Origin of the sequence: Mucilaginibacter tolerans, assembly GCF_030519375.1 — a bacterium.
In the GTDB taxonomy this organism is placed as follows: Bacteria; Bacteroidota; Bacteroidia; order Sphingobacteriales; family Sphingobacteriaceae; genus Mucilaginibacter.
On the sequence record NZ_JAUMKB010000007.1, the window covers coordinates 230,686 to 273,532 of the forward strand.

The following is a 42,847-nucleotide window of genomic DNA, read 5'->3' on the forward strand; positions in this document are numbered from 1 at the left end:
TATCTTGTTTTCCTGTCCAATAGTTATCTTTCACAAAAGCAATACTTACCGTAGTAGTACTGCTGCCTGAGGCATTAGTAGCAGTGACAGTATAAACTGTTGCAGAGCCTGTTGCAGTTGGCGTGCCAGAGAAAGTTCCGTTTGAAAAAGTCAACGTGTTGGCAGGCAGGCTCGGACTTATGCTCCAACTGGTAGGGGTACCTCCGGCATTTGAAGCAGAGAGAATTACTGCTGCGTTGGTAGTGAATACGTTAATCGAAGGATTATAGCTTATGATAGGAGCAGAATAATTTGGTGGGCATGATAAAGTTACCGTAGTACTGCTGCTACCATAAGCATTATATGCAGTGATGGTATAAGTGGTAGCGCTAAATGAAGCAGTAGGGGTACCGCTGATTTTGCCGGTTGCACTGTCAAAGCTTAAGCCCGGAGGCAGCAGGCTGTTGATAAAATAACCACCTGTCGGAGCAAATTTTGTTACTGTATTTGCAGCGTAATCAGATACATATAAATTGCCCTTACTGTCGGTAACTAGGCCACGAGGATCGGTAAAGCCGGAGATTGTGCTTATTGTACCAAAGGCCGAGTTGTATATAACTACTTTTCCTGTGCCTGAATCACCTACATATACATCACCTGCTCCATCAACATAAATTGCATTAGGGTCGCTTAATCCGCTGATTACAGTAGATAAATATGCTCCTGTTGAGTTATATTTAGTTACGTTTTTGTTTGTATTATCCAGAACATAGATATTATATGAACCGTCAACGCCTACGGCAACAGGGTTGGAGGTATGTCCGCTTGCTATGGAAAATGCCAGGGCTCCGCTAATGTTGTATTGAGACGCTGTGTTTGCTCCGCTATTGTAGCTGCCTAAAGAAACGTATAGATTGTTTGAAGCATCCATAGCGATACCGGTAGCTGTACCAAGGCCCTGCACAATAGTTTGTTGATAGGTGCCTGATGAGTTATATTGATCAACATAGCCGTTGCCATGGTAATTACCTTGGCCGTTGTTGGTGCGGTTATAGTTTAACACATATCCATTACCATTTGAATCGAATGTGATGCCTGATGGTTGTTGCAAGTTAGCACTTGTACCATAAGTGCCCTGATATACGCCGGCAGCATTGTATTTGCTAATTGAGCTGGCATTGTAATCACCTGAGTTATAATTTACCACATAGATATTACCAGATGGATCTATGCCCATTCCCCAAGGATTGGCCAGGGTTGCTCCGGTAAGCTGAACGCCTGTGCCATAACCAAATGCTGCAACACCCCCGCCGGAATTACCTGGCGTTAACGGAGTAATTGCTGTATTCAATGTAAAAACACTGGTCGAGGGGCTATAGGAAATATTAGGTGCTGTTTGAGCAAAAATTTCCGAAGAAATTAAAACCAATAACAAAACATTTGCGAGGGTAACTAAATTTCTTTTCACGGTAATAGGCTTTATCATCAATAACTTATAATTAACTAAGTGCTTTGCCAAGTACAATAACCATGCACTAAAGTGTTATAAATACCCTTTAATACCCCGGTTATGGCTTTTTTAACCCTATTAATGCATGTAATTTTTTTTGTAACTTGTTTTAAGTCAGAAGAAAGCGGGTTGTCGCGTGGGGAATAATGAGTATTCGTGTTCCCTGATTTGGGGAGTATTTCCCACAGCTATTTTCTTTTTAAGCTTAGTGGGTTTTGCTTCTAACGATTTTTATGTTAATAGATAGTTTAGGTACTAATTATTAATTATGATTAAATGTTCTTATAAGCTTATTAAAGAATCGTATCGGGAAAAGAAATTGCCTGGTGTAGTCTTATAATGGGTTGATACACTGGCTAGTCCAGATGAGAATGAAAAATGACCGAGTAGAAATGTGCTATTTGCTAAGGCCAGGTAATAATGAAATAACAAACGGATAGCTAACGAAGAGAATTAAAGAACCGAATTTTTTCCACGGTAAAGTTTTGTAACAGCAATTAACGATGCTACAATGGCTAAAGCAATTATCCAGGTATCTAATGGGCAACCTCCACTGTCAGGGTCAACATCCCCATAACAAGGGTTAATTTCTTGGGCAAATACGTTTACCGTATTTACTAGTAACAATACAAATACACTGAAAATGATTTTAATTTTCATGTCAGAAATAACATTTACTTCAAATGTACACAAATTTTATTATTATTCACCAAAGAACAGTTGCATAGAGCAAACAATCACTTATACGTTTGTATTTCCCGCCAGGATACAATAATCAAGTTAATTATTCATTTTGGTATTCCTGATTATTGAAATTATTTCTTAGGTTCATCGGTCGATTATTAGGATCAGCTAATGACTTTCAAACCCTTTTTAGGTAGTAAAAACACAAATGCTTTGATATTAAAGGTAATCTTTTTATCATGGCTGCTTACAAAATGGATGACCAGGCGAATCTGGACTACCGGTAGATTATTACCGACAGCTCCCATTTGTGAATATCTCGATCGTGTGCCTGCAATAGCACACGTTATTTTATTTGGATTGTCAATTGCTGCTATGATATGGCTGATTATTAGCAGCAATAAATATATTCTGATCGGCTTACTGGTAATAGAAATTTGCTTATGTAGTCTTGATCAAAACAGATTAACACCGCTGGAATACCTTTATTGTTTTATCTTATTTATTTATATTATTTATCCCCGCCATTCTGAACTTATACCCATATCGGTTGGTCTTTTACTAGTGTCAACCTATTTTTACGGAGGTCTTTGCAAATTGAACGATGGGTTTTTGCAAGTGATTTGGAGCAGGATGATACTTCGGGGCTTTTTAAAAATCCCGGCTGATGTTGCTGCTCAACGTTGGTTATATTATAGCGGATATTTATTGGGTATTACTGAATTGCTGGGCGGGGTAGGATTGCTATTTAAAAGAACGCAAGCCAGGTCGGCTCTATCATTGATTATCATGCATTTGTTTATTCTTGTTTTCCTTGGCCCTTTTGGGCTGAAGGGGTATATGACCCTTTGGCCATGGAATATTGCCATGATACTTTTCTTGTATTTGATTTTTCTGAAGAAAAATGAAGCGATAGCTATTTTACCACAAGCTGCAAAAGGATGGGGTAAATTAATAGTGATTTGCTGGATAATATTACCCGCCTTTAGTTTTTGGGGTTATTGGGACAATAATTTATCATCAAAATTGTGGTCGGGGAATGTGCCCAGAATGATCATTTGTATCCGGGATACAAGCAAATGCAAACCGCTGCAAAGGTTTTGTAGTAAAAAAGACATTGCGAATATATGCCATGGCCAGGCGAAAATAGAGTTACTGTATTGGGCTGGCTCAGAGACAGGTGTATCCGCTTACTCACAGATGAGAACCTATCACATTATGCAAAAAAAAATAGAGGCACAATATACTTCTGCAGGTTTGACCTTCGTCTACCTCGACAGGTAGTTTTTAGCTGATTTAAACATCTGATGGTTAATAAATATTCCGCCAAGTTAAGGTGAAAAAGCATAATTTTAGCTACTATGGCTTATTCTTTTACAGGAGGCAAATGAAGAAACGTTACTCGTTATTGCTTACTTGCGTATTAGGGTTGATTTTTGCAAATACGGCTTTTTGTCAACAGCCCCTGGTGTCTGCCGACAAAAAAAAGGAACTGGATGCGATTTCTGTAAAAGCAAATTCTTCATTCGCTAGAAGTCAGCAACAAGCTCTTTCTCTTGCCAGTAGTAAAGGCTGGATAGTAAGCCGAAAAACGAAGAAAGGTGGAATACAGGTTTTACAAGGGATAAGCAGACGCGGCTTCCCAATTTATTTTACTACTGACGACAACGTAATTTCGGCAGCAACTACCAGCACCAACACAGTACAGCCTGGAGGTAGCCTTGGCCTTAATTTGTCCGGATCGAGTTCGATTTTAAACAATAAACTAGCCGTATGGGACGGAGGAGCCGTATACCGGTTTCACCAGGAGTTTAGTGGTAAAACCATCACCATTGCGGACACATCCTCCATTATTGACCATGCTACACATGTTGCCGGAACTATGCTGGCTAAAGGGGTGTATCCTCCTGTAAAGGGCATGGCTTTCAATGCTTCTACGCTTCTGTCTTACGATTTTAACAACGACGTTGCCGAAATGAGCAAAGCTGCACCCGGGTTGTTGCTTTCTAACCACTCTTATGGAGAATTGGGGGGCTGGGTTTTTGATGATAGCTTCAATAGGTGGGAATGGTATGGCATTCCGGGGGACACAGTCGATTATACTTTTGGTTTTTACGGAGATCATACACAGGCATTTGATAAGGTAGCTTATACTGCACCCTATTACCTTATTGTTGAGGCGGCAGGAAATGCCCACGGGAGTACTGGCCCCGCAGTTGGCCAGGATTATTATGGTTATAAAAGCGCCAGCGATCAGACTTTTGTGGATAAAGGACCCCGTCCTGATAGTATTAGCAGTAATAATGGATATGACTGCATCAGCAGCACAGCGAATGCCAAGAATATATTGACTGTGGGTGCTGTAGATCCTTTGCCTTACGGGCCTGCCAACTCTCAAAGTATTACTACTGCTTATTTCAGTAGTTGGGGGCCAACGGATGACGGACGGATAAAACCCGATATTGTTGGCAATGGCCTGAATGTATTATCAACTGGTAGCAATAGTACGACAAGCTACATCACCTTATCGGGTACATCACAGGCTGCGCCTAATATTACGGGATCGCTGTACTTGTTACAGGAATACTATGCTCAGAAAAACTCTGGTGCTTTTATGCGGGCAGCTACCTTAAAAGGGCTGGCCTGCCATACAGCGTTTGATGCAGGAAATGTTGGTCCGGACTATATTTACGGGTGGGGCTTATTGGATATGAAGACAGCCGCACAAGCTATCACAGATAACGGCACAAAAAGCCAGATCAAAGAAAATACATTAGCGCAAGGAGCAACCCAAACATTTAATGTTGTCGCTTCAGGTAATGGCCCTTTCGTGGCCACTATATCGTGGACCGATCCTGCTGGTAGTATAACACCAGACGGGACGATAAATGACAGGACGCCAAAATTGGTGAATGACCTGGATATTAGAATAAGCGATGGGACAACCACCTATCTGCCCTGGGTACTTGATCCGAATAATCCATCTGCGACAGCAGCAACCGGCGATAACATCCGGGATAATGTGGAACAGGTGTATGTGTCCGGAGCTATTCCCGGTAAATCATATACCATAAAAGTATCGCATAAAAGGACCTTAATGTCAGGTTCACAGGCTTACTCGCTCATTATTACAGGCATAGGTGGTTCGGCGTATTGTGCGTCTGCACCCCTATCGAGCGCCGATTCACGCATTGACAATGTGACGCTATCCAACATCAATAATACCCCTTCTTCCGGGTGTACCACCTATTCTGATTACACCAATTTGACCATCCGGCTTGAACAAAATAAAACATATCCCTTAAGCCTCACTTTGGGCACATGCGGTGCCAATTTTAATAAAGCAGCCAAGGTGTATATCGATTGGAATGGTAACGGCGTATTTGATGCGAATGAGTTGGTTGCAACAACCAATATCATAAACGCGACAGGTATTTATACCGCAAATATTACAGTACCTTCCACCGTTGTTCCCGGAAATTTTAGTCTGATGAGGGTGGTGCTGACGGAAACTTCCGACACGTCGACGATAAAACCCTGCGGAAGTTACGCCAAAGGAGAAACGCAGGATTATCGTGTTCAATTTTTGCAAACAAGCCTTGATGCCGGAGTCATTGCGGTAGTTAACCCATCGCCCGGGGGCAATTGTTCGGGATCGACGCCCGTAACCGTTACCATTAAGAATTTTGGCAGTCAAACAATAACCAATATTCCCATTACTGTAACCATTACCGCTCCGGATAATACAGTAACAACCTTTAATCAGTTATATACCGCTTCTCTTGCTCCTTTGACGCAGGATAACTTCACCTTTAATAATGTATTTAACATTACTTCGGGATCAACATATATCATAACAGCAACGGCCAGCCTTACGGGTGATCTTGTCCCGGCCAATAACGGAATTATAGATACCGTGGCAATAGATAATCCCCCAACGGGCACAGATCTGTCGGCAAACTATTGCAATGTCGCCAATGCTTACCTGATGACTGGTGCCGGGGAAGGTGAACTCCTGTGGTATAAAAATAATAACGATACCTATCCTTTTGCATATGGCTCAACAGTACTCACTTCTGATGCACCGGTTAACAATACCTATTACGTTGGGCTAAATGATTTTAGCGGAACAGTCGGGCCTGCTACCAAAAATGTATTTACGGCTGGCGGCTACAACCAATTCACACCCGAAGTAAATGTGTTTACACGGATACCTGTAATAATAGAAAGCGCACGCCTGTATATCGGCAATTCGGGCCGTATAACTTTTAATGTATCTAACTCGAGCGGTGAAATCGTATCGACCACCTCTATTAACGCTGTAGCAACAGCATCAAATCCATCGCCTGGGGCAAAAAGCGATGACCCTACAGATCAGGGGCAGGTTTATAATCTTAATCTGCTGCTACCATCAGCAGGTAACTATAGTATCAGTGCCACGTATGACAATACAGCTACTATTTATCGTAGCAATGGCGGGGTAAGGGGCTACCCATTTAAAATAGGAGATGTGTTTGGCATCACCGGAAATACGGCAACTTCCGCAGGGGACACCACTTATTACAGAAATTTCTATTATTATTTTTATGACATTCAATTAAAAAGCCCGGGTTGTGCATCAGCTTCCCGACAGGCGGTGCCTGTCACCAAACCTGTAATTACGCAGAACGGTACAACGCTCAGTTCGAGTGCAACAGCGAATAATCAATGGTATTTAAACGGTACGTTGATACCAGGGGCCACCGGGCAAACCTACTCGCCAACACAGAGTGGTAATTATCGGGTTGAGGTTTCGCTGGCGAACGGATGCGTTGCAAAGTCGGATAACTTTGCCTACGTAATATTGCCCGCCAATCCGGGAGAAAACGATATTGGTTTAACGGTATTCCCTAATCCGGCCAATACGCAGATAAATGTGCTGTTCGCCGCAAACTCAGCAGTGAATGTAAATTTATCATTGGTTAACATTATTGGAGAAAATGAGTACACAGATAAAGTGGTGCTGAATGGAGGGAACTTTAGCACGCTGATTGATGTAAGTAAGCTCGCTCCAGGCAACTACGTATTACGACTTTTATATAATTACAAATTGTATACCCGGAAGATTATTATCGTTAGATAAGCGAATAAAACAGAAAGGCCGGCTTTTAAAACCGGCCTTCTGCAGTTAAATCAATTAGTAATTAGTAGCTGTTAATTTTATTAGAAAGTATACTTTATTCCAAGTCCGGGAGCAAGGTCAATAAAAGGACCTCCTGTAAGCTCAATCCTTGGATCAAGATCAAGGCTAACTGCGATTGGTGAATTTGGAATTACATATTCCAAACCAACTACGCCATCAATACCAAATAATAATTGGCCGCTATTATAATACTCGTTAGTCCCTCCAAATCTTTTATACACACCTGAGCCTACCGCTCCAATATGTGCTCCGGCACCATAGTAAAACTGAAGCCCGGGAGTATTAAACGCATTTACGTTTAATTCCAACAAGCCGGTAACCACCGCGCCATGAGAACGAAAACCAAGAATGCCCTCCACAGATAGGGTGTTATCCAGGAAATATTTCCCAGCGATCCCATTCTCGTATCCGCCAAACTTTAGTCCTAATGCAAATTCATAATTTGGCTTGTACTGCTGTGCTTTAGAGCCGGTACTGACAAATACAAATACTGTAAGGGCAAATAAAAAGTAAATAGCTTTTTTCATAGAAGTTTCTTGCAAAGAACGTGAGTTTTTTATGTTTATTTTCTGCACAAACACCCGTCGTTCTGTATTTGTTTGAGTATCAATTATAAAAATTGCAATAATGGCACTATTTTGTAACTTTCTTGCTACAATTGGTTTGTGGGCAGGTTGCTTTGCTCAACTTTTACTCAATTGGTCTTTATTTTAATTCGGGTAAATTAGATGACTCAATAATCAGCTATGAATTATTTTTTAAACAGGAACAACAAGTCTTTTCTTCTGCTTATACTAACATCCATTTTCTTTATTTCTTCTAGTTGTGTGCAGGGCACGCTTGGGCAAAATGTAAGCGATGAATACTACAATGGCATGGTGGTTTGCGCTTATCCGGATGCTGCACAGGTAGGTTTGAATATATTAAAGCGGGGCGGGAATGCTGTAGACGCCGCAGTGGCTGTTCAATTTGCGCTGGAGGTTACCCATCCCGAAGCAGGTAACATAGGGGGAGGTGGTTTTATGGTATTCAGGTCTGCTAAAGGCGAAACCAATACGCTTGATTTTAGGGAAAAAGCCCCTGCAGATGCAAGCCAGAATATGTATCTGGACTCAGCAGGAAATGTTGTTCCAGGAATGAGTATTTCAACTCACATCTCGTCTGGCGTGCCGGGATCTGTCGATGGGATGATCGAGGCACATCGTAAATATGGGCATTTGAAATGGGCAGACCTGGTACAGCCTGCAATTGACCTGGCTCGCAATGGGTTCAAAATCACCAATCGTCTTGCCGGCGACCTGAATCATACAGGGAATGAATTTAAAAAGCTGAATCCTGGTGCAAGTTATTTGTTGAAAGACGGTGGCTGGAAGGAAGCAGACCTGTTAGTGCAGGAAGACCTGGCAAAAACATTGGAGCAGATACGGGATAAAGGCCGGGCTGGGTTTTATGATGGAATAGTAGCTGATCAGATTGTGGATGAAATGAAGAATGGCAAAGGTATGATCACTAAGACCGACCTTCAGAATTATCATTCGGTTTGGCGCAATGCGCTTACAGGAACCTATAAAGGATATAAGATAATTACTATGCCGCCGCCATCAAGCGGTGGAGTTGCTTTGTTGCAGTTGCTGCAAATGGTAGAGAAATATCCTTTAAAAAGATGGGGCTTTAACCGCGATTCAACTGTGCAATTAATGGTAGAGGCTGAGCGCAGGGTTTATGCCGATCGCTCTAAATACCTTGGAGACCCTGACTTTTATAAGGTGCCCGTTGATAGTTTATTAAGACCCGGATATAATGCCTCGCGGATGAGCAATTTTACCTGGGGGAAGGCCACTCCAAGCACAGACATTCAGCCGGGGAAGATAGCAGGTTATGAAAGCGATCAGACTACGCATTATTCTATAGTTGACAGAGAGGGGAATGCTGTTTCAATTACTACAACGCTGAACGATTCTTTCGGTTCAAAGATATTTGTAAAAGGCGCCGGGTTTTTGCTGAATGATGAAATGGATGATTTCAGTTCAAAACCGGGATTTCCGAATATGTTTGGACTGGTAGGCGGGAAGGCTAACAGCATTCAACCCAATAAAAGGATGTTGTCGTCGATGACGCCGACTATTATCGAGAAGGATGGAAAACTATTTATGATAGTTGGAACGCCGGGAGGATCAACCATTATTACCTCCGTTTTTCAAACTATTTTAAATGTGATTGAGTTTAACCAAAGCATGCAGCAGGCTGTTAGTTCAAAACGGCTTCATCACCAGTGGTTGCCTGATGAAGTTGATATGGAGAAAGATGCGATCGATAGTGTCAGCCGGGTCAAACTGGAGCAAAAAGGTTACAGGATTGTTGGGCGCGGACCAAGCGGACGGGTGGATGCCATCCTGAAAACAAAATGGAATTACTACGAAGGAGGAGCTGATCCGCGGGGTGATGATACAAAACTGGGATGGTAGAGGTAGTTTGCAGCAGGCAGCCGGCAGTTTGCACAAAGGCCCAACATTACAGGCTTAACTGCCCAACGCCCACTCTAAACTGCCAACTAAATTTGTATAATCGGCTCATGTAGTTTATGTTTGTCGGCTATGCCCCAACATATAAAACACCAGGAAACAATTGACTATTTTTTAAAGATAGTCTGGCAGACGATGGCCAATCGGTATAACCAATTGGTTACTGAATTTGGCATTACGCAATCCATAGGTTACCTGCTGATTAATATTGATGAAAAAGAAGGCACTACCGTTTCCCAGGCGGCGGCATTGTTGGGATTAAAGTCAACCAGTTTGTCACGAATGCTAAGCCAATTGGAACAATCGGGTTTAATCTATCGCGAGTCAAACCAGGGAGATAAGCGGTCTGTAAAGATATATCTTACTGATTTGGGCAAGGAAAAACGCCATTTAGCACGCGTCGTAGTAAAGCAGTTTAATAATTACCTAAACAAACATATCAATGAGCACGACAGAGAGTACCTTACTCAGTTGCTTAAAAAAATCAATCAACTTACCATCAACTATAAGCCTGAATAACCGTGGGTTTGCGATCTAAAATTAAATTCAAAAAATGACGTTAATTAGTACCGGCTTGCAAAATCCCGGCTGCAATAGTTGTTAAAAAGTGTTAAGCTGTCGTTTTTGAATAATAAAACAATAAATTTGCCGATTGAAATCAAATGAGTAAGTGGCTGTTACCAATAGTATGTGTTTGTTGCATAATGGCGGGATGTACCAAAGAGCAAACCGGTTTGGCACAATATAAAAAACAGGCGGCTATTGATGATAAGATCGTGACTGATTATATAAACGCGAATGGCTTAAAAGATGTAGCGAAAAAGGTTGCCGACACCTGTGGCGTATATTATATTTTGTTAGAACCCGGGCAGGGGAACGACCTCTACACAACGTCAACATACGTGACTGTAGGTGATACGGCCAGGGTACTTGGACAGACAACGCCATTTTACAAAACGAATAATATTCACCCATCCTATCAATTAGGGCAAGTGATATTAGGTTGGAGGTTAGGTATACCCAAATCGCAAGTACACAAGGGTGGGCGCATACGATTGCTTGTACCGTCGCGCTATGCTTACGGGCCGTATCCGCAAACTGATTACAACTTGCCCAAAAACAGTATACTCGATTTTTATATACGGGTTTATAATATAACGAACTAAATATAGATGAAACTTAAATTCTTTACCCTTTTGTTACTGTCGGTTGTGTGTTTTGTGTCATGCCGTAAGATTACCAGCGATCCTGATATCAAGCAATACGATCAGCAACAAATTGAGGCCTATATCGCCGCCAATAGTTTAACCGCTATGGTCCCGGATAAAACTAACGGCGATACCACCGGTACTTATTATCAAATACTTAACCCCGGTGATGCAACAAAACCGGTTGACTACCCAACTTATGTATCTTATGTTTATACTATCCGCTCTTTTGACGGAAAGTACATACTCTCAGATACAGTCGCCAATCATTATTATGGTGTGCTGGGGCATACCGTTCCTAATGGTTTAATGCTTGCAATTCGTAATAACCTTAAGTATCTGGGCGGCGAGATGCGCGTCCTGGTGCCGTCACATCTGGCTTTCGGAAAAAATGGCTATGGCACAGGGAGTACGACGCTAACGAGTGGACGAATAGCAGGTAATCAATGCCTGGATATTACTGTTCACCTGATTGGTGATCAGGCCGCGTATGACCAGTTAGTAATTAAAAATTATATGGCCGCCAATAATTTAACCGGGTATAGTGAAATAACCTCAGGCGCTTCCACCGGGTTATGGTATAAAATAACTACACCAGGTACAGGCACTGCGATCAATGATAATTCATCAATCACATTAAATTACAAGTTGTACCTGATGAACAATACTAATCCGGATAATAATGCCTACACGAGTACTACCGCGCCTATAAGTGATATAAGTTCAGGTGGGACCGTTGAGGGGTTTGTTGAAGGACTGAGGTTGCTTGGTAAAGGTGGTGGTGGTGGCGCAATTTCTATAATTGTACCGTCGGCCCTCGCTTACGGTGCAGGAGGGGCTGGTAGTATACCAGTAAATAGTTGTTTGCGCTGGGATATAAGTAATGTGACAGTTACTAATCCGTAAACTATTTTGCTAATGCCTTTTTGAAAGCCTTCAGGCAACGTTCCCGTGCAAAAGCATGATCAATAATGGGTTTTGGATATTTGCTGAAGTCAGCATACTCTGGAACCCATTTTTTTATGTATTTTAATTCAGGGTCAAACTTCTTAGTTTGTGAATCAGGGTTAAATATGCGGAAATATGGAGCCGCATCGGTGCCGCAGCCTGCCGCCCATTGCCATCCGCCTACGTTGCTTGCCATTTCATAATCCAGCAGTTTTTGAGCAAAGTAATGTTCGCCCCAACGCCAGTCTATCAACAGATCTTTACTTAAAAAACTGGCCACTACCATCCGGACCCGGTTGTGCATATACCCGGTGTTGTTTAATTCACGTATGCCAGCGTCTACCAGCGGATACCCGGTTTCGCCATTGCACCAGGCTTTAAATTGTTTTTCATTGTTCTCCCATTTAATGCGGTCGTATTCGGGTCGGAAGGCGTGATCCAGTGTATGCGGGAAGTGGTACAGGATCATCATATAAAACTCCCGCCATATTAGTTCATTTAGCCAGGTTTTATCAAGCTCCTCATTGCCTTTTTGCGCCAGCTCACGGATGCTTACCGTGCCGAACCTTAAATGCAAGCCGATATGCGCAGTGCCTTTGTGTAACGCCGGGAAATCCCTTGTTTTAGCATAATTATTTATTACTTCTTGATAATCCTTATCGGGGAAAACTCTATCACTTCTTTCAAACCCCATCGATTTTAATGTGGGAACAGCAAAACCGGGATGTTTATAAAGATTCTTCAGATATTTTTCGGTGGGATAAGATTTTAAGTAGAAATCACTCAGCTTTTGATACCATTTGTTTTTATAAGGTGTGTAAACAGTATAAGGCTCGCCGTTTTCTTTAATAATCTCGCTCTTTTCAAAAATAACCTGGTCCTTATAGGTTTTAAAATTGATATGGTGCTTTTGTAATTTTTCGGCGATAGCATCATCACGTTGTTTGGCATAAGGTTCATAGTCGTGATTGGTATAAACTGTTTCAATGGTATGCTCCTTCAAAACCTCATCCCAGGCTTTTTCTGCGTCATCATATTTTACCAGTATTGAGCTGGCATGCCTATTTAATTCCTGTTTTAGTTCTTCAATGGTCTGATAAATAAAGGTAACACGGGCATCATCCCGGTCCTGTAATTTGTCGAGTATAGCCCGATCGAAAATAAAAAGGCATAATACCGGATTCTTACCTTTCAGTGCGTGATATAATCCTGAATTATCACCAAGCCGTAAATCGCGGCGAAACCAGAAAATGTTGATGGTAGCTTTATCCATAGATTTGCTTTAAGGCACCCACTAACTCAGGATACTTAAATGTAAACCCATCCATTTCAATTTTCTCAGCTGAAACGCGTGTACTACCCAATACAATTGTACTCATTTCGCCCAACAGCAATTTAAACACAAATGAGGGAACTTTTATCGGCCATATTGGGCGGTGTAATTGTTTACCTAGTGCCTTTGTGAGCTGTTTGTTGGTAACAGGGTTAGGTGCTGCCATATTATAAACACCCGACAGGTTGATCTTTTCTATTGCATATAAATACATATCAACCACATCCTGCCAGTGTATCCATGGTACCCATTGTCTGCCGCTGCCCAATGGCGCACCAAATCCAAGCTTTATTGGCTTAGCCATTTGCATCAGCGCGCCTTCACTTTTATTTAGTACAACCCCTGTGCGGAATTTCAATATTCTTAAGCCCAGTTCCTTGCCTTTATCTATTGCATCTTCCCACTCAATGCAGCATTGCGCCATGAAATCGTTTTTCGGGGGACTATCTTCGGTTAGTAGTTCATCACCCCGGTCGCTGTAATAGCCTATACCCGACGCAGAAATAATAGTGTTTACCTGGTTGGATTTACTTTGTATTAACCGATAAATCAAATTTATGGACCGGCTACGGCTATCAATTATCTCTTTTTTGCGCTTATGAGTCCAGCGTTTGTCTGCAATATTTTCACCGGCCAAATGTACGATAGTGCCTATGCCTTCGAGGCAATGGTCATCAATATGGTCTTTGTTTACATCCCACAAATAAGTTTTCACTTCGGGATTATTGCCAGATTTCCGACTAAGGTGACTTACGGAATACCCCTGCTTTAATAGTTCCTCAGTAATCAACCGGCCAATCATGCCGGTACCGCCTGTAATAAGAATGTGTTTGTTGTTTTGTACTCGTCCGCTCATAAATGCCCCTGCAAAATACTTAAATATTATTTAGTTGGATTTTACCAGGGGTGCCTTCCCCAAATTTCCGGCGTGCGCCGTCTCATAACTGGATTTTGCTGCTTGCTTGAAAGTGAGGCACGGCACTGTAATTACGTCCCTTATCGAGTTATCACGGCATATACAATCATGTTTTAAATTTTCAATAAGGCGTCTGGATTCAGGATAACTTAACGGCGTTAGGGAGTTACGCAGGTTAGAGGAAAGATGCGAGGTTAAAAAAGGTAAAATAACTATATCTGGCTTGGTAGTAGCATGAATAGCCACATGGATCAGCATCATTTGTTTGAAGGTCAGTATTTCGGGACCGCCAATATCAAATCTCCGGTTAAATGTGTGCTCGTTCAATAGGCTTTTCTCAATATATTGTAATACATCGCTGGTCGCAATTGGCTGTATACGTGTTTTAATCCAGCTCCTGGGGACCACTAAAGGCGTTTTGGAGATCAGGATATTAAACATTTCCAAAGCCGCACTGCCTATCCCGACGATCATGGATGTGTTCAGAACTGTAAGCGCCGGTTTGCCGTTGCGTAAAATGTACTCCACATTAAGCCGTGAATCGCTGCTTGTTTTATCATTGATGTCGCTTAGGGTGATCACTTGCCTGCAATTGGTTGGTGCGATCACTTCCATGAAATTTTGGGCCGAAAGTGCGGCGAGCGCGCTGAATTCAGAGGTTTGGGTATAGGTATTGATAAGATAACAGGCTGCATCAATATCTTCAGGTAATGGGTCGATGCTTTGACGGCGCAGCAAGTCGCCCCCCAATACAGTTACAGCGTATGCATGGGGATGATTGTTGAGAAAATGATTTTTGTCACGTACCAGGCAAACCACATGGTGCCCCTTTTCGAGCAGGATATGGATCAAATGTGTGCCGATGTAACTATTAGCACCTGCAAGCAACACTTTCATGCTAATGCAACAATAAAATCAGAAAGGTGTTTTTGTGATTAAATATTAGTCTGACAAAAAAATCTAAATATTTACGCTATCGACTACTACTACTTTTGAGCACAGCGGTTTAGCATATTGCTCCGCAAAAATTACGTGCACGGGGTCGTGCTGATAGGCTTCTTCCGCTTCCAGGTTATCAAACAACAATAATAAGGAAACATCATACGAGCGGTCTATTACATCGCGGTTGGTATGGGCAGGCACACCGATGTGCATATCGCGGATATGAGCAATGGGAATAAGGGTCTCAAGACCTTCTATAAGTTTTGCTTTATCTTCTTTATTTTTTAACCAGAAGTGTACGTGGTGAACGAAGGTGTTATGAAGAAACATAAGTATCGGTTTTAATGCTGAAAGATGGCAATAAATTGCAAAGGCACAAAGAACAACTACATATTTATGCAAAATGTTCTATCACATGCGGTTTGTAAGTATCCGTTTTTACCCTTGCCTTTAGCTCATGCAGAATATTGTACAACCCAAAATTGGTGCGGTTCACATAAATAAAATGCTTTACGCCACGGGCCTGTTTAAACTCGGGCATTTTAGAGACTTTTTCGCCAAAGCCATAAAGCTCATCAAAAAATGCGGTCTCACCAAAATCAAAATGATCGTTGATATAAGGCTTGGCAAATAGGCCGATCATCTGCTTATACATTTTATAATAGAATTCGATCTGCGCTGGTGTATCGTCATTATGGATCATATCCAGCTGACGAAATGCCTTGATGGTTTCTTCCTTGTTTTCCATCAGGCTTGTTGAGGTAAGCGAGAAGAACGGATAATAAAAATCTTCCGGCATTTCCTTAATACAGCCAAAGTCGATGATGCCCAGTTTGCCGTCAGAGGTGATCATGAAATTACCCGGATGGGGGTCAGCATGAACAGCACGCAATTCATGCTGCTGGAAATTATAAAAATCCCAGAGCGCCTGACCAATGCGGTCGCGTAATTCCTGCGATGGGTTAGTCTTTAAAAATTCGCGCAGGTGTTTTCCTTCAAGCCAGTCCATCGTAATGATGCGCTTGCTGGAAAGCTCGGGATAGTATTGAGGGAACACCACATTGTCGAGTACAGAGCAGGCTTTTGAGAACTCAATAGAACGGCGAACCTCTAGTTCATAATCCGTTTCTTCCAGCAGGCGTTCCTCCACTTCCTTCATGTATACATCCAGTTCTTTTTCGCTCATGCCCAGCATGCGGAAAGCTATGGGCTTTACCATTTTCAGATCGGATGAAATAGAATCGCCAACGCCTGGATACTGAATTTTAATTGCCAGGTTTTTGCCGTTCAATTCCGCCTGATGTACCTGTCCAATGGATGCCGCATTGGACGAATGGATATTGAATTTGTCAAAAATCTTATCGGGTGTTTTGCCAAAATATTTTCTGAAGGTCTGCACGATGAGCGGACCGGACAACGGAGGCGCATTATACTGCGATTGGCTGAATTTATCTACATAAGCCTGGGGCAGCAGATTTTTATCCATGCTCAGCATTTGGGCAACTTTGAGTGCACTGCCCTTCAGCTCGCTTAAGGATTCGTATATATCTGCGGCATTATTCTCGTTTAGCTCTGTTTTATCCAACTCGGGATTAAAAAGTTTTTTGGAGTAGTGCTTGATATAATTGCCCCCTATTTTAAATCCCGTTTTTACAAATTTGGCCGACCGTTGTGCTTTGCTGGTCGGTATGCTGTTTTGCTCTTTAGGCTGATTCCCGTTCATCTTTTTCCTCTCCGTTAAATAACCCTGCCAGAACCGCTGGTGTTAGGTTAGTGTAGTCATCTATCACCAAATCCACAGGGTACAAGTCGCTAGCCGGGTGACCGGTAGTGATCCCTACTACTTTCATACCTGCGGCGTTTGCTGCTTTGATGCCCGCCAACGAATCCTCAAATACCACACATTTTCCGGGCGGTATGTTCAGTAATTCGGCAGCTTTTAAAAATATCTGCGGATCGGGTTTAGGTTTGATTACCATCGAGGAGTTAACGATCTCGTTAAAATCATCGCGAATGGGCACTTTATTCAATATGAAATCAATGTCTTCCACGGTCGCTGAAGTGGCCATAGCCATTTTTACCCCATCGGTTTTTAACTCAGCCAGGAAATTTTCAAGGCCTTTAATGGCAACCAGATGCGGTGCATATTCCTGCCTGTAAAACTCCTCTTTTTCGCGGAGTAATTCTTTCAGATATGCCTCATCATGGTCCGCGCCAAATATCCTTTTCAGCGTTTCCATAATGGGCACGCCGCTTATTTCGGTATAATAAGTATGCCTGCTTAATTCGTCTTTATGGTATTTCCTGAACAGCGCTTGCCACGATATAAAATGAAATGGCGTATTATCGATCAGGGTGCCATCCATATCAAAAATGGCCGCAAACGTAGTTTCAACAGACTTCTCCCTTGGAGAAGATTCAGTGAGGACCGATTCATTATACTCCAAAGCCCATCTTTTCTGCGATACCACCGTTTTTGGCTAAAAACTTGCCATACTCAAACAGGTTATCAATCGGTGAACGTTGAAACAGGTCGAAAGTAACATTAATGCCTTTTTCAATGGCTTCATCGGTTTTCTCAAACCCGGCAGAACTATCATTGATCCAGAAATGCAGTATAAAACCGAATTGCACCCAAAGGGCATCTTTGTATCGTTTACTAAAGAATTTGCGGTCGGATAATTCGCCCGACTCCAAACCCTCATTCAAAATTTCGATGCAAAAGCTCTCAAAAACTGTTCGCAACTCAGCAAACACTATTGGGGTGGTTATTCCTTTTGGCTGTTTGTTTATGCAGTAAACGGCGAAGCTGCGCTGCTGTTTCAGCAATTCAAAAAAAGCATAAAAGAAACTCAATGCTTTTTCACGAGCTGAATACTGCGCCCAAACTTCCTGCCCTTTAACTTCCGTCAGCGTTTTATCGGCAATACCGGTCCAGATATTTTGTTCCAAAGTTTTGAATGACCCGAAATGCGAATAAAATTCGGCTTCGGTCATTTTATTTTTTTTGGCGAAAATATATACCGATTTAGGCTCTTCACCCTGGGTGAGTACATAATCGATGTACGCTTTTTTGATGCTTTCAGTAGTAGCCATGATGAATTTATTATGAATAATTTATCGGATAAAATTAGGACATCCAATTTGATAAAATGTCATAATTATCTATAAATAACGATGATTTTAGGCAGATAGTTTTGCCAGAATAAATGTTTACCCGATGTCAAATAATTTGCGGTTATTAGGTGAAACCCGTAAATTATTGCAAATTTGTAGGTTAGTTAGTCCCGCTAACCGACAGGGGAAGTACAATGAGTGAAAAAACAATACTAGTTTGGTTCAGAAACGATCTTCGCGTTCACGACAACGAAATATTGTTTGAGGCTACCCGAAAGGCCGATAAAGTACTCCCGGTATATATTTTCGATCCTTTTTATTTCAAGACCGCCGCGTTAGGGTTATTAAAAACAGGGAACATCCGTGCCAAATTTTTGTTGGAATCTGTAGCCGACTTGCGCGGCAATCTGCAGAAACTGGGCGGCGATCTGATAATAAGGATAGGTAATCCCGCTGAGATCATCCCGCAACTGGCACAGCAGTATGAGGTATCAGAAGTTTACCATCACCGCGAAGTAGCTTTTGAAGAAACACAGATATCTGAAGAAGTTGAGGCTGCCTTGTGGAAGATAAAACTCAACCTGAAACACTTCATAGGTCATACGCTCTATCATAAAGAAGACCTGCCTTTCCCGATAAAAGATATCCCTGATAGTTTTTCCATATTTAAAAAGAAAGTGGAGCGTGATAGCCAGGTTCGACCCTGCATCGAAACTCCGGAACATATTTATACACCTGAGATTGTTGATGCCGGAAATATCCCAACATTAGCCGAACTTGGTTTAACAGGGCCGGTAGATGATCCACGCAGCGATTTTCATTACGAAGGTGGCGAATCAACAGGTCTATTACACCTGGAGCAATACATTTCCAGGCAATCATTAACTGGTGCAACAAAAGGGAATAAGCATAGCGACCATCCTTCACGATTGTCAGCATGGATATCACTGGGTTGCCTTTCCATGCGTTGGGTGTACCGTGAAGTAACCCATGGAAGCCACAATTCTGGGTCGCCCTTAGTGCTCGAACTGCTTTGGCGGGATTATTTCCGCTTTATGTTCAAAAAGCACGGCAAACAGTTTTATAGCGCTGAAAGATTTAAAGATAATGATGACCCTGCGGCAAACCAGGAAGAGCTTTTTGACAAATGGAAGGTAGGTAATACCGGTGTTCCTTTGGTAGATGCCAGTATGCGGCATTTGAATGCAACAGGTTATATTCCTAACGACAATCGACAAGCCGTGGCAGTTTACCTTGCCCATGAATTGAAAGTTGACTGGAGAAAAGGCGCTGCCTACTTTGAAGAAAAACTGATCGACTATTCCCCCGCAAGTAATCTGGGTAATTGGGCCTTTGTCGCCGGAGTGGAGCATGACCCAAAAGATACCCGCTATTTCCTATCACCTAAACAATTAAGCGACCTGGATTTACAGGCTCAATATATTAGCACCTGGCTGCCGGAAGCGTTCGCCGAACAAGTCTGATTTTATTGTCCAAAATACCGATGAACTAATTTTAATTGAGTTAGTTAATACCGTTCGGTATATTAAAAAGTGCTTTTTCCAGGCATTATTGTGCTTTTTAATAAAAAACTGTCTTTTTTACGTACTAATAGTTAAGTTTTACAAATAAATTTCCAAGTTTCTAAACCTATATGCTTAGATTTGTACCATCTTTAAGATTGGTATTCAAATGGATCGCCTAAATTATATTAACAGCGGCAACGCTGCCTACATTAATTCTCTCTACGAAACTTATAAACAAGACCCCGAATCGATAGATTTCGGATGGCAAAAATTCTTCGAAGGGTTCGATTTTGGTCGTGAAACACCTGCTCAGGCAGCTTTAGGAGAAGAAACTCCGGAGCATTTTTTGAAAGAGATCAATGTGCTGAACATGATCAACGGGTATCGTACCCGGGGACACCTCTTCACCAAAACAAACCCGGTTCGTGAACGCCGCAAATACTTTCCTGGCAAAGAGCTGGAAACTTTCGGACTAAGTGACGCAGACCTGGATACGGTTTTCAATGCAGGCGTGGAAGTTGGACTCGGCCCGGCCAAATTAAGCGATATTCGTGATATGTTGGAGCAAACCTATTGCCAGTCGATAGGTGCTGAATACAAATACATTCGCAACCCGATAAAAATAAAGTGGTTTGAGGACCGCATGGAGAGCAGGCGCAATACACCTTCTTTTAACAGGGAGGAAAAGCTGAAAATGCTGGATAAGCTGAACCAGGCTGTAATTTTTGAAAGCTTTCTGGGTACAAAATTCCTTGGACAAAAGCGATTTTCACTCGAAGGTGCAGAGGCTTTGATCCCTGCGCTGGATTCGGTTATACAAAAAGGTGCCGACTTGGGTATACAGGAATTTGTGATCGGTATGGCGCACCGCGGCCGTTTGAACGTGCTGGCTAATATCATGGAAAAAACCTACAAAGAGATATTCTCTGAATTTGAAGGTAAAAACTATGATGAAGAAGCCGGTTTTGGCGGAGACGTAAAATATCACCTGGGTTTCTCTACTGATGTTACCACAAACAGTGGAAAAAATGTCCACCTGAGTTTGTGTCCTAACCCATCACACCTTGAGGCTGTTGACCCGGTGGTTGAAGGCCTTACCCGCTCAAAGATCGACTTTAAATATGGTGAAGACCATACCAAAATAGCTCCGATACTGATTCATGGTGATGCTTCTGTAGCTGGTCAGGGTATTGTGTATGAGGTTTTACAGATGGAAAAACTGGAAGGCTACCGCACAGGGGGCACCATCCATTTGGTGATCAATAACCAGATTGGTTTTACCACAAACTTTAAGGATGCGCGCTCCAGTACCTATTGTACTGATATTGCCAAAACAGTGTTGTCGCCCGTATTCCACGTAAATGGTGATGATGTGGAAGCATTGGTTTACGTGGTCAACCTGGCAATGGAGTTCAGGCAGACATTCCACGACGATGTGTTCATAGATATTTTATGCTACCGTCGTTATGGTCACAATGAGTCGGACGAGCCTAAATTCACGCAACCACTATTATACAAAGCGATAGAAGCGCACCCGAACCCACGTGATATTTATTATCAGCATTTGCTAGATCAGGGTACCATCGATGCTAAACAAGGCGTCGCAATGGAAAAAGGTTTCCGCGATGTATTGCAGCAAAAGCTGGACGAATCAAAAGCCGAGGATAGATTTACCGATACCATCCCGATGTTCGCAGGAGCATGGGAAGGGTTACATTTAGCTACTGATACCGATTTTTCCGCACCGGTAAATACGGGAGTAGCGAAAGACGAACTGTTGAGCATCGGCAAAAAAATAACTGAACTGCCAAAAGGAAAAGAGTTCTTCAAAAAGATAGAAAAACTTTTTGAAGAGCGCGCTAAAATGGTAAATAGTACCCATGTTTTTGATTGGGCAATGGGGGAGTTACTTGCTTATGGTACTTTATTGAAAGAAGGGCACCCGGTACGCTTAAGCGGCGAGGACGTAAAACGCGGTACTTTCTCACACCGTCATGCGGTTTTAACGCTGGTTGACTCGGAAGATGAATATACACCCCTTGACACCTTAGATACTGAAGCAAAATTCAGCATATATAACTCACTGCTGTCAGAATATGGTGTTTTGGGTTTTGAATATGGTTATGCCCTGGCAAACCCTAATGCACTGACTATCTGGGAAGCACAGTTTGGAGACTTCTTTAACGGAGCGCAAATTATTGTTGACCAATATATTGCCAGTGCCGAAACCAAATGGCAGCGTGGCAATGGTTTGGTAATGTTGCTGCCTCATGGCTACGAAGGTCAGGGCCCTGAGCATTCATCAGCGCGTATTGAGCGTTTTATGGAACTTTGCGCCGATGATAATATTCAGGTGGCTAATTGTACAACTCCAGCAAACTTCTTCCATATTTTGCGCCGTCAGTTGCACCGCGAATTCCGTAAGCCATTGATCGTGTTTACACCAAAGAGCTTGCTGCGTGCCCCTAAATGCGTATCGCCGCTGGAAGAATTTACCGACGGCAAGTTCCAGAAAGTGATCGACGACAATTACGCAGATCCCAAGAAAGTAAAACGAGTGTTGTTCTGTTCTGGTAAGATCTACTACGAATTGTTAGATAAACAGCAGGCCGATCAGCGCAAGGATGTAGCCATTGTTCGTGTAGAACAATTATATCCTACTCCTGATCAGCAACTGATGAAGATCAAGGCTAAATACAACAAGGCCACTGACTTTATCTGGACACAGGAAGAACCGGAGAACATGGGTGCATGGCCTTATATGTGCCGTAAATTCCGCAAAAGCGAGCTGCAATTAGATGTGATCTCCCGTAACGAAGGAAGCAGTACAGCTACTGGTTTTGCGAAACAACATCAGGCGCAGCAGTTGCACATCATTACTAAAGCATTTGATGTGCCGACAGGTAAGCCTGCAAAAAAAACGACAGAGAAAGAAGCTAGCGTAGCTAACTGATTGTTATACGTATGACGTGTACGTTATGCGTTAATTTTTGACTTTTAATAAATGCGTAGAACGTATAACGTAACACGTACAACCTATATATAATATGAGTTTAGAAATAAAAGTTCCGCCGGTTGGCGAATCGATTACCGAAGTAACACTGTCACGCTGGATAAAGAAAGACGGCGATGCTGTTGCGATGGATGAAGTAATTGCTGAATTAGAGTCGGACAAGGCTACTTTTGAGCTTACTGCCGAAAAAGCCGGGACTTTAAAAACTATTGCTAAAGAAGGCGACGTCTTAGCTATCGGCGCTGCTGTGGCAAGTATCGAAGAAGGTGGGGCTGCACCATCTACTCCAAAGGCGCAGCCTGAAACAGCCGCTAGTGCTCCAACTCCAGAGCCTGCTACTGCTACTGCTACTAGTACCGAAGGCGCCTCATTACAGGTAAAAGTTCCTGCAGTCGGTGAATCGATTACTGAAGTGACCCTCTCGCGCTGGATAAAGAAAGACGGCGATACCGTTGCCATGGATGAAGCTATTGCTGAACTGGAATCGGATAAGGCTACTTTTGAGCTTACTGCCGAAAAAGCAGGTATTTTGAAAACAATCGCAAAAGAGGGTGATGTATTAGCAATCGGTGCTGTGGTTTGTATCATTGAAGGTGCCGGCGCTGCTGTAAGTTCACAACCGAAAATTGCAGAGCCTGTAACTGCTACCGCCGCTGCAACTGAAAAAACATATGCGTCAGGTACACCATCACCTGCTGCTGCAAAGATATTGGCTGAGAAAGGTATAAATCCCGCTGCCGTTCCCGGTAATGGTGTTGGCGGAAGGATCACCAAAGCCGATGCGCTGACTGCTGTTAATGCCGATTTGGTTTCTGAGAATCCCCAAGGTGGTAAGAATGTAGTTGCTGGTGCGCCTAAAGTGGAAGTAAAAGCACCGGAGCCTGTTAAGTCGCTCGACCCGAGAGGTGAACGCCGCGAAAAGATGTCATCATTGCGCAAAACGGTTGCCCGTAGATTAGTGGCCGTGAAAAACGAAACTGCAATGTTGACTACTTTTAATGAGGTAGATATGTCGCCGATCATGGAACTACGTGCTAAATACAAAGATAAATTCAAAGAAAAACACGGTGTGGGTTTAGGCTTTATGTCGTTCTTCACCAAAGCAGTTTGCGAAGCGCTGAAAGAATGGCCTGCCGTTGGCGCACGCATTGAAGGCGAAGAAGTAGTTTACAGCGACTTTGCTGATATATCAATTGCCGTATCCGCTCCAAAAGGGTTGGTTGTACCCGTTATCCGTAATGCAGATAGCCTTAGCCTGGCCGGGATAGAAAAAGCAGTTGCTGCTCTGGCTGTAAAAGCCCGTGATAACAAATTGAGCCTGGAAGAAATGACCGGCGGTACTTTTACCATTACCAACGGCGGTGTGTTCGGTTCGATGATGTCGACACCCATCATCAACTCACCGCAATCAGCTATCCTGGGTATGCACAATATTATTGAGCGCCCGGTTGCATTGAATGGGCAGGTCGTGATCAGGCCGATGATGTATGTGGCATTATCTTACGATCACCGGATCATTGATGGCCGTGAATCGGTAAGCTTCCTGGTAAGGGTAAAACAATTGCTGGAAGATCCCTCCAGATTGTTGTTGGGTGTATAATAAACAACCCTGTCTATAAATCATTAAAACCCGGTATATCCGGGTTTTTTTATTTCCTCTTTTTCATAAATATTATTTCTAGTAAAAAAATGTTATAACGCATATAATATTCGGCCATTCGTTACCGTTTAATTGTAACATTCCTGTTACGATTTCGTATAAGGGATTCATTACTAATGTATTGTGAGATTCTGGCAGTTGAAGGCGAAGTGAGTTTGTATAGAAGAAAGAATTAACCCCCTATAATACTATGAAAAGGCCCCTAATTATTATAACGGCAATATTAGCTGTTCTTTATGCTTGTACGCACGATGTGATTAAACCTTCAGGTTCCTCTACCTCCTCATCAGGAACCGGAACAACTTCGGGAACGGGCACTGGCACCGGGAACGGTTCAGGAAACGGTTCAGGAACATCTTCAGTCTGTTTTCAAACGGATGTACTCCCCTTATTTCAAACGTATTGTGCCAGTACAGGATGCCATGATGCGGGTACTGCACAGGAAGGCCTGGTATTAACTAACTATGCTAATATCATGAAGGGTATTTCTGCCAATAACCCTAATGATAGCAAATATTATAACGTTATTTCTGATGGCTCAATGCCACCACGGAATTCGCCAAAATTATCAGCCGCCCAAGTAGCAACAATACTCAAATGGATCAATCAGGGCGCCACGAACAATACTTGCACAGTTGCAACATGTGATACTACCAAAACTACGTATACCAATGGTGTCTCTCAAATCTTCGCCACCTATTGTAACGGTTGTCATGGCGTCGCACCAGGTTCGGGAGGGGTTGTTCTAAGCGATTATGCCAGCGCCAAAACAGCGGGCACTACTATGAAGGTTAATTTTCTGAATGCGATAAACTATACCTCTACAACCAGTGCAATGAATATGCCCCAATCGGGCAAATTACCTGATTGCCAAATCACCCAGATAACTAAATGGATCAATAACGGATGTCCTCAATAAACAGATCATGAAAGCGTTGCAATATATTTCCGTCATGTTGATTGTGATACTGGTAGTAACGGGTTGCTATTATGATCACGCCGATTTAGTATACCCGCAGCCCACCAATTGCTTGGTAAGCAATATAACATACAGTTCCAGTGTGGTAGGCATACTTCAAACAAATTGTTACAGTTGCCACAGCGGCTCAGCATCAGCTGGTGGTGGTATTAAACTCGATAATTATACCTCATTAAAAATTTATGTCACCAACGGCCAATTGATGAATTCTATTAATCACACCGGTGGTATCCCTGCAATGCCCTTAAGTGGGTCGCAGCTATCTGCCTGTGATATCTTAACTATAAAAACCTGGATAAATAATGGTACCCCTAATAACTAATTAAAAAACGCAAAACAATGAAAAAGGCAATCTTATCTCTTATCTTATTTTCGGGCATGTGTTTTCAACTGCATGCTCAAAAGATATATTCTACTAAAACGGGGCAGATCAAGTTTAACGCGAGCAGTCCGCTCGAAAAAGTAGCCGCAGTGAATGACCAGGTAGACAGTAAAATGGTTGATAAAACCGGCCAGATAGTTTTTAGTGTCCTAATCAAGAGTTTCAGGTTTGAAAACCAGTTGATGGAGGATCATTTCAACGAGAACTATATGGAAAGCTCGAAATTCCCAAAGGCTGAGTTCAGAGGATATATAACCAATGCATCGACTCTGAATTTTGCAAAAGATGGGAAGTATCCTGTAAATTTTGATGGCACCCTCACCATTCATGGCGTTCAGCAAAAGGTGACGGCAAGTGGTATCATGGCGATAGAAGGCGCCAAGCCAACGATAAGCGGTTTGTTCAAAGTCAAAATAAAGGACTATGGCATAACCGGCTCTTATATTGGAAATAAAATTGCCGATGAGGCTGAAATATCTGTCAACTGTAAATATGAATAGTAATGAAACTGTTTGTACGCATGATAAGGTTTCAAGGAGGCCTTATTGCACTGTTGATAGGTATTTGTGCAACTGCATTTAAAGCTAACGCTCAGAACGTTGACCTTTTCAAAATGCAAGATGAGCAAAACAAAAAGGATGCTAAAGAGAAGACAGATATTACTACATCTATTTTTAAAACAACCAGGCTGATTAATGGTCAGTCGATAGAAAACACAGGTGCCGGCATTTTAGATCTTAAAATATCACACCGTTTTGGGACGGTCAATAGCGGAGCTTACAATTTTTATGGGCTCGATCAGGCGTCTATGCGCATTGGGTTGGATTATGGTATTACTGATCGTTTGGAAATAGGTGTAGGAAGGAGCACTTATAATAAGGAATTTGACGGTTTCTTTAAGCTCAGGATACTAAGGCAGTCGACGGGGAAAGTAAATATGCCAATTTCTATCAGCATAGCTTCAACTGCTATGCTAAGTACGATAAAAGGGCCATCGGTATCTTACCCGATAAATTTTTCTGATCATTTGAATTTTGCCAACCAGGTATTAATAGCAAGGAAATTTGGCGATTACTTTTCGTTTCAGCTAACGCCAACTATGGTGCATTACAATATTGTGGCCACCAAGGCTATTCCTAACGATCTGTATTCGTTAGGTACTGGTTTTCGTTTGCGTTTGTCGAAAAGGGTCAATCTGACGGGCGAATATTATTATCAGCAGCACCCTTTGCAGGGATATCATAACCCGGTATCGCTTGGGTTTGATATCGAAACCGGCGGACATGTGTTCCAGTTGCATTTTACCAATTCGACCGGAATAAACGAGAGAAGCTTTATTACACAGACAGATGGCCGCTGGCAAAACGGCGCAGTTCATTTTGGCTTCAATATATCAAGGGTATTTACCATAGTTAAACGTAAGAGTGTTAAGTAAAGAAAAATAGGTTATGAAAAATAAGATCGTTTGGGCGCTGATTATAGTGGTGGTGTTGGGAGTAGTAAATATTTGGTATTACGTATTTCAGTATTCAAAAACACATCACCGGGATGTAGCAAATGAGGTGGCGACGTTAGTTACTTCAGCACAATTAGTTAAGGATTTTCAATCGGATGAGAAAGCGGCTAATGTTAAATACCTGAATAAAGCCATTGAAGTAAAAGGGGAATTGCTACAGGAGAATAAAGATCAGTCGGGCAATATTACGCTGACATTAAAAAGCGGGGACCCGTTTAGCAATATTTTCTGTACGTTGCAACCTGGCTTGCCACTGCCTGTTAAGGGATCGGTAATAGTTGTAAAAGGGGTTTGCACAGGTTTTTTGAGTGATGTGGTATTAAACAACGCTATTGTTGTCAAGTCTGTTGAATAAATAATAAACCCGGCATAGCCGGGTTTATTATTTATTCTGAACTTTATTTCTTATTTGGAATTATAGCAGTTGCTTCAATTTCTACCAATATATCATCCCTGAATAGCTTACTAACCTGAACTAGTGTACTAGCAGGGGGATTTTTTATGTTTATAAATTTATCCCTGACTGATCTTAAAGTTTGAATCTGGTTGACATCAAGAATATAAAATCCCAGCTTAACAACATTGTCCATTTTTCCGCCGGCATTTTCAACTATATTTTTGATGTTCTGAAATGCTTGTTCTGCTTGTTTTCCAAAATCCCCTTTCCCAACAAGGTTGCCTTGGTTGTCAATAGCCACTTGTCCCGAAATGATCATCATCCTGCAAGTACCCAGATCAACCTCTACGGCATGCGAATAGCCTTTTGGCGCGGATACTGAAGATGGGTTGAGAAATTTCACCAGTGAAGTATTATTCTGTGAAAATACCAGCGTCGTAATAAATAACAAAGGTAGAAACAGAAGCTTTTTCATTTGTAATGCTATTAAGGTTTAACAAACATCTCAGCTCAAAATTATTTCACCAATTTTTTTAACGCTGTTACGAATCCTGAATGTAATCCTTCATGAAAAGGCAGAAAAGTGATTGCGTCATCAATATTTGTAAATTCTACCCCGTATCTTACTGTCCATGCAGTATAATTACCAAATACACCACTATTATAATCGTCTTCTAATTGATCGAGGGTTGCGAACAAGAGGGTTTTGATGTTTTCTATTTCGGCTTCGCTGAGCGGTTCCCCAGGTTTGGTACCTGATTTAAAGGTATTGATAAAACCTTCATCTAACCGCGGAGCCAACCCGGCCCTGATATAACATACGCCTTGTTGCGCGGCTACCAAATGGCCCAGGTTCCAGATGATATTGTTATTAAAGCCTTCAGGGATTTTGTTAAGCTGTTCGGTAGTAAGGTCTTTTAAATGGTCGAGCAGAAATGCCCTGGTCTTTCTGATGATTTCAATTTGTTTGGTCATGGTGCGTAAATATAGATTCATTTCTAATTATTATCAATAAATTAGCCCGTCAACCAATTTGCCGGATCATTCCCATGACAACCTGTACAAAAGCAATTGCCTGCTTATTCGCTTCTGCTGCGCTGTTTAGTTCCTGTAAAAATCACCCTACCGGGGATGATTCCGGGTGGCGGGTTTATGGCGGATCAAAAAAGTCGCAACGCTATTCATCGCTTACGCAGATCGATATAGACAATGTGAAGCAACTGCAGGTAGCATGGGTTTATCATACTAACGATGCGGATATGAAGGCGCATTCGCAAATACAGTGTAATCCGATAATGGTGAATGGATTGCTTTATGGCACTACGCCTAAACTGCGTTTGTTCGCTCTCGATGCGGCTACGGGCAAACAGAAATGGATATTTAACCCGGCAGGAAATACCAATGCAACGCCCTCGAATTTTGGGATGAACAACAACCGGGGTGTTACCTATTGGGAGGATGGGGATGACAAGCGTATTCTATATTGCGCCGGATCAAATATTTATACGGTGAATGCAGAGACAGGGGAGCTGATCACAAGCTTTGGTAACGAAGGTAAAATTGATCTGCATAATGATCTCGGTCGGGATGCAAAAGATATGTACGTGACGGCTACTTCGCCGGGAGTTATTTATAAGGACATTTACATTATCGGTAGCCGTGTAAATGAGACTGCGGATGCCGCACCGGGGCACATACGGGCATACGATGTTCGTACGGGTAAACTGAAATGGATATTCCATACCATACCCTATCCCGGTGAATTTGGATATGATACCTGGAAAGATACTGCAGCCTACAAACACATCGGTTCGGCAAACAGCTGGACAGGCTTTAGCCTGGATGAAAAAACAGGCGTGCTTTTTGCACCTACAGGCTCCGCGGCCTACGATTTTTATGGCGGTAAACGTAAAGGGGCTGGACTATTTGCAAACTGCTTACTGGCTATTGATGCATCAACTGGCAAATTGAAATGGCACTACCAGGTGATCCATCACGACATATGGGATAAAGATTTGCCTGCGGCACCTGTTTTGGTGACTGTTAAACACGATGGAAAAGATGTTGATGCCGTAGCACAACCTACCAAGCACGGATTCGTTTTTTTGCTTGACCGTGCTACGGGTAAACCGCTGTTTCCTGTAAAAGAGACGCCAGTTGAAACTAAATCAGAGCTGATAGGTGAGCAGCCATGGCCTACACAGCCGATACCAAGTTTACCTGTACCTTATGCGAGGCAAACCTTAACCGAAAAGGATATTAACCCATATTTATCCGATAGCTCAAAAGCTGAGGTTTTGAAAAGATTGAAGACCTATCGCTATGGGAATATGTTCTTGCCGCCGGGCAAAATTCCTTCGCTTATTTTTCCAGGTTTTGATGGCGGCGCTGAGTGGGGAGGGCCTGCATTTGATCCATCTACGGGTATAATCTATATCAACGCCAACGAAATGGCCTGGGTGATGACAATGATCGATGCCAAACAGGACATTCCAAAATCGGAGACGTTTAACATGGCGGGGCAGCGACTGTTTACCAATAACTGCATGGGCTGCCATGGGCAGGACAGAAAGGGAACAGGTAATTATCCATCGCTCATCAATGTCGGCTTAAAATATAAAGACCAGCAAATAAGTGACCTGCTGCAATCGGGTAGGCGTATGATGCCATCTTTTAAACAATTGAGCGACCCAGAGCGACAAGCCATTATATCCTATATTACTGAAAATAAAAAGAACGGTATCAAAGCTTTCGTGGCTGTTCATAAACAGGTTGATCCATACATGGATATTCCGTATCAGATGACTGGCTATAACAAGTTTCTGTCAAAAGAAGGTTATCCGGTTATTTCTCCGCCCTGGGGCACACTGAACGCCATCGACCTGAACACCGGCAAAATGGTTTGGCGTATCCCGTTGGGTAATGACCCTGTTTTTGAGAAAGTCGCCAAAACACCTACAGGAACGGAAAATTATGGCGGTCCGGTTGTGACAGCAGGTGGATTGGTATTTATTGCGGCAAGCAAGGATGGTAAGATTAGAGCATTTGATAAAAGGAACGGCAAGGTGCTTTGGGAAGCTAAACTGCCCGCACCGGGTTTTGCTACGCCATCTGTTTATGAGATAGGCGGTAAAGAATATTTAGTGATTGCATGTGGCGGGGGTAAGCTCGGTACACAATCCGGCGATTCCTACGTAGCATTCGCATTGCCGGATTAATTATAATTTGATTAGAAAATGTGCTTTAAGTACCGGTAGGCGCAATGGCTAATAATTTTGCCTAAATTCGCGCCATCAATCTACACTTGATGCAGTTGTCCTATAATAATTCGCCGGAAAAATCTCAAAAAGCCATCTGGTATTTTTTATTGCTTTGGACGATCTTCAATGCTACCCAGGCTTACACATTAGAGGTTCATGCCGATGAGGCTTATTACTGGCTTTATTCCCGTTTTTTAGACTGGGGTTATTTTGACCACCCACCAATGGTGGCCATCTTTATCCGTATTGGTGATAGCTTGTGGCACAGTGAGTTTGGTATCCGCTTGATGACGGTGCTGTCCAGTACTTTATCTTTGTATATTTTTTGGCTTATCGCAAAAAAATATGAGGTTGAAGCCAAATGGTTTATCCTGGTGGTGTCAGGCATATTTATTTTCCATCAATATGGTTTTACCACTACACCTGATGCACCTTTGTTCCTGTTTACGGTGCTGTTCTATTATATCTATCAGAAATATATTGATGAGGATAAATTAACGTGGGCATTGTGCTTGGGAGTTATCATTGCGTGCTTGCTTTATAGCAAGTATCACGGGATATTGCTGGTCGGATTTACAGTGCTATCGAATATAAAACTACTCAAACGCTGGACTTTCTGGCTCATCGCCGGGCTAGCGGTGATACTATATATCCCGCATATTTTATGGCAGATTGATCATGGCTATCCATCCGTTAATTATCACCTGTACGAACAATCAACCTATCATTACCAGTTCTCACAAACGTCGACATACTTCCCCGGACAGCTTTTAATGGCTGGGCCAATCATCGGCGCATTCCTGTTTTATTATGGCTTCAAGGCTCGTATTAAAGATGCTTTTATCCGGGCATTAATGGTGAACGCGGTCTTTACTTTTCTTTTCTTTTTGTCGAGCAGCTTTAAAGGAGAAGTACAGCCACAGTGGACGCTTATCGCTTTTGCACCACTTGTACTACTGGTACTGATTCAATTTAAACAAGCGAACAACTGGAGGCAATGGTTTCAATGGGTGGCTATTGTTAACCTGGTATTTATTGTTGCGCTGAGAGTGATGCTGATGACCGCTTCTCCGCTGATACGGAAAGTGGGGCAACTGAAAAGCCTTTTTGGTTTTAAGCAATGGGCGTATGCTATAAAACAGAAAGTCGGCGATAATTATGTGATACTGAATGACGGTTTTCAGAATGCTGCCAAGTACGATTTTTATAATAATACCACCAAAGGGTTTGCTTATGACGAGCGTTATTACCGTTTAACCCAGTTTGATATATGGCCCATTGAAGAGGGGATGCAGCACAAGAAGGCTTATTGGCTTACTAAAGGCCCGGTGAAAGGTGTTACCACAGATACATTGAACACTTCGGGCGGCAAATGGTATGGCGGATGGGTGGATGAGGTACGCACCTATCAGAAAGTAAAGGTAGAGTTGCCTTCTCCTAAGATCAACGCGAAGCCCGGTGAACAGATCATTTTCGATCTGGATATCACTAATCCATATCCTTATACAATAAATTTCAGCAATTCAGGTTATCTGCATCAGTTAAGTTTTGAAGCTTGTTTGTTTAAGGAAGCAAACATTATACAGGTTCAGGAAGCTGGTGATGATTTTTATGAATTGACATTGAAACCACAGGAAACCAGGCATTATAAATTTAAATTTGTCGCGCCGGAACAAAAGGGGGAATATACGGTCATGTTCTCTTTTCGGACCGACCCTTTCCTGGGCAGCAAGAACAGCCGGATAATTAGTTTAACTATTGAATAGCTATCACATGATAAAAAAGCTCTACCTCTTAATTTTCCTTTCTTTACTTGGCTGTGGTGTTACCATGGCCCAGACAACACTTGACGTTAATTTTAGCGGATTGGGTTTCCTTGATAACAGGGAGTACAAGGATTTTGTATCGCGTTCGCGTACTTATTCAGGTACACGCACCGCGCTTGATTTCGGGTTGAATATTGATACAATTAACAGCTTTGTGGTGGGAGCCAATGCTATACATGAGTTTGGTGCAATACCTTATTTTTTAAAGGTGAACCCGATTGCCTACTATAGTTTTCATAACAAAAACTGGCTGTTCAATGCAGGTGAGTTCTCGAGAACCGGATTGATCGATAATTACCCCAGAGCATTACTGAATGATACGTTACAATACTACCGCCCTAATATCGAAGGTTTGTTTTTGCGTTTCCTGAACAATAAGAAAAACTTTACCGAAACCATGTGGATTGACTGGGTAAGCCGCCAAACAGATACCCAACGCGAGGAGTTTTTGATCGGATTGGAAGGTAAATACAGACCCAATCCATTTGGCCCATTCTATATCTCCCATTATTTTGTGCTGCTGCATGATGCCGGCGCAGCCATATTAACTCCGAACGATCATATTCAGGATAACGGCGGTGCACAGGTAAGGTTAGGCCTCGATTTTAGCCATAAGACAGTGCTGGATTCATTAACGATTGAAGCAGGGGGTATGGTGTCCTTAGACAGAACAAGAGGTGTCGATCAATTACAATCGCCAAAAGGATTTGTAGCAACCGCTTATTTAAGCTATTGGCGTGTAGCTGTATTTAATGAATTTTATGCTGGTCAGGGCAGCCACACAATGTTTGGCGATTCTTTTTATGAGAAGAAGTTTTATAACCGTGCAGATTTCATCATCACCCCGTTTGTGGCTAAAGGGCTTAAAGGGCAATTCGTCTTCACCATGCATAAAACACCCGGTTTTACCAGTAACCAGGAAGCTTTTAGGGTGACTTATGATTTGGGAAGACGAAAGATTGCAACTTTCAATTAAGTTGAAATCTTGAGTCGTAAGTCTTAAGTCCTAAGTAAAATGACACAGGACTTAAGACTTACGACTCAAGATTTCTTAGTCTCTTGAAACATCCCCGCTTCCTGATTTGGAAGAGGACACACTTTTAGCCCCGCCTGTATACCGGATATCGCCTGAGCCAGAAACAAATGCTGATACGCTGCCGCTGGCATTGATCGATGCATCGCCTGAGCCGGAAACACGAACTATCGTATTGACGGTAACCAAACCGCGAGCTTCATAATCGCCTGAGCCGGATACGTTTACTGCAGAGTTCTCAGCGTGGCCCGCAATCTTAACATCACCTGAACCAGATACACCGCTTTCCAGGTTTTTCACTTCTACTCGGCCGTACAAATCACCAGAACCGGATACCCGTAATCTTAATGAATTAGTGCGGATGCCTTCTTTGAAATAAACATCACCTGAGCCTGAAACAGCAATTGCGTTCAAATCTTTGGCAACAACATAGACCACGATCTTCTTGTGGTTACCGAAAATATCGCCCCAGTGAAAATTGTGGTCGTTTTTATTATAGATCTTTAAAACCCCGTTGTCAACTTCGGTAATAATATGGTCGATTATTTCATCTGGGGCCTCTACTTTAACCGATTCATTTGAGCCTTGTGTTATATACACATCAAATGAACCGCCTACGTCAACCGCATGAAAACCGGTAATATGCCGGTCTTCAATTTTACTCATATCTACGGTAATAGCATGATGAGGACGGGCATAAACATAGGCTGATCCTGGTAAAAGCAGCGCTATTAATAATATTTTGGTTAGTGCTCTCATTATTATTGCATTTTTGAAAATAAGACGCGGGCTGAAACAAAAGGTTGCATGAATATAGCAAAAAAATAAATACGTGTCATTGCCTGAACGAAGCAATGACGCGTATGCAGGAGATGACCATCAGTCTACCAATACGCCGATATAATAATTGAAAGTGTCGACTTCAATATTGTCTTTGGTTGCACCCTCAATAGTTACCGGAGTAAAACGCGTGGTCGGTTTAATGTATTGATAATCACCGCCTTTTGTTTTTACTCTTACAGGCATATTAAAGCCTTTGGCATCGGCCTGCCAACGCACGGCCAGTTTACCGTCGCGGTTAGTCATGAACTCCAGTATTGGCAGGTTTCTGTAGTGCAGGTATTGATCGAAAACTGATGACATATTTATCCCGGATTGCTCATCGATGTAATTGACAATATCATCATAAGTAACCGTTTGATGATAGAATGTTTTATTAAGTCCACGAAGAATGGAGCGCCATTTTTCATCGTCATTAATAATAGTACGCACCATATTCAGCAGATTGCCGCCTTTATAGTACATATCGCTAGAGCCCTCTTTGTTCACATTGTATGGGCCAACAATAGGGCGGTCGTTTGAGATAAGTAAACGTGTGCCATGCACATATTCCTGCCCAGCTTGTTTACCCCATTTGGTTTCGATAAATAAAGATTCAGAGTAATTGGTAAAGCTTTCGTGTATCCACATATCGCCCAGATCTTTTGAGGTAATGTTATTACCAAACCACTCATGGCCGCTTTCATGAACTACGATAAAATCCCATTTCAATCCCCAGCCAGTGCCTGAAAGATCACGGCCTAAATAACCGTTTTGATAATGATTGCCATAGGCTGTTCCGCTCTGGTGCTCCATTCCGAGGTGGTGTGACTCAATCAGTTTATACCCATCCTCATAAAAAGGATATGGCGCGAACCAGTGTTCAAAAGCTTTTATCATCGGTTTGGCGTTTTCGCCCCATTGCTTTTTGGCTTTCTCCAGGTTATAGCTCAATGGCCAGAAATCCAGCGTTAGTTTGCCTTTTTCGCCCTCATAGGTGTCGCTGTAGTGGGCATAATCGCCAATGTTAGCTTCAATGTCATAATTGTTGATCGGGTTAGCTACAAACCAGTCGAAGCGGGTATAGCCATCCTTCAGCTTGGTCACTTTTCGCAGGCGACCGTTGGATACATCCTTCAATCCCGTTGGTACACTGATACTGATCAGAGCACTATCTACCTCATCATACTGGTGATCTTTATTTGGCCACCACACACTGGCGCCCATACCCTGGCAGGCTGTGGATACCCAGGGATGTCCCAATGAATCCACGTTGTACTCAACACCGCCATCCCAGGGAGCGCGTTTAGCAATGGTTGGATTGCCTGAATAATAAACCGTAAATTCCTCCTTGCTCCCTTTGCTAATAGTTTGCGGGAAGGTTACAAACACCGCATTAAACTCGCGCGCGTAAGGTAATTCCTGGCCCTTGTAAACTACCTTCTCCACCTTCAGGTTCGCAAACAAGTCGAATTGTAGTTTGGTAAAATCCTGTGTAGCGGTAAACTTAAACAGTACATTGCCACTGATGAATTTGTTCGGGATATCGAACTTGACATCTAAGTGGTAATAGTTAATATCATAACAGGTACGTAAGGGAGTAAGGTAGCCCCTGAGCGAATCGGCACGTGTAAATGTTTCTTTATTGATCCCTAACTGCGCAAATGTATTTAGCGCGATCAATGATGCTGCGATGGTGAAGAGAATTGATTTCTTTATCATGGTTTAAATCTAAAGTCTAATTATAAAATGTTTCCAAAGTGTGCTGTGTCATCCTGAGGCTCTCGAAGGAGAGTGCGCACAGGCCGTCCCCGCCATGCTTCGAGTGCCTCAGGATGACACCCTTTCTTTTTGTTAGGATCACTCTACAACCCCGATGTTTTTATATAATAGTTCAATGTATCAATCTGCAAATTTGCCCTGGTTGCACCGGGTAAATTAACAGGCTCCAAAGCAGCGGTTGGTCGAATGACTTTATATTCTCCGCCCTTAATCCGTAGTTTTATTGGCATATTAAAATTCCTGGCATCCGCTATCCATTTGCAGTAAGGCTTGCCGTCTTTCCAAGTAAATTGCAAGGTTGGCAGACCCTTATAATGCAGGTATTGATCAAAAACTGGCGATAAATTTATGCCTGATTGTTTATTGATATAATTGATAATATCATCGTAAGTAACGGTCTGATGATAAAATGTCTTGTTCAACCCGCGAAGAATGCTGCGCCATTTTTCATCATCATTAATGATCGTCCTTATTGTATTAAGCAGTACCGATCCTTTAGGGTACATATCCTGAGAGCCTTCCTTATTCACACCATAAACTCCTACGATCGGACTGTTATTTTCAATTCCCTGGCGCGCTCCATGGATATATTCCTGACCTGCTTGTTTGCCATATTGATAATCGACAAAAAGCGCTTCCGAATAGCAGGTAAAGCTTTCGTGGATCCACATATCAGCCAGATCTTTTGCGGTGATGTTGTTGCCAAACCATTCATGCCCGCTCTCATGAACCACGATATAGTCCCACTTTAATCCCCAGCCTGTTAATGAAAGATCATGGCCCAAATAACCATTCAGGAAATGATTCCCATAAGCTACAGCGCTCTGATGCTCCATTCCCAGGTGCGGGGTTTCTACGAGTTTGTAACCGTCCTCATAAAAAGGATATGGGCCAAACCAATATTCAAATGCCTTGAGCATCGGGTTTACGTTGGCCGCGAATTGCTTTTTGGCTTTCTCCAGATCAGCAGGCATCACCCAGTAATCCAGATCGAGCTTGCCTTTTTCGCCATTGTAGGTATCTGTAAACTCAGTATAGTCGCCAATGTTGGCTGTTACATCGTAATTATTGATGGGGTTAGCCACAAACCAATCGAAACGGGTATAACCATCGCCCAGGTTGGTTACTTTACGCAGGCGACCATTGGACACATCTTTTAGGCCTGTAGGTACGCTTATGCTGATCATCATGCTGTCTACCTCGTCAGACAGATGGTCCTTATTAGGCCACCAGATACTGGCGCCTACGCCTTCGCAGGCGGTAGCCACCCAGGGTTTGCCTGTTGTGTCTTGCGTGTAAACAACCCCGCCATCCCAGGGCGCATTTTGGGCAATAGTTGGATTGCCGGAATAATAGACCGTAAATTCGCCCTTACTGCCCTTCTTAATGGTTTGCGGGAAAGTAACGAACACCGCATTGAACGCTCGTTTATAAGGCAGTTCCAAATCTTTATAAACTACTTTTTCAATTTTAAGATTAGCAAAAAGGTCGAACTGCAGTTGAGTAAAATCCTGCGTGGCAGTAAATTTAAACAGGTTGCTGCCGCTGATGAATTTGTTATTGATGTCAAATTTCACATCCAGATGGTAATAGTTAATATCATAGCAGGTGCGCAATGGCGTGAGTGCTCCCCGTAAAGTATCCGCGCGGGTGAATTTGTCCTTGTCCACCAAGAGCTGTGCGTGCAGGTAAGTGTGCATCAGGCAAATGATAAACATGGATGTAAGTATTTTTTTCATCAATATTTAATTGTTTTTTAACGGTGATGAAGCTATCATGATCTGTGTGTTAATTATAAATGGGAGATCATGATGGTTTCATTCAGCTAACTTAATCGGGTGCGTTAAATTTAGCAACTATATCAGCAATAAGTTGATTTTGGCACATAACTGTTACAATGCGATAAGTGTGGGATAAAATGTGGTGAGGAAATTAGTGTGGGATGAGCGGGTACCTGAAATAGGTGTTACCTGTATCAGGTGTAACGATGTGTAACACCCATAATAGTTAAAAATATTAATACCCAGTTACGAGGCCCGTTCTAATCCCGCTAAATATAGCCTCAACGTCAACTAATATCTAAACTCTACCCACTAATCTCTAAAATACTTACCTTTGCCGCACCACAAAAATACACTACTATGCAATATGATGTTATCGTTATCGGCTCGGGTCCTGGCGGCTATGTAGCTGCTATCCGTTGTGCCCAGCTGGGGTTAAAAACTGCTTGTATCGAGAAATATGCTACCTACGGCGGAACCTGCCTTAATGTTGGCTGTATCCCGTCGAAAGCTTTGTTGGATTCATCGGAGCATTATTACAATGCGGCCCATTCTTTCAAAACCCACGGCATCAACCTGGATAATCTTTCTGTTGATATGGAGCAGATGATGAAGCGTAAGGTAGATGTGGTAAATAAGAACACCAGCGGTATCAGCTTTCTGTTCAAAAAGAACAAGATCGACGGTATACAAGGTGTTGGCTCATTTAAGGATAAAAACACCATCATCATTAAAAAACCGGATGGCACCGAGCAGGAGATCACAGGCAAGAATATTATCATTGCGACCGGTTCAAAGCCGTCTGCACTGCCATTCATTAAAAACGATAAGAAAAGAATAATCACATCAACAGAGGCATTAACTTTAACCGAAGTGCCAAAACACCTGATCCTGATTGGAGGTGGTGTTATAGGTTTGGAGTTAGGTTCTGTGTACAAACGCCTGGGTGCGAAGGTATCGGTAATCGAATTTATGGACTCCATCATCCCGACAATGGATCGTGGATTGGGTAAGGAGCTACAGCGCGTGCTTTCAAAACAAGGCATGGAGTTTTACACCGGTCACAAAGTAACCGGCGCTACTGTAAAAGGTAAAGAGGTGACGGTGACATTTGACGCACCAAACGGTGAGAAGAAGGAATTGAAAGGCGATTATTGCCTGGTTGCGGTTGGCCGTATAGCTTATACTGATAATTTAGGTTTGGATAAGATCGGCCTGGCTGTAGAAGAACGCGGTCGTAAGATCACAGTCGACGAGCATATGGAAACCAGTGTAAAAGGCGTCTATGCCATTGGCGACGTGATTCGTGGAGCAATGTTGGCACATAAGGCAGAAGATGAAGGCACAATGGTAGCCGAGATCATTGCCGGACAAAAACCGCATATCGATTATAACCTGATCCCGGGTGTAGTTTATACCTGGCCAGAAGTTGCTGCCGTTGGTCAAACTGAGGAGCAACTGAAAGAGAAAGGTGTTAAATATAAAACCGGTTCGTTCCCGTTCAGAGCCAATGGCCGCGCTGTTGCAAGCGGTGATCTGGATGGCTTTATAAAAGTTTTAGCAGATGCTACTACCGACGAAATATTGGGCGTACACATGATCGGCCCGCGTGCTGCTGATATGATTGCCGAAGCTGTGGTAGCGATGGAATATCGTGCATCGGCAGAGGATATTTCCAGAATGAGCCATGCACACCCAACCTTTACGGAGGCATTCAGGGAGGCTTGTTTAGCAGCTACCGATAACAGACCGATTCATATTTGAATTGGCAGGTGGTGGTGTGCAGTTAGTACATGATATTTCAGAATTGACAACTTTTAAAAATTGTCAATTCTGCTTTAAGCCTGACCATTCTTTTTTAATTTTTTCAAGGCAGTCACATCAGTAAGGTCCTGGCTACACCCACCAATCATCTATAAATATTAAATTACTCCGCTTTAATGCTGTTTACAGGTTTGGCTACCGCCGCCTTACCTGCCTGGAAACTTACTGTGATTATAGCGATGATGATGGCCAATATTCCCGAACCGGCAAATACCAGCCAGCTGATATTAATACGGTAATTATAATTCTGAAGCCATTTGCTCATTAACCACCATCCCACTGGTGTGGCAATTACGATTGCGATGATCACGAGGGCTACAAATTCTTTGGTTAATAGCTGCATAATGCTGATCACGCTGGCGCCCAATACCTTGCGTATGCCAATTTCTTTCGAACGATTTTCGGCCATATAGGCGGCTAGACCAAACAGACCAAGACAGGAGATGACAATAGTTAATACTGCAAATAATGTGGCTAAGGTTCCGGTGCGTGTTTCGTCTTTGAATTTTTCGGCGTACTCCTGGTCAACAAAACTATACTGGAAAGGATAGGCAGGATTGTATTTCTTGAATATGCCCTCGGCAATTTTTAAGTTTTGTGCCGTGGGGCGATTAACATTCATTTTAAAGGTCATGGTATTAAAAAACCAGTGATTGCTGCCATAAACCAGCATCGGTCCTACTGGTTGGAAAGGAGAGCTAATAATGAAGTTTTTTATCACACCAACGATGGTTAACGGAACGGTGCCACTTTTAATAGTCTGTCCGATAGGATCCTTAAAGCCGAAAACCTTAGCCGCTGCTTCATTGATCACAACAGCAGCAGTGTCTGACGGAAAAGCTTTCAGGTCGATATCGCGGCCCCGCACCAGTTGAAATCCGAAGGTTTTAACAAAATCGCCTGAAGTGGCAAAGTTGCTGAAGCTAAAGTCTTTTTGGCCCGGATCTGCTTTTCCCCAGGTAAAGCCACTTGATTGGCTTCCGTCGATAGTAACAGATAAACTGGTTTTACTTACAGCAGCAGCGACTCCCTGGCTGATCAGCTCATTTTTTATCAGCTCGTAATTTTTCTTGATGTCGCCTGTCATTGGGTGCTCAACCAGCTTATCGCGCGAATAGCCGGTATTGCGGTTTTGCACATAATCTATTTGTTTATAGATGATAATCGTGGAAACGATCAGCACAATAGCCACAGTAAATTGGATAACTACCAATAGCTTGCGCGGTTGGAAGGTGCTGGCCTTCGCTTTGAACACACCCTTTAAAACTTTTACAGGCCTGAATGCAGACAGAAAAAACGCAGGGTAACTTCCTGCTAGCACACCGGTAAATAATATAAAGCCGATTGCTGCCAGCCAGAAGTAAGGATTAAGATAATCAATAACGAGGCGCTTATCGGTAAGTTTATTAAATTCGGGTAAAAACAATTGTACCAATAATATAGCTATACAACCGGCTATGAATGCAATCAATATAGATTCCGCTAAAAATTGTTTAATGAGTGAGAATCTGTTTGCGCCTATGACTTTACGAACACCCACTTCCTTACTGCGTTTTTCACTCTGAGCAGTACTCAGGTTCATGAAATTGATGCAGGCGATAAATAGGATAAGACAAGCGATAACGGTCATTAGCCTGACGGTCTCTATAAGTCCTCCGGAAGGTTTTCCGTTATCAAAATTGCCGTAAAGGTGCCATTTGCTTGCCGGATATAAGAAGGCATCAAATTTGAGCGTTGGGTCGTGTTTTGGAATAAACCCCTTAAGCTTATTATTAAATCTTTCCACATCGGCGCCCGGGTTTAAAAGCACATAGGTGTTATAGCTACCGTTATTCCAGGTATCAGAAGCGAATTTTCCAATATTAGGTGCGAGCGATATCAGGTAATCAAATTGAAACTGGGTATTTGCAGGCGGATCAGCAATTACCCCAGTTACTTTATAGAAGTCTTTATTGTCGAGCTTGACCACTTTGCTAACGGCGTCATCCGTTCCGAATATTTTTTTGGCCAGGCTTTTCGTTAGCACGATGCCTTTCACATCATCAAGCGCGTGTACACTATTGCCACGAATCATCGGAAAACTAAACATGGTCAGAAACTGCTTATCTACATCCCGGCCATTTGCTATTATGCTTTTATCTTGGTAATTGAACAGCCGGTCCATAGGCCAGTAAATGCGTGCTGTAGCTTTCACTTCAGGGAATTGCAACTGCATGCCAGGACCTACCGGTGAAGAAGTAATATCCCAGGTATAAACCTGTCCACCGTTTATTGGGAAGCTTTTGTTCCATACCTTATATAAATTGTCTTTGTTGCTATGAAACTGGTCAAAGCTAAGTTCATTTAGCACCCATGTAAAAATGAGTATCGCCCCACACATGCCTATTGCAAGACCTGTGATATTAATGAATGAGAATCCTTTGTTGCGCCAAAGATTTCTCCAGGCAATTTTAAAATAGCTCTTGATCATGCGGTTTAATTTTAGTCTTTCGTATTAAATATTATGCCATCTGGATAACTATTTGATATGTAGAAAATTACAATTTTATATTGGATTTTAGGTGTTCGAAAATGAACAACATACGTCCGCAAGCATAACAATCTGACCCGTCCTAAAAAAGCTATACAATGGGTCTTGTACGTTTTTTGGTTGTCAGTTTTGGAGGGTTAAAAATCTATTAATATTAGTCATTAAATTTAATAAATCA

The 42,847-nt window shown here is 42.5% G+C and carries 33 protein-coding genes (1 of these 33 cut by a window edge); 18 read left to right on the forward strand and 15 right to left on the reverse strand.

The window, feature by feature from the left end; all coding sequences use genetic code 11:
* On the reverse strand, nt 1-1,447 hold the 5' end (the start) of the coding sequence (locus Q3A68_RS12240) for a DUF8693 domain-containing protein (protein WP_302901375.1). 2,273 nt of this gene lie to the left of the window's left edge; the window shows 1,447 of its 3,720 coding nt (coding positions 1-1,447); the start codon lies at nt 1,445-1,447; its stop codon lies beyond the left edge, outside the window.
* 897 nt (nt 1,448-2,344) lie between these two features.
* Here Q3A68_RS12240 and Q3A68_RS12245 point away from each other — a divergent pair.
* Nucleotides 2,345-3,457 (forward strand): hypothetical protein, encoded by a 1,113-nt coding sequence (locus Q3A68_RS12245; protein WP_302901376.1) that lies wholly within the window; start codon nt 2,345-2,347, stop codon nt 3,455-3,457.
* A gap of 103 nt (nt 3,458-3,560) precedes the next feature.
* Nucleotides 3,561-7,295, forward strand: a complete 3,735-nt coding sequence (locus Q3A68_RS12250; protein WP_302901377.1) for a S8 family serine peptidase — start codon at nt 3,561-3,563, stop codon at nt 7,293-7,295.
* Between the two features lie 80 nt (nt 7,296-7,375).
* On the opposite strand, the gene Q3A68_RS12255 is transcribed toward Q3A68_RS12250, so the two are convergent.
* Nucleotides 7,376-7,882, reverse strand: a complete 507-nt coding sequence (locus Q3A68_RS12255) for a hypothetical protein (RefSeq protein WP_302901378.1) — start codon at nt 7,880-7,882, stop codon at nt 7,376-7,378.
* 219 nt (nt 7,883-8,101) lie between these two features.
* Here Q3A68_RS12255 and ggt point away from each other — a divergent pair, with 219 nt between their 5' ends.
* The 4 genes from ggt (at nt 8,102) to Q3A68_RS12275 (ending at nt 11,991) form a co-directional block, all read left to right on the forward strand.
* Complete coding sequence (gene ggt, locus Q3A68_RS12260) at nt 8,102-9,820, forward strand: gamma-glutamyltransferase (RefSeq protein WP_302901379.1); 1,719 nt, start codon at nt 8,102-8,104, stop codon at nt 9,818-9,820.
* Between the two features lie 141 nt (nt 9,821-9,961).
* On the forward strand, nt 9,962-10,396 hold the full coding sequence (locus Q3A68_RS12265) for a MarR family winged helix-turn-helix transcriptional regulator (RefSeq protein ID WP_302901412.1): 435 nt from the start codon (nt 9,962-9,964) through the stop codon (nt 10,394-10,396).
* A gap of 143 nt (nt 10,397-10,539) precedes the next feature.
* Nucleotides 10,540-11,043, forward strand: a complete 504-nt coding sequence (locus Q3A68_RS12270; RefSeq protein ID WP_302901380.1) for an FKBP-type peptidyl-prolyl cis-trans isomerase — start codon at nt 10,540-10,542, stop codon at nt 11,041-11,043.
* Nucleotides 11,044-11,049: 6 nt separating this feature from the next.
* A complete protein-coding gene (locus Q3A68_RS12275) occupies nt 11,050-11,991 on the forward strand; it encodes an FKBP-type peptidyl-prolyl cis-trans isomerase (protein ID WP_302901381.1) in 942 nt (313 codons plus the stop codon).
* Nucleotide 11,992: 1 nt separating this feature from the next.
* Here Q3A68_RS12275 and Q3A68_RS12280 read toward each other — a convergent pair whose 3' ends face one another.
* From Q3A68_RS12280 to Q3A68_RS12310, 7 genes are all read right to left on the reverse strand, one after another.
* The gene (locus tag Q3A68_RS12280) at nt 11,993-13,306 is read right to left on the reverse strand and encodes a cryptochrome/photolyase family protein (RefSeq protein ID WP_302901382.1); all 1,314 of its coding nucleotides are present in this window, start codon (nt 13,304-13,306) and stop codon (nt 11,993-11,995) included.
* Nucleotides 13,299-14,222: a TIGR01777 family oxidoreductase gene (locus Q3A68_RS12285; RefSeq protein ID WP_302901383.1), complete on the reverse strand. Its 924-nt coding sequence runs from the start codon at nt 14,220-14,222 to the stop codon at nt 13,299-13,301. The genes Q3A68_RS12280 and Q3A68_RS12285 overlap by 8 nt, the downstream gene beginning before the upstream one ends.
* Nucleotides 14,223-14,252: 30 nt before the next feature.
* Complete coding sequence (locus Q3A68_RS12290; RefSeq protein WP_302901384.1) at nt 14,253-15,179, reverse strand: NAD(P)H-binding protein; 927 nt, start codon at nt 15,177-15,179, stop codon at nt 14,253-14,255.
* Nucleotides 15,180-15,242: 63 nt separating this feature from the next.
* Nucleotides 15,243-15,554: a Dabb family protein gene (locus Q3A68_RS12295; RefSeq protein ID WP_302901385.1), complete on the reverse strand. Its 312-nt coding sequence runs from the start codon at nt 15,552-15,554 to the stop codon at nt 15,243-15,245.
* Nucleotides 15,555-15,618: 64 nt separating this feature from the next.
* Nucleotides 15,619-16,947, reverse strand: coding sequence for an ABC1 kinase family protein (locus Q3A68_RS12300; RefSeq protein WP_302901386.1), 1,329 nt, complete (start codon nt 16,945-16,947; stop codon nt 15,619-15,621).
* Nucleotides 16,928-17,695 (reverse strand): HAD family hydrolase, encoded by a 768-nt coding sequence (locus Q3A68_RS12305; RefSeq protein WP_302901387.1) that lies wholly within the window; start codon nt 17,693-17,695, stop codon nt 16,928-16,930. The genes Q3A68_RS12300 and Q3A68_RS12305 overlap by 20 nt, the downstream gene beginning before the upstream one ends.
* Nucleotides 17,661-18,320: a TetR family transcriptional regulator C-terminal domain-containing protein gene (locus Q3A68_RS12310; protein WP_302901388.1), complete on the reverse strand. Its 660-nt coding sequence runs from the start codon at nt 18,318-18,320 to the stop codon at nt 17,661-17,663. Before Q3A68_RS12310 ends, Q3A68_RS12305 begins: the two co-directional genes overlap by 35 nt.
* 215 nt (nt 18,321-18,535) lie before the next feature.
* On the opposite strand from Q3A68_RS12310, the gene Q3A68_RS12315 reads away from it, so the two are divergent.
* The 8 genes from Q3A68_RS12315 to Q3A68_RS12350 all read left to right on the forward strand — a co-directional run bounded on the left by Q3A68_RS12315 (nt 18,536) and on the right by Q3A68_RS12350 (nt 27,772).
* Nucleotides 18,536-19,825, forward strand: coding sequence for a DASH family cryptochrome (locus Q3A68_RS12315; RefSeq protein WP_302901389.1), 1,290 nt, complete (start codon nt 18,536-18,538; stop codon nt 19,823-19,825).
* 208 nt (nt 19,826-20,033) lie between these two features.
* Nucleotides 20,034-22,820, forward strand: coding sequence for a 2-oxoglutarate dehydrogenase E1 component (locus Q3A68_RS12320; protein ID WP_302901390.1), 2,787 nt, complete (start codon nt 20,034-20,036; stop codon nt 22,818-22,820).
* A 94-nt stretch (nt 22,821-22,914) separates the two neighbouring features.
* Nucleotides 22,915-24,480, forward strand: a complete 1,566-nt coding sequence (gene odhB, locus Q3A68_RS12325) for a 2-oxoglutarate dehydrogenase complex dihydrolipoyllysine-residue succinyltransferase (protein WP_302901391.1) — start codon at nt 22,915-22,917, stop codon at nt 24,478-24,480.
* 250 nt (nt 24,481-24,730) lie between these two features.
* The gene (locus Q3A68_RS12330) at nt 24,731-25,459 is read left to right on the forward strand and encodes a c-type cytochrome (RefSeq protein WP_302901392.1); all 729 of its coding nucleotides are present in this window, start codon (nt 24,731-24,733) and stop codon (nt 25,457-25,459) included.
* A gap of 7 nt (nt 25,460-25,466) precedes the next feature.
* Nucleotides 25,467-25,841 (forward strand): cytochrome c family protein, encoded by a 375-nt coding sequence (locus Q3A68_RS12335; protein WP_302901393.1) that lies wholly within the window; start codon nt 25,467-25,469, stop codon nt 25,839-25,841.
* Nucleotides 25,842-25,858: 17 nt separating this feature from the next.
* Nucleotides 25,859-26,401 carry a YceI family protein gene (locus Q3A68_RS12340; RefSeq protein WP_302901394.1) on the forward strand — a complete coding sequence of 181 codons (543 nt, stop codon included), beginning with the start codon at nt 25,859-25,861 and terminating at the stop codon, nt 26,399-26,401.
* Nucleotides 26,402-26,403: 2 nt separating this feature from the next.
* Nucleotides 26,404-27,336, forward strand: a complete 933-nt coding sequence (locus tag Q3A68_RS12345; protein WP_302901395.1) for a DUF5777 family beta-barrel protein — start codon at nt 26,404-26,406, stop codon at nt 27,334-27,336.
* A gap of 13 nt (nt 27,337-27,349) precedes the next feature.
* Nucleotides 27,350-27,772 carry an OB-fold protein gene (locus tag Q3A68_RS12350; RefSeq protein ID WP_302901396.1) on the forward strand — a complete coding sequence of 141 codons (423 nt, stop codon included), beginning with the start codon at nt 27,350-27,352 and terminating at the stop codon, nt 27,770-27,772.
* Nucleotides 27,773-27,815: 43 nt separating this feature from the next.
* Here Q3A68_RS12350 and Q3A68_RS12355 read toward each other — a convergent pair whose 3' ends face one another.
* Nucleotides 27,816-28,289, reverse strand: a complete 474-nt coding sequence (locus Q3A68_RS12355) for a RidA family protein (protein WP_302901397.1) — start codon at nt 28,287-28,289, stop codon at nt 27,816-27,818.
* 41 nt (nt 28,290-28,330) lie between these two features.
* Nucleotides 28,331-28,810: a DinB family protein gene (locus tag Q3A68_RS12360; RefSeq protein WP_302901398.1), complete on the reverse strand. Its 480-nt coding sequence runs from the start codon at nt 28,808-28,810 to the stop codon at nt 28,331-28,333.
* 53 nt (nt 28,811-28,863) lie between these two features.
* Between Q3A68_RS12360 and Q3A68_RS12365 the strand changes: the two genes are divergently transcribed.
* The 3 genes from Q3A68_RS12365 (at nt 28,864) to Q3A68_RS12375 (ending at nt 33,876) form a co-directional block, all read left to right on the forward strand.
* Nucleotides 28,864-31,032 carry an outer membrane protein assembly factor BamB family protein gene (locus tag Q3A68_RS12365; RefSeq protein WP_302901399.1) on the forward strand — a complete coding sequence of 723 codons (2,169 nt, stop codon included), beginning with the start codon at nt 28,864-28,866 and terminating at the stop codon, nt 31,030-31,032.
* Between the two features lie 89 nt (nt 31,033-31,121).
* A complete protein-coding gene (locus Q3A68_RS12370; protein WP_302901400.1) occupies nt 31,122-32,840 on the forward strand; it encodes an ArnT family glycosyltransferase in 1,719 nt (572 codons plus the stop codon).
* A 7-nt stretch (nt 32,841-32,847) separates the two neighbouring features.
* A complete protein-coding gene (locus Q3A68_RS12375; protein WP_302901401.1) occupies nt 32,848-33,876 on the forward strand; it encodes a hypothetical protein in 1,029 nt (342 codons plus the stop codon).
* A gap of 75 nt (nt 33,877-33,951) precedes the next feature.
* On the opposite strand, the gene Q3A68_RS12380 is transcribed toward Q3A68_RS12375, so the two are convergent.
* The 3 genes from Q3A68_RS12380 to Q3A68_RS12390 form a co-directional block, all read right to left on the reverse strand.
* Nucleotides 33,952-34,692, reverse strand: a complete 741-nt coding sequence (locus Q3A68_RS12380) for a head GIN domain-containing protein (RefSeq protein WP_302901402.1) — start codon at nt 34,690-34,692, stop codon at nt 33,952-33,954.
* Between the two features lie 120 nt (nt 34,693-34,812).
* Complete coding sequence (locus Q3A68_RS12385) at nt 34,813-36,474, reverse strand: M1 family metallopeptidase (RefSeq protein WP_302901403.1); 1,662 nt, start codon at nt 36,472-36,474, stop codon at nt 34,813-34,815.
* A gap of 143 nt (nt 36,475-36,617) precedes the next feature.
* Nucleotides 36,618-38,273, reverse strand: a complete 1,656-nt coding sequence (locus Q3A68_RS12390; RefSeq protein WP_302901404.1) for a M1 family metallopeptidase — start codon at nt 38,271-38,273, stop codon at nt 36,618-36,620.
* A gap of 402 nt (nt 38,274-38,675) precedes the next feature.
* Here Q3A68_RS12390 and lpdA point away from each other — a divergent pair, with 402 nt between their 5' ends.
* On the forward strand, nt 38,676-40,079 hold the full coding sequence (gene lpdA, locus Q3A68_RS12395) for a dihydrolipoyl dehydrogenase (RefSeq protein ID WP_302901405.1): 1,404 nt from the start codon (nt 38,676-38,678) through the stop codon (nt 40,077-40,079).
* A gap of 163 nt (nt 40,080-40,242) precedes the next feature.
* On the opposite strand, the gene Q3A68_RS12400 is transcribed toward lpdA, so the two are convergent.
* A complete protein-coding gene (locus Q3A68_RS12400; RefSeq protein ID WP_302901406.1) occupies nt 40,243-42,609 on the reverse strand; it encodes an ABC transporter permease in 2,367 nt (788 codons plus the stop codon).
* Between the last annotated feature and the right edge of the window lie 238 nt (nt 42,610-42,847).

Bases quoted from the DNA above. Each gene is read 5' to 3' on its own strand.
- Q3A68_RS12315 (WP_302901389.1), top strand. From the start codon at position 18,536: ATGAGTGAAAAAACAATACTAGTTTGGTTCAGAAACGATCTTCGCGTT.
- Q3A68_RS12245 (WP_302901376.1), top strand. From the start codon at position 2,345: ATGACTTTCAAACCCTTTTTAGGTAGTAAAAACACAAATGCTTTGATA.
- Q3A68_RS12255 (WP_302901378.1), bottom strand. From the start codon at position 7,882: ATGAAAAAAGCTATTTACTTTTTATTTGCCCTTACAGTATTTGTATTT.
- Q3A68_RS12380 (WP_302901402.1), bottom strand. From the start codon at position 34,692: ATGAGAGCACTAACCAAAATATTATTAATAGCGCTGCTTTTACCAGGA.
- Q3A68_RS12400 (WP_302901406.1), bottom strand. From the start codon at position 42,609: ATGATCAAGAGCTATTTTAAAATTGCCTGGAGAAATCTTTGGCGCAAC.
- Q3A68_RS12365 (WP_302901399.1), top strand. From the start codon at position 28,864: ATGACAACCTGTACAAAAGCAATTGCCTGCTTATTCGCTTCTGCTGCG.
- Q3A68_RS12270 (WP_302901380.1), top strand. From the start codon at position 10,540: ATGAGTAAGTGGCTGTTACCAATAGTATGTGTTTGTTGCATAATGGCG.
- Q3A68_RS12295 (WP_302901385.1), bottom strand. From the start codon at position 15,554: ATGTTTCTTCATAACACCTTCGTTCACCACGTACACTTCTGGTTAAAA.
- Q3A68_RS12340 (WP_302901394.1), top strand. From the start codon at position 25,859: ATGAAAAAGGCAATCTTATCTCTTATCTTATTTTCGGGCATGTGTTTT.
- Q3A68_RS12355 (WP_302901397.1), bottom strand. From the start codon at position 28,289: ATGAAAAAGCTTCTGTTTCTACCTTTGTTATTTATTACGACGCTGGTA.
- lpdA (WP_302901405.1), top strand. From the start codon at position 38,676: ATGCAATATGATGTTATCGTTATCGGCTCGGGTCCTGGCGGCTATGTA.
- Q3A68_RS12335 (WP_302901393.1), top strand. From the start codon at position 25,467: ATGAAAGCGTTGCAATATATTTCCGTCATGTTGATTGTGATACTGGTA.
- Q3A68_RS12250 (WP_302901377.1), top strand. From the start codon at position 3,561: ATGAAGAAACGTTACTCGTTATTGCTTACTTGCGTATTAGGGTTGATT.
- Q3A68_RS12280 (WP_302901382.1), bottom strand. From the start codon at position 13,306: ATGGATAAAGCTACCATCAACATTTTCTGGTTTCGCCGCGATTTACGG.
- Q3A68_RS12375 (WP_302901401.1), top strand. From the start codon at position 32,848: ATGATAAAAAAGCTCTACCTCTTAATTTTCCTTTCTTTACTTGGCTGT.
- ggt (WP_302901379.1), top strand. From the start codon at position 8,102: ATGAATTATTTTTTAAACAGGAACAACAAGTCTTTTCTTCTGCTTATA.
- Q3A68_RS12300 (WP_302901386.1), bottom strand. From the start codon at position 16,947: ATGAACGGGAATCAGCCTAAAGAGCAAAACAGCATACCGACCAGCAAA.
- Q3A68_RS12370 (WP_302901400.1), top strand. From the start codon at position 31,122: ATGCAGTTGTCCTATAATAATTCGCCGGAAAAATCTCAAAAAGCCATC.
- Q3A68_RS12345 (WP_302901395.1), top strand. From the start codon at position 26,404: ATGAAACTGTTTGTACGCATGATAAGGTTTCAAGGAGGCCTTATTGCA.
- Q3A68_RS12390 (WP_302901404.1), bottom strand. From the start codon at position 38,273: ATGAAAAAAATACTTACATCCATGTTTATCATTTGCCTGATGCACACT.
- Q3A68_RS12310 (WP_302901388.1), bottom strand. From the start codon at position 18,320: ATGGCTACTACTGAAAGCATCAAAAAAGCGTACATCGATTATGTACTC.
- Q3A68_RS12360 (WP_302901398.1), bottom strand. From the start codon at position 28,810: ATGAATCTATATTTACGCACCATGACCAAACAAATTGAAATCATCAGA.
- Q3A68_RS12330 (WP_302901392.1), top strand. From the start codon at position 24,731: ATGAAAAGGCCCCTAATTATTATAACGGCAATATTAGCTGTTCTTTAT.
- Q3A68_RS12320 (WP_302901390.1), top strand. From the start codon at position 20,034: ATGGATCGCCTAAATTATATTAACAGCGGCAACGCTGCCTACATTAAT.
- Q3A68_RS12290 (WP_302901384.1), bottom strand. From the start codon at position 15,179: ATGAAAGTGTTGCTTGCAGGTGCTAATAGTTACATCGGCACACATTTG.
- odhB (WP_302901391.1), top strand. From the start codon at position 22,915: ATGAGTTTAGAAATAAAAGTTCCGCCGGTTGGCGAATCGATTACCGAA.
- Q3A68_RS12285 (WP_302901383.1), bottom strand. From the start codon at position 14,222: ATGAGCGGACGAGTACAAAACAACAAACACATTCTTATTACAGGCGGT.
- Q3A68_RS12350 (WP_302901396.1), top strand. From the start codon at position 27,350: ATGAAAAATAAGATCGTTTGGGCGCTGATTATAGTGGTGGTGTTGGGA.
- Q3A68_RS12385 (WP_302901403.1), bottom strand. From the start codon at position 36,474: ATGATAAAGAAATCAATTCTCTTCACCATCGCAGCATCATTGATCGCG.
- Q3A68_RS12275 (WP_302901381.1), top strand. From the start codon at position 11,050: ATGAAACTTAAATTCTTTACCCTTTTGTTACTGTCGGTTGTGTGTTTT.